Origin of the sequence: Streptomyces sp. IBSBF 3136, assembly GCF_036815105.1 — a bacterium.
Lineage (GTDB): Bacteria > Actinomycetota > Actinomycetes > Streptomycetales > Streptomycetaceae > Streptomyces.
Genome location: NZ_JAJSZC010000012.1, coordinates 1 through 55,067 on the forward strand (window position 1 = coordinate 1; position 55,067 = coordinate 55,067).

At 72.7% G+C, this 55,067-nt stretch carries 53 protein-coding genes, 2 pseudogenes and 1 riboswitch (1 of these 56 running past the window's edge); of the genes and pseudogenes, 32 read left to right on the forward strand and 23 right to left on the reverse strand.

What is annotated here, in order from left to right:
* From V7E45_RS04325 to V7E45_RS04340, 4 genes are all read left to right on the forward strand, one after another.
* Window positions 1–1,515, forward strand: a 1,515-nt coding sequence (locus tag V7E45_RS04325; RefSeq protein WP_333772714.1) for a GMC family oxidoreductase, incomplete at its 5' end; no start/stop codon positions are given.
* A 211-nt stretch (window positions 1,516–1,726) separates the two neighbouring features.
* Entirely contained in the window at window positions 1,727–2,137 is a 411-nt protein-coding gene (locus V7E45_RS04330; protein WP_333772715.1) for a hypothetical protein, read from the forward strand.
* A gap of 124 nt (window positions 2,138–2,261) precedes the next feature.
* The gene (locus tag V7E45_RS04335; protein WP_333772716.1) at window positions 2,262–2,804 is read left to right on the forward strand and encodes a DUF2231 domain-containing protein; all 543 of its coding nucleotides are present in this window, start codon (window positions 2,262–2,264) and stop codon (window positions 2,802–2,804) included.
* Between the two features lie 48 nt (window positions 2,805–2,852).
* The gene (locus tag V7E45_RS04340; protein WP_333772717.1) at window positions 2,853–3,281 is read left to right on the forward strand and encodes a hypothetical protein; all 429 of its coding nucleotides are present in this window, start codon (window positions 2,853–2,855) and stop codon (window positions 3,279–3,281) included.
* 69 nt (window positions 3,282–3,350) lie between these two features.
* On the opposite strand, the gene V7E45_RS04345 is transcribed toward V7E45_RS04340, so the two are convergent.
* A complete protein-coding gene (locus V7E45_RS04345) occupies window positions 3,351–3,932 on the reverse strand; it encodes a histidine phosphatase family protein (protein ID WP_333772718.1) in 582 nt (193 codons plus the stop codon).
* A gap of 104 nt (window positions 3,933–4,036) precedes the next feature.
* A riboswitch (cobalamin riboswitch) is annotated at window positions 4,037–4,180 on the forward strand.
* Between the two features lie 38 nt (window positions 4,181–4,218).
* Between V7E45_RS04345 and V7E45_RS04350 the strand changes: the two genes are divergently transcribed.
* Both V7E45_RS04350 and V7E45_RS04355 read left to right on the forward strand, forming a co-directional pair.
* Window positions 4,219–4,440: a CbtB domain-containing protein gene (locus V7E45_RS04350; protein ID WP_317447048.1), complete on the forward strand. Its 222-nt coding sequence runs from the start codon at window positions 4,219–4,221 to the stop codon at window positions 4,438–4,440.
* A gap of 23 nt (window positions 4,441–4,463) precedes the next feature.
* Window positions 4,464–5,240 carry a CbtA family protein gene (locus V7E45_RS04355; protein WP_333772719.1) on the forward strand — a complete coding sequence of 259 codons (777 nt, stop codon included), beginning with the start codon at window positions 4,464–4,466 and terminating at the stop codon, window positions 5,238–5,240.
* Window positions 5,241–5,295: 55 nt separating this feature from the next.
* Here V7E45_RS04355 and V7E45_RS04360 read toward each other — a convergent pair whose 3' ends face one another.
* Window positions 5,296–5,706: a MerR family transcriptional regulator gene (locus tag V7E45_RS04360; protein WP_333772720.1), complete on the reverse strand. Its 411-nt coding sequence runs from the start codon at window positions 5,704–5,706 to the stop codon at window positions 5,296–5,298.
* 233 nt (window positions 5,707–5,939) lie between these two features.
* On the opposite strand from V7E45_RS04360, the gene V7E45_RS04365 reads away from it, so the two are divergent.
* The 7 genes from V7E45_RS04365 to V7E45_RS04395 all read left to right on the forward strand — a co-directional run bounded on the left by V7E45_RS04365 (window position 5,940) and on the right by V7E45_RS04395 (window position 13,379).
* The gene (locus V7E45_RS04365) at window positions 5,940–6,377 is read left to right on the forward strand and encodes a DUF6153 family protein (RefSeq protein WP_333772721.1); all 438 of its coding nucleotides are present in this window, start codon (window positions 5,940–5,942) and stop codon (window positions 6,375–6,377) included.
* 105 nt (window positions 6,378–6,482) lie between these two features.
* On the forward strand, window positions 6,483–7,418 hold the full coding sequence (locus V7E45_RS04370) for a hypothetical protein (protein WP_333772722.1): 936 nt from the start codon (window positions 6,483–6,485) through the stop codon (window positions 7,416–7,418).
* A gap of 126 nt (window positions 7,419–7,544) precedes the next feature.
* Complete coding sequence (locus tag V7E45_RS04375; RefSeq protein WP_333772723.1) at window positions 7,545–8,741, forward strand: exo-beta-N-acetylmuramidase NamZ family protein; 1,197 nt, start codon at window positions 7,545–7,547, stop codon at window positions 8,739–8,741.
* Between the two features lie 564 nt (window positions 8,742–9,305).
* Window positions 9,306–10,217 carry a GNAT family N-acetyltransferase gene (locus V7E45_RS04380; protein ID WP_333772724.1) on the forward strand — a complete coding sequence of 304 codons (912 nt, stop codon included), beginning with the start codon at window positions 9,306–9,308 and terminating at the stop codon, window positions 10,215–10,217.
* Complete coding sequence (locus V7E45_RS04385; RefSeq protein WP_333772725.1) at window positions 10,214–11,557, forward strand: ABC transporter substrate-binding protein; 1,344 nt, start codon at window positions 10,214–10,216, stop codon at window positions 11,555–11,557. Before V7E45_RS04380 ends, V7E45_RS04385 begins: the two co-directional genes overlap by 4 nt.
* Window positions 11,551–12,513: a carbohydrate ABC transporter permease gene (locus V7E45_RS04390; protein WP_333772726.1), complete on the forward strand. Its 963-nt coding sequence runs from the start codon at window positions 11,551–11,553 to the stop codon at window positions 12,511–12,513. The genes V7E45_RS04385 and V7E45_RS04390 overlap by 7 nt, the downstream gene beginning before the upstream one ends.
* Complete coding sequence (locus V7E45_RS04395; protein WP_333772727.1) at window positions 12,510–13,379, forward strand: carbohydrate ABC transporter permease; 870 nt, start codon at window positions 12,510–12,512, stop codon at window positions 13,377–13,379. The genes V7E45_RS04390 and V7E45_RS04395 overlap by 4 nt, the downstream gene beginning before the upstream one ends.
* Here the strand turns inward: V7E45_RS04395 and V7E45_RS04400 are convergent.
* The 5 genes from V7E45_RS04400 to V7E45_RS04420 all read right to left on the reverse strand — a co-directional run bounded on the left by V7E45_RS04400 (window position 13,372) and on the right by V7E45_RS04420 (window position 20,512).
* A complete protein-coding gene (locus tag V7E45_RS04400; RefSeq protein ID WP_333772728.1) occupies window positions 13,372–15,480 on the reverse strand; it encodes a trypsin-like serine peptidase in 2,109 nt (702 codons plus the stop codon). The genes V7E45_RS04395 and V7E45_RS04400 overlap by 8 nt on opposite strands.
* A 1-nt stretch (window position 15,481) precedes the next feature.
* Complete coding sequence (locus tag V7E45_RS04405; protein ID WP_333772729.1) at window positions 15,482–17,335, reverse strand: peroxidase family protein; 1,854 nt, start codon at window positions 17,333–17,335, stop codon at window positions 15,482–15,484.
* 51 nt (window positions 17,336–17,386) lie between these two features.
* Window positions 17,387–19,321: a GMC family oxidoreductase gene (locus tag V7E45_RS04410; protein WP_333772730.1), complete on the reverse strand. Its 1,935-nt coding sequence runs from the start codon at window positions 19,319–19,321 to the stop codon at window positions 17,387–17,389.
* Complete coding sequence (locus V7E45_RS04415; RefSeq protein WP_333772731.1) at window positions 19,318–19,731, reverse strand: hypothetical protein; 414 nt, start codon at window positions 19,729–19,731, stop codon at window positions 19,318–19,320. Before V7E45_RS04415 ends, V7E45_RS04410 begins: the two co-directional genes overlap by 4 nt.
* 193 nt (window positions 19,732–19,924) lie before the next feature.
* Window positions 19,925–20,512, reverse strand: coding sequence for a helix-turn-helix domain-containing protein (locus V7E45_RS04420; protein WP_443055936.1), 588 nt, complete (start codon window positions 20,510–20,512; stop codon window positions 19,925–19,927).
* A gap of 118 nt (window positions 20,513–20,630) precedes the next feature.
* Between V7E45_RS04420 and V7E45_RS04425 the strand changes: the two genes are divergently transcribed.
* From V7E45_RS04425 to V7E45_RS04445, 5 genes are all read left to right on the forward strand, one after another.
* The gene (locus tag V7E45_RS04425; RefSeq protein WP_333772733.1) at window positions 20,631–22,031 is read left to right on the forward strand and encodes an MFS transporter; all 1,401 of its coding nucleotides are present in this window, start codon (window positions 20,631–20,633) and stop codon (window positions 22,029–22,031) included.
* A gap of 150 nt (window positions 22,032–22,181) precedes the next feature.
* Window positions 22,182–23,594, forward strand: coding sequence for a dihydrolipoyl dehydrogenase (gene lpdA, locus V7E45_RS04430; protein WP_333772734.1), 1,413 nt, complete (start codon window positions 22,182–22,184; stop codon window positions 23,592–23,594).
* A 14-nt stretch (window positions 23,595–23,608) separates the two neighbouring features.
* Window positions 23,609–24,130, forward strand: coding sequence for a GNAT family N-acetyltransferase (locus V7E45_RS04435; protein WP_333772736.1), 522 nt, complete (start codon window positions 23,609–23,611; stop codon window positions 24,128–24,130).
* Window positions 24,131–24,272: 142 nt separating this feature from the next.
* Complete coding sequence (locus tag V7E45_RS04440; RefSeq protein ID WP_333772737.1) at window positions 24,273–24,488, forward strand: DUF4177 domain-containing protein; 216 nt, start codon at window positions 24,273–24,275, stop codon at window positions 24,486–24,488.
* A gap of 81 nt (window positions 24,489–24,569) precedes the next feature.
* A complete protein-coding gene (locus V7E45_RS04445; protein WP_333772738.1) occupies window positions 24,570–25,370 on the forward strand; it encodes a thioesterase family protein in 801 nt (266 codons plus the stop codon).
* 26 nt (window positions 25,371–25,396) lie between these two features.
* On the opposite strand, the gene V7E45_RS04450 is transcribed toward V7E45_RS04445, so the two are convergent.
* Together V7E45_RS04450 and V7E45_RS04455 are read right to left on the reverse strand one after the other, a co-directional pair.
* Window positions 25,397–27,415: a discoidin domain-containing protein gene (locus V7E45_RS04450; RefSeq protein WP_333772773.1), complete on the reverse strand. Its 2,019-nt coding sequence runs from the start codon at window positions 27,413–27,415 to the stop codon at window positions 25,397–25,399.
* 190 nt (window positions 27,416–27,605) lie between these two features.
* A pseudogene (locus tag V7E45_RS04455) lies at window positions 27,606–27,963 on the reverse strand (GNAT family N-acetyltransferase); the annotation flags it as partial.
* 432 nt (window positions 27,964–28,395) lie between these two features.
* Here V7E45_RS04455 and V7E45_RS04460 point away from each other — a divergent pair.
* The gene (locus V7E45_RS04460; RefSeq protein ID WP_333772739.1) at window positions 28,396–29,526 is read left to right on the forward strand and encodes a sulfite oxidase; all 1,131 of its coding nucleotides are present in this window, start codon (window positions 28,396–28,398) and stop codon (window positions 29,524–29,526) included.
* A gap of 3 nt (window positions 29,527–29,529) precedes the next feature.
* Here V7E45_RS04460 and V7E45_RS04465 read toward each other — a convergent pair whose 3' ends face one another.
* Window positions 29,530–30,294: a hypothetical protein gene (locus V7E45_RS04465; protein WP_333772740.1), complete on the reverse strand. Its 765-nt coding sequence runs from the start codon at window positions 30,292–30,294 to the stop codon at window positions 29,530–29,532.
* A 275-nt stretch (window positions 30,295–30,569) separates the two neighbouring features.
* Here V7E45_RS04465 and V7E45_RS04470 point away from each other — a divergent pair, with 275 nt between their 5' ends.
* From V7E45_RS04470 to V7E45_RS04480, 3 genes are all read left to right on the forward strand, one after another.
* Complete coding sequence (locus V7E45_RS04470) at window positions 30,570–31,274, forward strand: VanZ family protein (protein WP_333772741.1); 705 nt, start codon at window positions 30,570–30,572, stop codon at window positions 31,272–31,274.
* A 68-nt stretch (window positions 31,275–31,342) separates the two neighbouring features.
* A complete protein-coding gene (locus V7E45_RS04475; protein ID WP_333772742.1) occupies window positions 31,343–32,035 on the forward strand; it encodes a response regulator transcription factor in 693 nt (230 codons plus the stop codon).
* Window positions 32,028–33,134 (forward strand): sensor histidine kinase, encoded by a 1,107-nt coding sequence (locus V7E45_RS04480; RefSeq protein WP_333772743.1) that lies wholly within the window; start codon window positions 32,028–32,030, stop codon window positions 33,132–33,134. Before V7E45_RS04475 ends, V7E45_RS04480 begins: the two co-directional genes overlap by 8 nt.
* Here V7E45_RS04480 and V7E45_RS04485 read toward each other — a convergent pair.
* Window positions 33,115–34,034, reverse strand: a pseudogene (locus V7E45_RS04485) (LysR substrate-binding domain-containing protein). The gene V7E45_RS04480 and the pseudogene V7E45_RS04485 overlap by 20 nt on opposite strands.
* A gap of 124 nt (window positions 34,035–34,158) precedes the next feature.
* Between V7E45_RS04485 and V7E45_RS04490 the strand changes: the two are divergent.
* Window positions 34,159–35,280 (forward strand): diaminopropionate ammonia-lyase, encoded by a 1,122-nt coding sequence (locus V7E45_RS04490; protein ID WP_333772744.1) that lies wholly within the window; start codon window positions 34,159–34,161, stop codon window positions 35,278–35,280.
* Between the two features lie 66 nt (window positions 35,281–35,346).
* Here the strand turns inward: V7E45_RS04490 and V7E45_RS04495 are convergent, their stop codons facing one another.
* The 4 genes from V7E45_RS04495 to V7E45_RS04510 form a co-directional block, all read right to left on the reverse strand.
* A complete protein-coding gene (locus V7E45_RS04495) occupies window positions 35,347–35,916 on the reverse strand; it encodes a DinB family protein (protein ID WP_333772745.1) in 570 nt (189 codons plus the stop codon).
* A 33-nt stretch (window positions 35,917–35,949) separates the two neighbouring features.
* The gene (locus V7E45_RS04500; protein WP_333772746.1) at window positions 35,950–36,354 is read right to left on the reverse strand and encodes a VOC family protein; all 405 of its coding nucleotides are present in this window, start codon (window positions 36,352–36,354) and stop codon (window positions 35,950–35,952) included.
* A 120-nt stretch (window positions 36,355–36,474) separates the two neighbouring features.
* The gene (locus V7E45_RS04505) at window positions 36,475–36,690 is read right to left on the reverse strand and encodes a hypothetical protein (protein WP_333772747.1); all 216 of its coding nucleotides are present in this window, start codon (window positions 36,688–36,690) and stop codon (window positions 36,475–36,477) included.
* A gap of 888 nt (window positions 36,691–37,578) precedes the next feature.
* The gene (locus tag V7E45_RS04510) at window positions 37,579–37,980 is read right to left on the reverse strand and encodes a VOC family protein (RefSeq protein WP_333772748.1); all 402 of its coding nucleotides are present in this window, start codon (window positions 37,978–37,980) and stop codon (window positions 37,579–37,581) included.
* Window positions 37,981–38,150: 170 nt separating this feature from the next.
* Between V7E45_RS04510 and V7E45_RS04515 the strand changes: the two genes are divergently transcribed.
* From V7E45_RS04515 to V7E45_RS04525, 3 genes are all read left to right on the forward strand, one after another.
* On the forward strand, window positions 38,151–38,711 hold the full coding sequence (locus V7E45_RS04515) for a winged helix-turn-helix transcriptional regulator (RefSeq protein WP_333772749.1): 561 nt from the start codon (window positions 38,151–38,153) through the stop codon (window positions 38,709–38,711).
* A gap of 119 nt (window positions 38,712–38,830) precedes the next feature.
* On the forward strand, window positions 38,831–39,337 hold the full coding sequence (locus V7E45_RS04520) for an SRPBCC family protein (protein WP_333772750.1): 507 nt from the start codon (window positions 38,831–38,833) through the stop codon (window positions 39,335–39,337).
* Complete coding sequence (locus tag V7E45_RS04525) at window positions 39,337–40,395, forward strand: LLM class flavin-dependent oxidoreductase (protein ID WP_333772751.1); 1,059 nt, start codon at window positions 39,337–39,339, stop codon at window positions 40,393–40,395. The genes V7E45_RS04520 and V7E45_RS04525 overlap by 1 nt, the downstream gene beginning before the upstream one ends.
* Window positions 40,396–40,545: 150 nt before the next feature.
* Here the strand turns inward: V7E45_RS04525 and V7E45_RS04530 are convergent, their stop codons facing one another.
* A complete protein-coding gene (locus V7E45_RS04530) occupies window positions 40,546–41,844 on the reverse strand; it encodes an MFS transporter (protein ID WP_333772752.1) in 1,299 nt (432 codons plus the stop codon).
* A gap of 301 nt (window positions 41,845–42,145) precedes the next feature.
* Here V7E45_RS04530 and V7E45_RS04535 point away from each other — a divergent pair, with 301 nt between their 5' ends.
* A complete protein-coding gene (locus V7E45_RS04535; protein WP_333772753.1) occupies window positions 42,146–42,514 on the forward strand; it encodes a nuclear transport factor 2 family protein in 369 nt (122 codons plus the stop codon).
* 252 nt (window positions 42,515–42,766) lie between these two features.
* Here the strand turns inward: V7E45_RS04535 and V7E45_RS04540 are convergent, their stop codons facing one another.
* Window positions 42,767–43,498, reverse strand: coding sequence for a dienelactone hydrolase family protein (locus tag V7E45_RS04540; protein ID WP_333772754.1), 732 nt, complete (start codon window positions 43,496–43,498; stop codon window positions 42,767–42,769).
* 342 nt (window positions 43,499–43,840) lie between these two features.
* On the opposite strand from V7E45_RS04540, the gene V7E45_RS04545 reads away from it, so the two are divergent.
* From V7E45_RS04545 to V7E45_RS04555, 3 genes are all read left to right on the forward strand, one after another.
* Window positions 43,841–45,817, forward strand: a complete 1,977-nt coding sequence (locus tag V7E45_RS04545; RefSeq protein WP_333772755.1) for a hypothetical protein — start codon at window positions 43,841–43,843, stop codon at window positions 45,815–45,817.
* Window positions 45,818–45,900: 83 nt separating this feature from the next.
* The gene (locus tag V7E45_RS04550) at window positions 45,901–46,722 is read left to right on the forward strand and encodes a class I SAM-dependent methyltransferase (protein ID WP_333772774.1); all 822 of its coding nucleotides are present in this window, start codon (window positions 45,901–45,903) and stop codon (window positions 46,720–46,722) included.
* Between the two features lie 70 nt (window positions 46,723–46,792).
* On the forward strand, window positions 46,793–47,413 hold the full coding sequence (locus V7E45_RS04555; protein ID WP_333772756.1) for an NUDIX hydrolase: 621 nt from the start codon (window positions 46,793–46,795) through the stop codon (window positions 47,411–47,413).
* A gap of 70 nt (window positions 47,414–47,483) precedes the next feature.
* On the opposite strand, the gene V7E45_RS04560 is transcribed toward V7E45_RS04555, so the two are convergent.
* Window positions 47,484–48,434, reverse strand: a complete 951-nt coding sequence (locus tag V7E45_RS04560; RefSeq protein WP_333772757.1) for a L,D-transpeptidase — start codon at window positions 48,432–48,434, stop codon at window positions 47,484–47,486.
* 294 nt (window positions 48,435–48,728) lie between these two features.
* Here V7E45_RS04560 and V7E45_RS04565 point away from each other — a divergent pair, with 294 nt between their 5' ends.
* On the forward strand, window positions 48,729–49,202 hold the full coding sequence (locus V7E45_RS04565) for a carboxymuconolactone decarboxylase family protein (protein ID WP_333772758.1): 474 nt from the start codon (window positions 48,729–48,731) through the stop codon (window positions 49,200–49,202).
* A gap of 65 nt (window positions 49,203–49,267) precedes the next feature.
* On the opposite strand, the gene V7E45_RS04570 is transcribed toward V7E45_RS04565, so the two are convergent.
* Both V7E45_RS04570 and V7E45_RS04575 read right to left on the reverse strand, forming a co-directional pair.
* Window positions 49,268–49,438: a hypothetical protein gene (locus tag V7E45_RS04570; protein WP_319146917.1), complete on the reverse strand. Its 171-nt coding sequence runs from the start codon at window positions 49,436–49,438 to the stop codon at window positions 49,268–49,270.
* A gap of 197 nt (window positions 49,439–49,635) precedes the next feature.
* Complete coding sequence (locus V7E45_RS04575) at window positions 49,636–51,288, reverse strand: FAD-binding oxidoreductase (protein ID WP_333772759.1); 1,653 nt, start codon at window positions 51,286–51,288, stop codon at window positions 49,636–49,638.
* Between the two features lie 59 nt (window positions 51,289–51,347).
* Between V7E45_RS04575 and V7E45_RS04580 the strand changes: the two genes are divergently transcribed.
* A complete protein-coding gene (locus tag V7E45_RS04580) occupies window positions 51,348–52,073 on the forward strand; it encodes a helix-turn-helix domain-containing protein (RefSeq protein ID WP_333772760.1) in 726 nt (241 codons plus the stop codon).
* Between the two features lie 162 nt (window positions 52,074–52,235).
* On the opposite strand, the gene V7E45_RS04585 is transcribed toward V7E45_RS04580, so the two are convergent.
* The 3 genes from V7E45_RS04585 to V7E45_RS04595 form a co-directional block, all read right to left on the reverse strand.
* Window positions 52,236–53,414 carry a hypothetical protein gene (locus V7E45_RS04585; protein WP_333772761.1) on the reverse strand — a complete coding sequence of 393 codons (1,179 nt, stop codon included), beginning with the start codon at window positions 53,412–53,414 and terminating at the stop codon, window positions 52,236–52,238.
* 91 nt (window positions 53,415–53,505) lie between these two features.
* Window positions 53,506–54,177 carry a hypothetical protein gene (locus V7E45_RS04590; RefSeq protein ID WP_333772762.1) on the reverse strand — a complete coding sequence of 224 codons (672 nt, stop codon included), beginning with the start codon at window positions 54,175–54,177 and terminating at the stop codon, window positions 53,506–53,508.
* Window positions 54,178–54,336: 159 nt separating this feature from the next.
* Window positions 54,337–55,067 carry the 3' portion of a TolB-like translocation protein gene (locus tag V7E45_RS04595; RefSeq protein WP_333772763.1) on the reverse strand. Its footprint extends 295 nt past the window's final position, so 731 of the gene's 1,026 nt are visible here — the last part of the coding sequence; the start codon falls outside the window, past its right edge; its stop codon occupies window positions 54,337–54,339.

A 55,067-nucleotide genomic window follows, 5' to 3' on the forward strand; every position in this document is an offset into this window, starting at 1 on the left:
GCCCCACGCCGCCCCGCCCGGCCCGATCCACCGCTGGATCTGACCCCCGCCGCCGACTGGCCCGCTCGCTCCACGGCCGACGCGGTGGTCATCGGCTCGGGCGCGGGCGGGGCGACGGCCGCCCGCACGCTGGCCCGGGCCGGACTCGACGTCGTCGTAGTCGAAGAAGGACAGCACCACTCCACCGAGTCGTTCGGAGACCGAACGCCCCTGGACCGGTTCACCGAGCTCTACCGGGACGGCGGAGCCACCGTCGCCGTCGGCGACCCGCCACTGCTGCTGCCTGTGGGCCGGGCCGTCGGCGGCACCACCGTCGTCAACTCCGGTACCTGCTACCGCACTCCGGCCCACGTCCTGGCGCGCTGGACGCGTGAGTTCGGTTGCGCGCTCGCCGACGGCTTCGACCGGCACCTGGACGAGGTGGAGCGCACCCTGCGCGTCGCCGTCCAACCCGTCGACGTCCTCGGCGACAACGGTCGTATCGCACTCGCCGGGGCCCGTGAACTCGGCTGGCGGGCAGCGCCGTTGCGCCGCAACGCACCCGGCTGCCAGGGCTCCTGTCAATGCGTGGTGGGCTGCCCGACCGGCGCCAAACAGAGCGTGCAGCTCTCGGTGCTGCCCGGCGCCTGCGCCGCCGGGGCACGCATCGTCACCGGTGCGCGGGCCGAGCGCGTCCTCGTCGACGCCGACCGGCCCGGCGGCCCTCGCGCGGCAGGCGTACGCGCGCACGGGCAGGACGGCGCCGCCTTCGAGATCCTCGCGCCCCTGGTCGTCGTCGCCGCGGGTGCCACGCAGTCGCCGCCGCTGCTGCGCCGCTCCGGCCTCGGCCGCCATCCGCGCCTGGGCCGCAACCTCAGCGTCCATCCCGCCACGAGTGTCGCCGGACGCTTCGCCGAACCGGTCACCGCCTGGGAAGGCGTGCTGCAGAGCGTCGGCGTGGAGGAGCACCACGCGCACGGCGTCCTCATCGAGGCCACCGCCACCCCGCCCGGCATGGGCTCCTTCGTCCTCCCCGGGCTGGGCGCCGAGCTGCGCCGCGAACTGGAGAGCGCCGACCGGCTCGCCACGCTCGGCGCCATGATCGCCGACCGTCCCTCAGGCCGTGTCCTCGGCCGCGACCGCACCCTGCTCCGCTACGACCTCGACCGCCGCGACGCGGGCCGTCTGCTGCGGGCGGTCCGCGCGATGGGGGAGCTGCTGTTCGCCGCCGGTGCCGAGGAAGTCCTCACCGGCATCCCCACCGCGCCCAGGGTGCGAAGTCTCGCGGAGCTGGACACCGTCCTCGCCGGCACGAGCGCGCGACAGCTGCACCTGTCGGCGTACCACCCCACCGGTACCGTCGCCGCGGGCGCGAGCCCGGAGCGCTTCCCGGCCGACCCGTGGGGACGCCTGCGCGGGGTGCGCGGCGTACTGGTCGCGGACGCCTCCGCGCTCCCCAGCTGCCCCCAGGTGAACCCGCAGGTGAGCATCATGGCGGCGGCCCTGGCGATCACGGAGGCGTGGCTGTCCGGATGAGCACGCGCACCGGCCTGGACCGGGCGTTGTGTGAGCCGGGTCGGAACGCGCGGGGCCGCAGGGCCCATCCGCACGTGGTTCGCCGCACCATTCACACCTACGGGTGAATCGATGGATGGATGTCCGGGCTGCTCCCCGTCCGTTGCGGTGTCCTGAGGCCCGCCGCCCCGCCGGGACGGGGCGGCCCGGACAGGGACAGGGGGCGAGGCGAATGCGTGTCTTCGTTCTGTGCGCTTGGCTGCTGACCGCGGGTCTGGGCGGCTACCTCGCCACCGTGTGGATCCGTCACGGCGGGCTGAGGCAGCGCACGCCCGGTGTGACACGGCTGCCGCTGTGGCTGGTCCTCGGCCATGTGGCGCTCGCCGTCGCCGGGCTCGCCGCCTGGACCGCGTACCTGCTGGGCGACGTCAGGAGTTCGGCCTGGGCGGCGTGCGCCGTCGTCCTGATCGTGGCCGCCTTCGGCTTCATGATGCTGCTGCGCTGGATGCCCAGCTCCGGGCGCCATTCGCAGGGCGCGGCCACCGCCGAGCGGCACTTCCCGCTGACCGCCGTGGTCGCCCACGGCATGAGCGCCGGCGCCACGGTGCTCCTGGTTCTCCTGGTCGTCCTGCGCGGCATGTGACCGCCGGGGCGACCGCGCCGCACGGGCTCCTCCCGCGCGGCGACGCGCCCCTTGACCTGCCCGCCGAATAAGGCGAACAATTATTGGTGAAATAACCGGGGGCAGCTCAGGGACGAGGTGCCGTATGACCGTGAACACCGATCTCAAGGACCTCCACCAGGCGAAGCGGCCGGTCAGCGGCGCCCTCGCGGGACCGTACGGACATCCGTTCCACCCCATCCTGGTCACCGTGCCGATCGGCGCCTGGGTGTCCAGCCTGGTCTTCGACATCGCCTCCCGGACCGTCGGCCGGCCCGCCTTCCTGACCCACGGGTCCGCCTGGCTGATCGCCATCGGCGTGCTCGGGGCGCTGGCCGCGGCGTGCGTCGGCTTCCTCGACCTGTTCGCCATCCCCACCGGCACCCCGGCCTTCCGCACGGGCCTGACCCACATGGCGCTGAACCTGGCGGTCACCGTCGCGTACGCGGCCGGCTTCGCCTGGCGGCAGAGCGGCGGGTACCCCGAGGGGCGGGGGGTCGGATACGGGCAACTGGCGCTCTCCGTCGGCGCGCTCGCCGTCCTCGGCCTGTCCGGCTACCTCGGTGGCAAGCTCGCCTACCGCTACGGCGTCCGTGTGGCGGAGGAGGCCGTCCAGGCCGAGGGATACCGCACGGCGCCCGGTCGCTGAGGGCGCCCGACCTCCGAAATCCCGTACCCCGCAACCCTGGAGGACGACATGGACGTCGCCGCTCTCGCCGCCTGGGTGGTCACCGCCCTCGGCGGATTCGTGCTCCTGGCCCGCTGGATCTCCCGCGGCGGCCTGCGGCAGCAGCGGACCGGGACGACCCGCTTCCCGGCTCCGCTCGTCTTCGGGCACTTCCTGCTCGCGGCGGCCGGGCTGGTCGTGTGGATCGTCTACCTCGCCGCTGACCGGTCGGCCCTGGCCTGGACGTCCTTCGGCGTCCTCGTCGCCGTCGCCCTGCTCGGCTTCGCGATGTTCGCCCGCTGGGTGCCGGTGTACCGCACCGCCACCCCCGCCGGCGGAGAGGAGACCACCCCGGCGGAACGGCACCTGCCGGTCCCCGTGGTGGCCGCCCACGGCCTGCTGGGCGCCGCGACCCTGGTACTCGTCCTGCTGGCAGCGCTGGGCGTGGGCGGCAGCTGAGGCGGACCGGGGCGGTGGCCGCCGCTCATGCCGAGTGGCCGCCGACCGCCGACCGCCGTACGCGCTCGCTCAGTGGTCGTGCTGCCGGTCGAGGGGCCTGCCGGGAGTCAGGTTCCAGCGGCCCGCGCGGCCGCTGAACTCGACCGCGTGCAACGGCGGTACGTCGATCCGCCAGAAGGCCGCCTCGGGTGCTCCCAGCGCCCGGACGGTCACCGCTCGTACGACGTCCGGTTCGACCACCGCGACGGTACGGCCGGACAACCGCGCCGCCTCCGCCATCCAGGCCGCGATCCGCTCGCACAACCCCCGCACCGACTCCCCGCCGTGCGGTGCCGCCGCAGGGTCGGACAGCCACCCGGCCACCGCCTCCGGCTCGGCGGCGCTCACCTCGGCGAGTGTCCGGCCCCGCCAGCGGCCCACGTCGAGACCGGCCAGCTCGGGCGCGTCCTCCGCGTCGAGACCGAGCGCCGAGGCGGTCTGCCGGCAGCGCGCACCCGGAGCCGCCAGCGCACGCGCGGCCCGCGGGAGCACCCCCGCGGCGGAACGGGCCCGGGCCGCGCCGCCGTCCTCCAGAGGGCACCCGTCGTCGAAGCGGGCCTCGCGCAGCGCCGCGCTCATCGCTGGTGAGATCAAGATCACTCGGCTGGTCACGTGCTCACTTTCGCGGTCGACGGCCCTGCAACCACAGGGAATCGGAAGGCGAGGACGCCCGGGGAGCGCCTGCGAGCCCCCCGTGCGCTCTTGGCCGTGCCTCCGCTTCGCGGTACCTTCTGGGCGAAATAGATGACGGAACGCGGAAGCCGGTGGGAATCCGGCACGGTCGCGCCACTGTATGCCTCGCCCACGCCGCTCGCGGTGCGGGCCGGGCAAGTCAGACCCGCCCCCGTTGTCCTGTGCACCACCGAGACGGGACGCGAGTTCCCCAGGAGGTTCTGCCATGGCGCAGTCCGTCGCCCAGCCGACCACAGTCCCCACCGCCACCCCCGCCAAGCTGCCGATCGGCGCGATCGCCCCCTGGGCGGTCTTCTTCGGCATCCTGATGCTCGTCCTGCTCTACTTCGTCGGCGCCGAGCAGGGCGCCACCTCGGTGATGTCCGGCACGGACGTCCACGAGTGGGTGCACGACGCCCGCCACCTGCTCGGCTTCCCCTGCCACTGACGGCACCCGGACCAGGTCCGTCCATGAACTCGGCAACTGTCCGAAATCTGCTGGTGCGTGGCATGCTCGCGGGACTCGCCGCGGGCCTGCTCGCCCTCGTCGTCGCCTACTTCCTCGGTGAGCCGCGTGTCGACTCGGCCATCGCCTACGAAGAGGCGCACTCCCACGAACACGGCATGGAAGTCGTGAGCCGCACGATGCAGTCCACCGGTGGCCTGGCCACCGGCGTCCTCGTCTACGGGGTCGCGTTCGGCGGCATCGCCGCCCTCGCGTTCTGCTTCGCGCTGGGCCGCATCGGCCGCTTCGGGCCGCGCGCGAGCGCGCTGCTCCTGGCCGCGGCCGGCCTGCTCACGGTCTATGTCGTGCCGTTCCTGAAGTACCCGGCCAACCCGCCCTCCGTGGGCGACCCCGACACCATCGGCGAGCGCACCACCCTGTACTTCCTCATGATGCTGCTCAGCGTGCTGCTGGCGATCGCCACCGTGATGCTCGGCAAGCGTCTCGCACCGCGCCTGGGCAACTGGAACGCGACGCTGGCCGCGGGGGCGTTCTTCGTCCTGGCGGCCGGGTTGGCGTACGCGTTCCTGCCGACCGTCAACGAGGTCCCGAAGGACTTCTCGGCCACCCTGCTCTGGCAGTTCCGGCTGGCGGCCCTGACCATCCAGCTGACCTTGTGGACGGCCTTCGGGCTCGTCTTCGGGCCGCTGGCCGAGCGGGTACTCGTCCCGAGGACCGCCCGGCAGGCGAGCTCGCGCCCGTCCGCGGGCACCGAGGCGGGAGCGACACCGGTTCCCCGCTGAGGGCGCCGTACGGCCTGGCCCCGACCACCGAAGCGGTCGGGGCCGGGCCGTGTGCTCAGTCGCCGCCGACGCGTTCGGTGATCGTCTGCCGGTAGTGCGGGCACTGGGTGAAGTCGTCGTGGTCGCACCGCAGTGCGCACTCGATGAGTTCGAGGGACGCCTGGGCCGCGGCGATCCGCTGCCGCAGGGCTTCCGCCTCCCGCTTCAGTACCGCGTGCCGGGCTTCCGGGTCACCGGTGGAGGTCAGGGAGCGGATGGTCTCGAGCGGCAGACCGGCTTCCTTGGCCCTCAGGATCACGGCGACCCGGGTGACGTCGGCGGCCGTGAAGCGCCGCCGCCCCGCCTGGTCACGGGCCGGTGCCAGCAGTCCTCTCGCCTCCCAGTGCCGCAGGACGTGTGTGGCCAGGGCGTAGCGGCCGGCGAGACCCCCGATGCTCAGGTCGTCTTCGGCGTCGGTTGACTTCATGCCGACATTAAGTCGCAGTCCGGCGGTCATGACCAGTCAACCAGGAAAGCAGGCGCGAGACACGGACAAACTCCGTTGTCCGTCCTACGACTTGCTCGAGTCGTCGGCGACCGCGCCGAGCAGCCTTCGGTCGTCTCGGAGACGAGTGACCGGTACCCCTAGCGGGTATGGGGTATGGTCTTCGGGGGCGCCCGCCTCTTTGGGAGACCGCAGGGAACGGAGGACGCGCGACCATGCGCGGCAGCACACCCGCACGCCAGCCGGGCATCACCCGGCTCTGGGCCGTGTGCGCGCTCCTGTTCGGTCTCTTCCTCATGCACGGAGCCCCCGCGACCGCGGCGGGCGGCTGTCACGGCGCCATGGGCATGGCTGTCACGGCCGACGTGAGTCACACCGTTCCGGCCATGTCCGAGCGGACGACGCCGCCGCGGCCGGACGCCGCCCGGCCCCAGGCCGCCGGGCCCGGCGCGAGTCACAGCGGGACGCTGTGCGTCGCCGTTCCCGCCCCGGGCGGCATCCCGGTGCCCCTGGCGCCCCTCGTCGGCGTGATCGCGCTCGCGGCGCTCGCGGCCCGGGGCCTGCGCTGGGCGTGGGACCCCGACGGGACCCGGCGGCGCGGCCCACCGAGTGGGCGCCGTCTCCTGCTCCAGGTGTGCGTCGCGAGGACGTGAGCGGACCGCACCGGAACCCGCCGCCGGCGGGTCTTCCGGACGCACGGTCCTGCCCACATCGCGCACCCCGCGTGGTGCGCCACCCGGAGGGAACCTCGAACAACGATGATCGCTTCCACCCGACCCACCCCACGCAAGCGGGCCCTCACGGCGGCAGGTGCCGCGGCCGCCCTGACGCTCGCCCTGGCAGCGTGCGGCTCGTCCGCGGACTCGTCCCACGACTCGTCCATGCCCGGCATGCACCACGGCGGCAGCGCGTCGCCGACCACCCCTGCCGGTCACGGCTCCTCCATGAGCGGCATGCCCGGCATGGGGCGGTCCGTCACCGGCGACGGACTGACCGACAGCGTCGAGGGCTACCGCTTCACCAGCCCCGACGCCACCCTGAAGGCCGGCAGGGCGGCTCCGTACCGGTTCACGATCACGGGCCCGGACGGCAAGGCCGTCACCCGCTTCGCCCCCGAGCAGACCAAGCGCATGCACTTCTACGCCGTCCGCTCCGACCTGACGGGCTTCCAGCACCTCCATCCCACGATGGCCCCCGACGGCACGTGGACGGCCGAGCCGGCCGCCCTGGCCCCGGGCTCCTGGCGCATGTTCGCCTCCTTCACCCCCGGCGGTGGAAGCGGCGAGGGCGAGGACTTCGTCCTCAGCCGGACCGTCACCGTCCCCGGCGAGGCCACCTCGGCCGCGCTGCCCCCGGCGGCGCACTCGACCCGGGTCGACGGCTACACCGTCACCGTGTCCGGCGAGCCCATGGCCGGCATGCCCCACCCGCTGGCCGTGCGCATCACCAAGGACGGCAAGCCCGTCACCGATCTCCAGCCCTACCTGGACACCTACGCCCACCTGACCGCCTTCCACCGGGGCGACGCGGCCTTCGCCCACCTCCACCCCACCACCACCGCCCACGGCGACCACGGGGGCCCGGGGTTGTCCTTCCACGCGGACCTGCCCACGGCCGGCGACTGGCGCCTCTTCCTCCAGTTCCGCACCGGCGGCAAGCTGCACACCGCGGCCCTGACCCTGCGGGTCGGCTGACCGGAACCTCCTGACGGCGACCCCCGGCACGAACCACCGGTTGCTCGGAAATCACTGGACGTACCAGTACATTTCCGAGCACCGCTTCGAGTGGTTCGAGAGGTCACCGGCAGACGGGGGCGAAGGATGAGCACGGACGGCCGGGTCGCGGTGACACCCGGGATCGCGCGTCTGCACGCGTCGCCCGGGCTCGCCGGGCCCGGCCGGCTCGGGCTGGTGACCAACCACACCGGTGTGCTGCCCGACCTGCGTCCCGCCGCGCCCGCGCTGCTCGACGCCGGTGCGCGCCTGGTCGCCCTGTTCGGTCCCGAGCACGGGCTGCACGGGTCGGCCCAGGCCGGCGCGAGCGAGGCGGCCCAGCCTGACCCCGGCACCGGCCTGCCCGTCCTCGACACCTACCGGTGCGGCGGCGAAGTCCTCGACAAACTGCTGATCGACAGCGGCGTCGACGCCCTGGTGTACGACCTCCAGGACATCGGGGCCAGGTTTTACACCTACGTGTGGACCATGTTCGACCTGATGGTCTCGGCGGCCCGTACGGGCGTACGGTTCGTGGTCGCCGACCGGCCGAACCCGCTCGGCGGACTCGTCAGCGAGGGCCCGCAGCTCGACCCGGCCCTGGCCAGCTTTGTCGGACGCGCCCCTATCCCCGTCCGGCACGGCCTCACCTGCGGTGAACTCGCCCGCCACCTCAACACCTCCGCCGTGCCCGAAGCGGCGGGCGGCCCCGTCGACCTGACGGTGATCGAGGCCACCGGCTGGCGGCGGGCCATGGACGCGGCGGCCACCGGCCTGCCCTGGGTCGCGCCCTCACCCAACATCCCTACGCCCGCCACCGCCGCCGTCTACCCCGGCACCTGCCTGTTCGAGGGCACGAACCTCTCGGAGGGCCGCGGCACCACCCAGCCCTTCGAGACCGTCGGGGCGCCCTACCTCGACTCTCGGTTCGCCCCGGCGCTCGCCGAGCTGGCACTGCCCGGAGTGCGCTTCCGCGATCTGTGGTTCGTACCGGCCTTCCACAAGTACGCCGGACGGCCGCTGCGCGGAGTCCAGTTGCACATCACCGACCGCCGGACCTTCGCCCCGGTGCGCACCGCCGTCGCGATGCTCGCCACGCTGCGGCGGCTCTACCCGGACGACTTCGCCTGGCACACCACGGACGGCGGCGCGGAGGGTACCGGCCACCGGCACTTCATCGACCTGCTCTGGGGGTCGGACCGGCTGCGGCGCACCGTCGACGCGGGCGACGACCCGCTGCCGCTGTGCGATCCGCCGGCGCCGCCCGCTCGGTGGGCCGGCGAAGCCGCCCTGCTCTACGCCTGAGACCTCCTGCCCGCCGCGCGACCCGCCGCTCAACGGATGTATGGAGGGACGACCCCGCCGATGACCGATCCCGCTTCCACGGCAGCAGCTCGGCCCACCGGTCCCGCTGCCGCCGTAGCACCTGGGCCGGTGGCCGGTCCCGCTTCCACGGCAGCACCTGGGCCGGTGGCCGGTCCCGCTTCCACGGCAGCGTCCGGGCCTGTGGCCGGTCCCGCTGCCGCCGCGGCACCTGGGCCTGTGGCCGGTCCCGCTGCCGCCGTAGCACCTGGGTCTGTGGCCGGTCCCGCTTCCACGGCAGCACCCGGGCCCGTGGCCGGTCCCGCTGGCGCCTCGACACCCTGGCCCGTGGCCGATCCCGCTGCCGCCGCAGCACCCGGGCCGGTGACCGGTCCCGCTTCCACGGCACCTTCCGGGCCCGTGGCCGGTCCCGCTGCCGCCGCGGCATCCGGGCCTGTGGCCGGTCCCGCTTCCACGGCACCACCCCGGCCCGTGGCCGATCCCGCTTCTACCCGAGCCCTCCGGATCGCGATCCGTGGTTTCCGGCCGGGCGACGGGACGCGGCTGGTGGAGACCTGGCGCCGGAGCGCGCCGGCCGACCCTGTCACCCCGGAACGCTTCCGCTCCCTGGTGCTCCTCGACGCCAACTTCGATCCGGAGGGCCTCCGGGTCGCCCTCGACGGTGACCGGGTCGTCGGCGCGGCGTACGCGGTGCGCAGACTGACCCCGATGACCGGCACCGACCTGGAGCCGGAGCAGGGCTGGATCCCGTTCTTCTTCGTCGACCCCGCCGCCCGCGGACACGGCCTCGGCCGCCGCCTGCTGACCGACGCCCTCGACTGGCTGCACGGCCACGGCCGCACCCGGGTGGACTTCGCCTCGTACACCCCGCACTACCTCCTCCCCGGGCTGGACGCCGAGACCTATCCGGAAGCCGGGAAGCTCCTGGACTCCCTGGGCTTCCGCGTCCTGTACGAGGCGGCCGCCATGGACCGGAGCCTGGTCGGCTACCGCCTCCCGGAGGACGTCGTCCGCCGTATGGCCGAACTGACCGCCCGGGGGCACCGGTTCGCCACCCCCACCGACGACGACCTGGTGCCGCTCCTCGCCCTCGCCGGGAACCACTTCACCCCGGACTGGGCGCGCGCCGTCCGCGCGTGCCTGGCCGCGGGCACCCCGCTCGACCGGATCGCGGCCGCCTGGGACCCCGCCGGCCGCCTGGTCGGGTGGGCGATGCACGGCGCGTACGACTCGCTGGACGAGCGGTTCGGGCCGTTCGGCGTGCTGGAGGAGATGCGCGGCACCGGACTCGGGAAGGTCCTGCTGCACCTGGTGCTGGAACGGATGCGGGCGCGCGGCTGCCACAGCGCCTGGTTCCTGTGGACCGGCGAGCGGTCCCCGGCGGCCCACCTGTACCGCGCGACCGGCTTCACCACCACCCGGGTCTTCCGCGTACTGCGCCGCGAGGCCGCGGGATGACGCCGGCCCGGCGCGCCGGCGGCCTGGGCCGCCGTCGCTTCGCGCTCGCCCTGCCCTCGGCGCTGCTCGCCTCCGCGTGCGCCGCGCCCCACCGGGGCACCGGGCGACCCGGCGACCCGATCGTCCTCACCCTGCTCTCCCACTACGCGAGCGGCGAACTCAAGGACGCCCTCCAGGGCCCGGTCGACGAGTGGAACGCCACCCACGACCGGGTCAAGGTGCGCACCAAGGCGGTCGAGTTCTCCGACCTGCTGACCACGTTCATGGTCCGGCAGGCCGCCGGCCAGGGCGCCGACATCCTCCACCCGTACTGCCTGTGGAACGGCCAGCTCGTGCAGGCGGGTGTCCTGCGGCCGGCCCCGCCCGAGCACGCCGAGGAGATCCGGCGCGGATACGGCGCGGCCGCGGTCGGCGCCGCCTCGGTCGGCGGCAGGGTCTACGGCTACCCGACCGAGGTGCAGACGTACGCCCTCTACTACAACAAGCGACTGCTGCGCGAGGCGGGCGTCGACGGACCCCCGCGCACGTGGCGGGAACTGGAGGAGGCGGCCCACCGCACCGCGCGGCGGGACCGGTACGGCAACACACTGGTCCAGGGGTTCGGTCTTTCGACCTACGACGACTCCACCACCGTCGGCCAGACGCTCGCCCTGCTCAACGCGGCGGGCGGCCGCTTCGTCTCCGCCGACGGCAGACGCACCACCATCGACTCACCGGCCGGCCGGGCCGTGTTCGACCTGGAGCACCGGCTCGTCGCCGAGGGCGCCAGCGCACCCGGCGTCAACGTCTACAAGGCGTTCCCGTCCGGGCAGGTGGCCATGGTGGTCAGCGCCGGCTGGTGGACCGGGAGCTTGAAGCCCCTGATGGGCGCGGGCTACCGCGAGGTCGGCGTCGCGCCGGTGCCCGTCCCCGAGGCGTCCGATCCGCGCGCCACGCTCTCCACCGGCTTCATGCTGGGCGTCAACACGGCCAGCCGACATCCGCGTGAGGCTTGGGAGTTCCTGCGCTGGCTCAACACCGACCGAGTTCCGGTGCGCACCGCCGCGAGAGGTGCGACCGCCACCCGGATGAGCGCGCTCCAGGTGTCGGTCGGCTCCCTGACCGGCCGCGCGGGCGACATGCGGACGCTGCTGAGCGCGGGCGGCGGCGATCCCAACCTGCGTCCCTTCCTCGACGCGCTCGCGTACTCGGTGCCGGAACCGAACATGCCGGGCGCGCAGCAGGCCAAGTCACTGCTGCGCAAGAACATCGAGGCGCTGTGGACCGGCCAGCGGTCGGTCGACGAGGCCCTGCGCACCACCCGCCGTCAGGTCGACCAGGAGGTGGCCCGGTCATGGTGAACGTCCTGACGCCGGAGACGACCGAGCGTGCGGCGCGCGGCCGACCCGTCCCCGAGCCCGCTGTCGCGGGCCGGGGTCGGGCCCGGCGCCGCCAGACCGTCGTCGCCTACCTCTTCCTCGCGCCCACGCTGCTGTTCTTCGCCGTCTTCCTGATCCTGCCGCTCGGCTTCGCGCTGCTGCTCTCGATGTCCCGCTGGGCCGGGTTCGACCTCGCCGGGATCGACCCGGTCGGCCCGGACAACTTCACCGGTCTCCTCGCGGAAGGATCGACGTTCCTGACGCCGATCCTCACCAACACCCTGCTGTTCGCGCTCGGCACCGTGGCCCTCGCGCTCACGGGCTCCGTGGCCGTCGCCACCTGCATCGACCGGCTCCGCTTCCAGGGGCTGTGGCGCACCCTGTACTTCCTGCCGATCGTCACCACCGTCGTCGCCGTCGGCAACGTGTGGAAGTACATGTACGAGCCGGGCGGCCTGGTCAACGGCGTCCTGAACGCCGTCGGGCTGGGCTCGGTGGCGTTCCTCCAGGACCCGGACACCGCGCTGCCCGCGGTCGTGGTCGTCCAGGCCTGGGCCTCCGTCGGCTCGGCGATCCTGGTCCTCACCGCGGGACTGAAGTCCATTCCCGAGTCGTACTACGAGGCCGCCGCACTCGACGGCGCCGGGCCTTTCACCGTCTTCCGGAAGATCACCCTGCCGCTGCTGCGGCCGTCGCTGGTGTTCGTGTGCATCACCCAGTTCCTCACCGGGCTCCAGTCGTTCGGGCTCATCATCGTGATGACCAAGGGCGGCCCCGGCGACGCGACGAACGTGGCCGCGCTGGAGATGTACCGGCAGGCCTTCAGCTACGGCGACTGGGGCACCGCGAGCGCCGCCGCCTTCGTGCTGTTCGTGGTGGTGCTCGCGGTCACCCTCGCGCAGTTGTGGATCTTCCGGCGCACGGGGGAGGACGCATGAACCGCCGACGCTTCCCCTGGTTCTCCTACCTGCTGGTCGTGACCGGTGCCGTGCTCACGGTCGTGCCGTTCCTCGACATGGTGGCGACCTCCTTCAAGGGGCCGGACGAGGCGGGCACGCTGCCCTACCGGTTCCTGCCCAAGGCGTTCGACCTGGCCAACTACCGGGCCGCGGTGGACCAGCTCGACCTGCCGGTGCTCTTCCGCAACAGCGTCGTCGTCACCGCCGTGATCACCGGCTCGGTGCTGCTCACCTCGTCGCTCGCCGGCTACGCGCTCGCCAAACTCCGCTTCCCCGGGCGGGACTTCGTCTTCCGCCTGGTGCTGTCGACGATGATGTTCCCGCCGTTCCTGTTCTTCATCCCGCACTTCCTGATCCTGGTCCACTGGCCGCTGGCGGGCGGCAACGACCTGCTCGGGCGCGGCGGCGCGGGCCTCACCGTCAGCATCGTGGCGCTGGCGATGCCGTTCCTCGTCAACGGGTTCGGCATCTTCCTGACACGCCAGTTCATGGTCGCGATTCCCGACGAGGTCCTGGAGGCCGCGCGCATCGACGGCGCCGGTGAGTTCGCGCTCTGGTGGCGGATCGTGCTGCCGCAGACCACCCCGGTCCTGGTCACCCTCGGGCTGCTCACCTTCGTGGACGCCTGGAACGAGTACATCTGGGCCCTGCTCGTCTCGACCGCCAATCCGGACGTGATGACCCTGCCGGTCGGCATCCAGCTCCTCCAGGACTACGTGGACCCGGCCCGCACCATGCCCATCGTCATGGCAGGGCTCGTCCTGAGCGTCCTGCCGGTTTTGGTCCTCTTCCTGCTGCTGCAGAAGTACTACATCCGGGGGGTCATGCTCAGCGGCCTCAAGTGACTCCGGCGGACCGTGCCGTCAACAGGCCCCGGCCGAGTGCGAGGTGCCCGGCGATCTCCCCGGCGACCTCCGGGTGGGACAGGTACTGGGCGATGTCGTGCGCCTTGTCGCGGGCGTTGATCACGGCGACATCGGTCACCGAGCCGGCCCACTCGTCGGCCAGCGGGCACCCTATGGCCACCGCGTCGGACGGGCACCACGCGTTGAGCCAGTCCGCCACCACGTCGGGGCGCTTGGTCCCGCCGATGAGCAGCCTCCGGTACACGCTGTCCAGGCCCAGCGGGCTGCCCACCGTGGTGAGGTGGACCGTGCGCAGGGCGGGGGACAGCCGGGTGGTGAGGTCCATGCCGACCACCGTGCCGAGGCTGTGACTGATGAGGATCATCTCCCCGTCCTCCGGAAGCGTCTCCGCCACGGAGTCGAGAACGGCGTCGCGGACCCGCCGGTCGTCCAGGTAGGCGGCCACGTCACGGAGCACCAGGGCGATGGTCCACCCGTCGAGGTCGCTGCGTGCGGCCAGCCAGGCCAGTTGCCGGTGCAGGTGTCCCACGAGGTCGTCCCGCGAGATCCGTTCGGTGGCCGGCTGCTCCTCCTCGGGCATGTTCCACCGCAGCGCGGCCTCGCCGATCATCTCCTCGTAGGCCGCACGGGCCGTGGGCGAGGGCGGGGCCACCGCCTCGGCGGGGGAGAGGCTCAGGGCCTCGGGGACCCGGGGCAAGCCCTCGGTCGCGGCGAGCGCGTCCACGAGCCGGTCCCCGTAGTACGGGAACCACACGTCGGCCGGGTCGACCGGCGGGAAGCCGGCCGCGACCAGCCCCTGGTTGAGGCCGGCCGTCCATTCGTCCCGCAGCTCCGCCGGAACCTTCCGCTGCTGGGAGCGCCCGTGCAGGAAGACCAGATGCCGCTCACCGCCGAAGGCGCCGGCCCGGGCCCGCAGGCCCGTGTGCGCGACCGCGGACACGGCGGCCGTCGCGCCGGGAGCCGCCTCGGCCGGTGCTTCGACCGGAGTGCCGGCCGGTACGGTCACGTCGGCCACGGGCGCCGGTGCGGCCGCCGCGGACTCCGTCACACCCAGGCCCGACTCCGCGCCCATCTCCGCCAGCGGACCCGGCCCGGCGGCGGCCGGCGACTGCGCCAGGTGCCGCAGGATGGAGCTGACGCGCACCCCTTCGTTGGCCACCCAGTCGACGGCGTCGTCGCCGTCGCCCGGCTGCCACACCTGACCGTCCGTGCGTAGCACGCGCCCCTGCTCGTCGGTCTTCGGCACCCCGCTGTGGTGGAGCGCGACGACCTCCCACTGGTCGTTGAACACTGGCGACCCCGAGTTGCCGGGTTCGGTGTCCGTCAGGTACTGGAGGAAGTCGTCGAGCCGCACCTGGAGCATGTTGTCGCGGACCGCGATCTCCTTCAGCCGGCCCATCGGGTGGCCGATCACATTGACCGGTTCGCCGATGACCAGCTTGCCCGGCTGGGCGCTGAGCCGGTTCCAGCCGAACGCCTCTCCCGGCGGCCGCCCGTCCATGCCGGGAGCCACCGCCACCAGGGCGAAGTCCAGGCGCTGGTCGGCCACGAAGAACGTGTCCGGGGCCAGTTCGAGCCGGATCGACGGCTGCGGGGTGTTGTCGACGGTGACCTGGGCGTCGAACTCGACGAAGCACTGCCGGGCCGCCGCCGCATCGGAGAGCACGTGGTGATTGGTCATCAACAGCCTCGGCGACACCAGGAAGCCGGTGCCGAGCGGCAGTTCGCGGCCGTTCTCCCGCACCGATATCCGGGCGACGGTGCGCGCCGCCCGGGCGCCGCGTGGCAGGAAGCTCCACGCCTGCAGGTCCTTGGACACCCCGAGGATGCGCTCGTAGGCGTCCGGGGCGGCCAGTGGTTCGGCGCGCACGGCCTCCACGGCCATGGCGGCGGGCACCGCGTGCCGGTCCAGCAGGCGCGTGGCGCGCGCGGCGAGCGCCTGCCGCGAGTCCGGGAAGGCGACGCCGGCCTCCTGCTGCCGCTCCACGTCCCGGCGTTCCTCACTGCTCGCGCGGTACCGCCCGGCGGCCGCCGCCAGCTGGTGCGCGCGCTCCTGGCGCAGTCTTTCCATGGCCACCATCTCAGCCGTCCTTCCGCGCGGCGCTGTGCCACGGCACGAAGGCGTTGGTCAGCCCGGACAGGGCCGTTCGCAGCTCTGGGTGGTGCCGCAGCAGGACCGTGATCATGCTGTTGTCGTCGATCCAGGCCATGCCGGCCCTGGAGTAGACCTCGGGGGTGTAGTAGGTGGTGAAGAACCGGTCGCTGTTCAGCCGGCGTGACGCCATCAGGATGAAGATGCGGAACGCCGTGTCGCTGAACGCGAATCCGGCCGGGAGCTTCTCCGCGTACAGCCCGACCATCAGGTCGACCTTCTCGATGTCACCGTCGTAGAGCCGCTCGATCTGCCGGGCCGACGCCGGGTCGTGCGCCAGCTCCGTGAAGGTCTGGGCGGGCTTCAGCCGCAGCAGCCGCCGGAACTCGTTGTAGCGGGGCACCCCCAGCTCACGCGAGCGCAGGATGTCGGTGGCGGCCAGGTCCTGAAGAAGCCCGTCCGGCCGTTCGAACTCCTGTAGGAACGCCGGGAAGTTGTGCAGGGTGACCAGACCCGGGTGGAGCGTGCCGAAGCTGTAGAGCAGGTCGGCCATGCGGGTGGTCTCCAGGAACTTCAGCGCTCCCGGACCCGAGATGTCCCGCAGCGTGCAGTCACGCAGGGACGAGTCGTCGTCGACGGAACGCAGGTGCCACTCGTCGCGGATCAGCGGGTGCATGCGGTAGACCGCCACGAACTCCTCGGTGAGTGAGTACGGGACGCCGTAGTGGTCGGTCTCGCCACCGGGGATGCCGCTGACCACCTCGCTTTCGCTGACCCGGCCGAAGAGGTCGTGGACGCGTTCGCCTGCGATGCCCCACCAGTTGGCGCGCAGCGCCTTGACGGTGGTGGGGTGGCTGATCACGGCAGGTGTCCACTCCACGGTGTGGATCTTGGCGAGCAGCGCGGAGTTGACGAGCCGGGCGCGCTGGAACAGCTCCTCGTCGCCCCAGGACGGGTAGACGCCGTGCAGGTGGTCGCAGATCGCGTTGTGCTCCCGGGTGAACAGGTCCTGCATCATGGCGAGTCCGAGCCAGAAGCCGGGCACCCGGGTGGGGTCCTGCGAGGGGTCCGAGGGAACGGGGGCCTGCTCGTCGTCCCACAGGTGCAGCCTGCCCAGCCGCCCGGTGCGCAGCCGTTGCTGCTCGGTCTCGTTCTTCCCGTAGATCTGGGACGCGTCCCACCAGTGGGAGGACACGTTCACACGGGTGTCGGGCGTCCCGGGGGGCGCCTGCGGGTCACGGGTCGGGTCGTCCGGGGTCCGCAGGATCCGCATCGGGTTCTCCGGCCAGGGGTCGTCCTCCACCAGGGGGACCTCCCAGGGCCGGTCCGTCGGGCTGGTGCCGTGGCTGAACCAGTCGCGGATCATGAACTGGAGCCAGGCGGAGACCAGGGAGTTGACGGACTCGGCCGCGATGAGCCGGTCGCGGGTCAGCAGCGCCCGGCTGACCTCGCGCGGGCTGGGCGCGGACAGGACGTCCTCGGGCGCGGCCGGGGCGATGGCCTCCAGCGGGATGTTCCGGCCGAAGCGGGTGCCCGCCATGCCCATGCGCGGTTCGGTGAGGTCGTTGTGGCTGCCGTCGGCGGTCCGGTCGACGCGTCGGCTCGCGGACGGCGGCGCGGGTTCGGGCTCGTCGACGGCGGGCAGCCCGCCGGTGTCGTACAGGTTCTTCTGCCGCAGCTTGACCCGCAGGCCGAGGAGCGTGAGCAGGCCCGCGACGACGGGCAGTCTGTCCCAGCCGACGCGGCGGTCGACGTACTGGGCGGCGCTGGTGATGATCCGCCAGGGCAGGGAGGTGCGGTATCCGGCCGTGGAACGCCGTGCGGCGCGTCGGTGCGTGGTCATCGGGATGCTCCTTGGGTGACTCCTGGTCGTGTGGCGTCGAGGAGGGGGCGGTCAGGTGCGTGCCGCGGCGGAGAGGATCACGTCGCTCGCCTTCTCACTGATCATGTAGATGGGGGCGGCCACGAAGAAGCCGGGGATACGCGGGAACACCGAGGCGTCGACGATCCGCAGACGGTCCACCCCCCGGACCCGGAAGTCGCTGTCGACCACCGCCGAGGGATCGTCGGCACGTCCCATCCGGCAGGTGCACGAGGCGTGATGGCCCCACGCCTCGTCCCGCACGAACCGCTTGACGGCGTCGCGGTCGCCGGCTCCGTCCCCGGGCCACAGCTCGGTGAGGATCACCGAGCCGGCCCTGTGGTTCATGCCGCGGACGAACTCCACGGCGTCGGCCATCGCCTCCAGGTCGAGGCCGGCCGCGTCCGTGCCCTCGGTGAAGTAGTGGAAGTCGATCAGCGGGGTGTCGCGGGGGTCGGTGGAGCGCAGCCGGACCCGGCCTCCCGTGTTGTGGGTACGGCTCTTGAGGATGGCCCAGGTGAAGCGGTCCTTGTGGCGGGTCAGGTCGAGGGAGTAGCCGGGCCGGTAGCCGCGGAAGTCGAAGGGGCCGCCGAAGACGAACAGGTCGGGGGCGTCCAGGTCCGGGCGGGACTTGTGGGTGATGCCGAGGACGGCGCCGTTGGTCGTGTAGAGGCCCTCTCCACGCTGCCACGCCCGGTAGCAGCGGTCGGGTTCGGTACCCGGCTCCGGCGCGTGGAAGTCGCACTCCTTGATGACCGGGAACTCCCGGTCCATCTGGCTGACCACGCCGACCTCGTACCGGTCCTGGAGGTTCGCGCCCACCCCGGGCAGACCGGCCCGCACCGGGATGCCGTGCCGGCGCAGTTCCTCGGGTGGTCCGATGCCCGAGAGCATCAGCAGCTGGGGCGTGTTGAACGCCCCGGCGGCCAGGATCACTTCCCGCGCTGCCAGGACCCGGCGCAGCACCGGCGGCCCGGTGTCCGGCCCGGCCGCCGGTCCTGCGCCCGGGTCGGCGGCGGGGTCGGCCCGGTAGGCGTGCCGCGCGTCCAGGTAGTCGACGCCGGCCGCCTCGTCGTCATCGTCCAGGACGATGCGGGTGGCCAGCGCGTGGGTGCGGACCACGAGCCGGTCCGGGTGGCCCCGCTGGACGGCCTGGACGTGTTCCCGGACGGCGCTGCGGCGGCCGCCCGCCGTGGAGAGAGGGATCTGCCACAGTCCCTGCAGGGCATGGGTCTGCACCCGCCAGTCGTTGGGATCGACGAGGGAGCCGAGCCCTTCGAGGGGGGAGAGCGGCCGGTCGAGCAGATCGGCGAGCTGGTCCTCGGCGGCGGACAGGATGACCTTCAGCAACTGCTCGTCCCGCACTACCAGATGAGGGTCGGCCAGCGCGGTCGGCAGCCAGCCGTCGTATCCGTGCCGGGCGTCGTTGCGGTAGCGGGCGCCCACGGCGGGCAGGGCCCGTAACAGTGCGGCGAGCAGCGGGTTGCCGGGTGGCTCCTTGGGTCTCGGCCGGTAGGTGCAGCGTTCCAGCCGCTCGAAGTAGCGCCGCATGGCCGAGCTGTGCCAGCTCGCGTCCCCGGTCTCCTCCGCGATGGCGTCCCAGTCACGGTTGTACGGGTAGACGGTGATCAGCGCGTGGTGCGCGGTGCACCCGCCGACCGCCCCCGCCCGCGGATAGAGGACGCCCCGGTCCGGCACGAGCTTGCTGTCGCGCTGCTGCTGGTGTTCGTCGGCGTAGTGGCGCACGTAGTAGTTCCAGCACTGGACGGGGTCCTCGGAGGCGTCGGCGTGGAAGGCCGGCACCAGGTAGCTGTCGTTCGGTTCGGCACCGCCGGCGTCGAGGAGCAGGGTGCGCATCCCCGCCGCCGCGAGGTTGGCCGCGAGCGGTCCGCCACCGGCGCCGGCCCCGACCACGACGTAGTCGAAGCCCGTCTCGGCGGCCGGAGCGGCCCAGGACTCTGCGGTCACGTCCGCTTGGCCTTGGGCGAGTTGGCGAGCGAGGCGCCGGCACTGATGGCCAGCGCGGTGTTGACGGCCGAGATCAGGGTGGTCATCACCGCGGTGCGCGGCGACACCTGCCGGTGGACGCCGAGGGTGGCCGCCGTCGCGGTGTCACTGCCGTGGATCAGGATGCCCTCGTACAGGTCCGCGCGCAGTCGCTCGCCGGTGTGGGTCAGCAGATCGAGGCCGAGCAGGACCGTCCGGATGCCGAAGAGGCGGAACGCGTAGACGGCCGCCGGGCTCGGGGGTTCGCGGTCGGGGTCGAACCGCCGGATGAGCAACTCCGGTGCCAGCAGACCGGCGGAACCGTTGAGGATTCTTATCCCGGCGAGGAAGTACACCGAGACCGGGCGGTTCGAGGCGGGAACCGTGCCCATGATGTCTCCTGGGGGGTGTGGTGATGCCTGCGGTGACGGGACCGTCCGCCGAACCCCACGACAAGGGAGAGGAACACCTTGGACGCACTCTCAATCACCACGCTAGAAGACCCGCCGCCCGCGTGCATCTCGGGGACGACCTGCGGTTATAGCGTTGCGTTCAACCAAATCGGCGTCGCCGTGCCGCCGTAGCTCACTCGGCGGCCGGCGGCCTCGCGCGGACGACCGCCTGATCGCCCCGCGGGCCGAAGAGATGCAGGATTTCCACCGGTGTTGAGCCGGCCGGCCCGAACCAGTGCGGTTCCCTCGTGTCGAACTCGGCCACCTCGCCCGGGCGGAGCAGGTGCTCCTGCGCGCCGAGGATCAGGCGCAGTTCGCCCGCGAGGACGTAGAGCCACTCGTGGCCCTCGTGGCTCACCAGCTTCGGCTCCCGGGGAGCCAGCAGATGCTTGAACACCTGCACCCGGCCCGGATACCGGGTCAGGGGCACCACGACATCGGCGCGGCCCTTGCGCACCGGCGTCAGGTGCACGCGGGGATCGCCGGTGGCCGGCGCCGCCACCAGGTCGTCCAGGGCGACCCGGTGCGCACGCGCGAGCGGGATGAGCAGGTCGAGGGTCGGGCGCCGCTTGCCCGACTCCAGCCGGGACAGCGTGCTCACCGACAGCCCGGTGGCCGCCCCCAGTTGCTCGAGCGTGAGGCCCCGGTCCCGGCGCAGCGCCCGCAACCGGGGTCCGATGCCGTCGAGTACCCGTTCCAGTTCCTCGTCCACACGGCACAGTGTCCGACGGGCGGCGCGCGGCACCCACCTTTTTGCGGTTTCCGCAAGTTCGCTCGCCGCCCCCCGCCGTCCTCGCCGAGCCTGACCGGGCACTGCTCCCGGACCTGAGAGGCCGACCATGACCACGACGACTCTTCCCTCGGCGCCGCCCGCGCTGAGCGCCCGCGGACGGTGGACGGTGCTGGCCGTCTGCTGTCTGAGCATGTTCCTGGTCGGACTTGACACCACCGTCGTCAACGTCGGCCTGCCCGCCGTGGGGCGCGGCCTGGGCGCCGGGACGCGGAGCCTGGAGTGGACCGTGGACGCCTACACCGTCGTCCTCGCCGGTCTGCTGATCTCCTCCGGCGCGCTGGCCGACCGGTTCGGACGCCGGCGGGTGTTCCGGTCCGGGCTGGCGGTGTTCGGCGTGGCCTCGCTGGTCTGCGCGGCGGCGCCGTCGGTGGGCGCGCTCGTCGCGGCCCGCGCGGTGCAGGGCGTCGGCGCCTCGATGCTCAGCCCGGTCGCGCTCGCCATCGTGGTGAACGCGATGCCCGACCCGAGCGAACGGGCGCGGGCGATCGGCGTCTGGGCGTCCGTGTTCGGCCTCAGCATGGCCGTCGGCCCCGTCACCGGCGGCGCGCTCGTCGACTGGTTCGGCTGGCGGTCCCTGTTCTGGATCAACGCCCCGGTCGTCGTGGCCGCCCTGGTCCTCAGCGCGCTCTTCGTGCCCGAGTCCCGGGCGGCCAGGCCGCGACGGCTCGACCTGCCCGGGCAGGCCCTGCTGGCCGTGGCCATGGCGACCGGGGTCGGCGTCCTCATCGAGGGCCCCCGTATCGGATGGACCTCGCCCGCCGCCTGGGCCGCCTGCCTGGTCGCCGCCGCGGCGACGGCGGGATTCGGGTGGGTGGAGTCCCGCCGGGCCGAGCCCCTGATGGATCCGCGCCTCTTCCGCGGCCCGGCCTTCACCGGCGCCGTCCTGGGCGCGGTGGCCGTCTTCGTCGCCCTGAACACCACCCTGCTGCTGAACACCTTCTACCTCCAGCACGCCCGGGGATTCACGGCCCTCGAGGCCGGGACGGCCACCCTCCCCATGGCCGTCGGGGCGACCGTCTGCGCACCCTGGTCGGGCCGTCTGGTGGGGCGGACCGGGCCCCGGCTGCCGCTGCTCCTGGCGGGCGGCTTCCTCGCGGCCGGCGGACTCTGCCTGACCGGGCTCGACCGGCACACCAGCCTGTACCTGATCCTCCTCGCCCACCTGCTCATCGGCATCGGGTTCGGCTTCGCCAACGCGCCCATCACCGACACCGCCGTCGGTGGACTGCCGGCCGCCCGCGCCGGCGTGGCGGGCGCCATCACGTCCACCGCGCGCCAGCTCGGCTCCGCGCTCGGCATCGCGCTGGCCGGCGGCCTGGTCGCGGGCACCGGACCCGAGGGGCTCGCCCGCGCGTCCCGCCCCGGCTGGCTGCTGGTCGCCGGCTGCGGACTGCTGGTGCTCCTTCTGGCCCGCGCCTCGCGCTCCGGAACGGACCGTCGGGCGTGAACGCGCCGGCGTCCACGGACCCGTTCCGGACGACGCCCGGCAAGATCGACGAGAAGCGGTTGCGGTAGCCGGTCCGGCGCGTGGATGATCCACACAAAGGGCGGCCGATCCCGTCCGGTGCCCGTACCGCTCCACGAGAGGACACACCCCATGCCCGAGCTGGACGAACGCTTCGACGTCGTGGTCCTCGGAGCCGGACCCGGCGGCTACGTCGCCGCCGTCCGGGCCGCGCAGCTCGGCAAGCGCGTCGCCGTGGTCGAGGAGAAGTACTGGGGCGGGGTCTGCCTGAACGTGGGCTGCATCCCCAGCAAGGCGCTGCTGCGCAACGCCGAGCTGGCGCACATCTTCACCCGCGAGGCGAAGACCTTCGGCATCAAGGTCGACGGACAGGTCTCCTTCGACTACGGCGAGGCCTTCCGTCGCAGCCGCAAGGTCGCCGACGGCCGGGTCAAGGGCGTCCACTACCTGATGAAGAAGAACGCCATCACCGAGTTCGACGGCCGCGGCACCTTCCTGGACCCGCACACGCTGGAGGTGGCGGGCTACGACGGCTCGACGCGCACCATCGGCTTCGAGCACTGCATCATCGCCACCGGCGCCACGCCGAAGCTGCTCCCCGGCACCCGCCGGACCTCCCGGGTGGTGACGTACGAGGAGCAGATCCTCGCCGAGGAACTGCCGGAGTCCATCGTGATCGCGGGCGCCGGCGCGATCGGCGTGGAGTTCGCCTACGTGCTGCACAACTACGGCGTCAAGGTGACGATCGTCGAGTTCCTGGACCGGATGACCCCGCTGGAGGACGCCGAGGTCTCGGCGGAGCTCGCCCGCCAGTACCGCAAGCTGGGCATCGACGTGCTGACCTCCACCCGGGTCGACGCCATCGACGAGTCCGGCCCGCGGGTCCGGGTCACGGTCACCGCGAAGGACGGCTCGCAGCAGGTCCTGGAGGCCGACAAGGTGCTCCAGGCGATCGGCTTCGGCCCGAACGTCGACGGCTACGGCCTGGACAAGGTCGGCGTGCGGGTGACGGACCGCGGCGCGATCGACGTGGACGGCCGCTGCCGCACCTCCGTGCCGCACGTCTACGCCATCGGCGACGTCACCGCGAAGCTGATGCTCGCGCACGCCGCCGAGGCCATGGGCATCGTCGCCGCCGAGACCATCGCCGGCGCGGAGACCATGGAGCTGAACTACGCGATGATCCCCCGCGCCACCTACTGCCAGCCCCAGATCGCCAGCTTCGGCTACACCGAGGCCCAGGCCCGGGAGCTGGGCCACGACGTCAAGGTCGCCAAGTTCCCCTTCACCGCCAACGGCAAGTCGCACGGCCTCGGCGACACCACCGGCTTCGTGAAGTTGATCAGCGACACCAAGTACGGCGAACTGCTCGGCGGCCACCTGATCGGCCCGGACGTCACCGAACTGCTGCCCGAACTCACCCTGGCCCAGCAGTGGGACCTGACGGTCCACGAGGTCGCCCGCAACGTCCACGCCCACCCCACCCTGGGCGAAGCGGTCAAGGAGGCCGTGCACGGGCTGGCCGGCCACATGATCAACTTCTAGGCCGGGGTACCCGAATGGATGATCTACGTCTCCGCCCGGCCGGCGAGACCGATCTGGCCGCCCTCGTCCGGCTCCGCGACGAGGCGGCCCGCTGGATGCTCGACCGGGGCGTCACAGGGCAGTGGCGGCCCGGAGAGCTGGGCGAGGACCACTTCCGCCGGGTCGCGGCGCACGGCGAGGTGTGGCTCGCGGAGGACGGTGACGGGCGCCTCGCGGGTGCCTGGGAGCTGTGGTGGCAGGACGAGGACGCCTGGGGACCGAGGCCGCCCGTCGCCGGTTACGTGCACCGGCTGATGGTGGACCGGCACGTCGCCGCCCCCGGCACGGGGAGGCTGCTGCTGAGCGCCGCCGAGGACCGGGTGGCAGCGGTGGGACGGTCGTGCGTACGGCTGGACTGCCTGGCCGGCAACGCGCGGCTCAACGCCTACTACCTGAAAGCCGGTTACCGCGTCGTGGGCCGCAAGGAGGGCAAGCCGCAGCCGGGCGGGGCGCCCAAGTCCTTCACGCTGCTGGAGAAGGAGTTCGGGCACAGGTGACGGGGCGGTGCCTTCGGCCCCTCACCTCACGCCCTCCGGCAGCCGGCCGGCCCGCTCGCCGATCGCCCGCGATCTGATCCGGCGGGAGTGATTGACTGACCCCGGCAACCGCAGGACCGACCCGTCAGGAGCACCGGCAGTCATGAGCGACGCGCAGGCTTACGAGTACAAGGTCGTCACCTTCCGGGAGTCGCTGGTGGGCGACGCCCTGGACAGCGACAAGCTGGAGAAGGTGCTCAACAAGCACGCCGAGGACGGCTGGGGGCTGAAGGCGATCACGTCCGCCGACGTGAAGGGCCGCATCGGGCCGGGCGCGGTGGGAGGCCTGCTGCTCACCTTCGAGCGGCCGCGCCGGTAGCGATCCGGCCGGCCCTGCCAGAGTGAGCAAGCGCTTAGTAGCATGGTCGGCGGACAGTCGTGCGTGTCAGGAGGGACCACCATGCCCGTGTCGGATGCCGAGGCCTTCTACGAGCGGGAGGCCGCGGAGCGGTTCCTGCCCACCCGGTACACCCGGGGGCCGTGGGACGCCGCCTCCCAGCACGCCGGTCCGCCGGCCGCGCTGCTCGCCCTGGCCGTCGAGGAACGGCAGGGCGCACGGCCGGACATGCGCATCGCCCGGCTCACGTACGAGATCATACGGCCGGTCCCGATCCGGCCGCTCACCGTGACCACGCGCGTCCTGCGCGCCGGCCGCAGCGTCGAACTCGTGGAGGCGGCACTCGCCCCCGACGGCGGCGAGCAGGTGATGCGGGTGACGGCCCTGCTGATGCGGACGGTGCCGGACTCGGTGCCGGACGTCGCGCCGGGGCCGCGGGTGCCCGGGCCCGGGGTGGTGCCCGAGAAGGCGTTCTTCCCGGTCCCCTGGGAGCAGGGTTACCACACCGCCATGGAGGTGCGCTTCGCCGCGGGCTCGTTCCTGGAGACCGGGCCGGCGACGGCGTGGATGCGGATGCGGGTGCCCCTGGTCGCGGGCGAGGAGGTCAGGCCGCTCAGCCGGGTGCTGACCGCCGCCGACTCGGGCAACGGCATCAGCGCCGAACTGGACTTCAAGCGCTACGTCTTCGTCAACAGCGACCTCACCGTCAGCCTGCACCGTCACCCCCAGGGCGAGTGGGTCTGCCTGGACGCCCGGACGATGGTGGACGGCGCGGGCATCGGGCTCGCCGAGTCCGCCCTGCACGACGAGAAGGGGCCGCTCGGCCGCAGCACGCAGAGCCTGTACGTGGCGGCGCGCGCCTGAGCCGGCGGCGCCGCCAGGTGCCGCCCTCAGCCGCTGTAGACGCCGACCTCGTACAGCGAGTAGCCCCACCGGGTGCCGCGCTGCGTGCCCGTGACGCGGACGTAGCGGGCGGGTGTGCCGCTGAACCGCGCGGTGTCGAGACCGCCGTCGCCGCTGGTCGTGGACCAGGCGGTGCGCCAGTTCTCGCCGTCCGTCGAGAGGTCGACGCGGTACGCCTTCCCGTACGCGCGTTCCCAGTCGAGCGTGACCCGCTTGACCAGGTGGGTCGAGCCCAGATCGATCCGCAGCCACTGGTCGTCGCTCCAGCCGCAGGCCCAGCGGGTGTCCCGGGACCCGTCCACGGCCCGGCCCGCCGCGTAGCTGGTGAACGGGTTCCACTCGGTCGAACTCGCTGTCGCCGCAGCCCCCTTGGCGAGGTCGACACCCGCCTGGTGCCGCTCGGTCGCCCCCCAGGTGTCGAGATAGGACTCGGCGCCCCGGAAGAGGTCGTCCACCACGTCCTGCCCGCCCACGAGCCGGATGTCCTCGATCCAGTCCGGCACCAGGCCGTAGTGCGCGGCGCCGTCCGTGTTCAGGTCCCAGGTGCGCCGGCCCGTGGTCTGCCGGTCGATGAGGGAGCCCCCGTCGACGCTGCGGAACGGGTACTTGACGGGATCGGCGGTGTCGGCGCCGCGTGGCCCCGGCCAGCCGCCCACGCCGTTCATGTCGGTGCCGTAGCCGTATCCCACGCCGTACTTGTCGCGCAGGGCCTTGGTGCGCCTGGCCTCGGCGGTGAATCCCTCGGAGCCGTTCATGTACTGGGCGATGAAGCCGCCCAGGCCGTAGACCCGCTCGGTCCAGTTCAGGTCCATCCAGCTGTGCGAGGAGATCACGCCGGGGTAGGACTCGGTGTCGAGGATGTCGAGCGCCCGGCCGACGGCCTTCACGCTCATGTGGTCGATCTCCAGCATCATGTGACGCTTCATCATGCCGCGCACGGCGTACTCGCCGAGGTCGGTCAGACCGCGCGTGTTGCACTGCGCGTCCGCGGAGTAGGCGGGGACGGCGACGCCCGCCGGGAGCTTCGCCTCGGCCTCGGACGCCGTCGCGTTGCCGATGGGGTTGTCGGCTTGCGGCCCGGCGCACTTCTCCGTCTTCCAGAAGGTGCCGGTGGACAGGAACTGCCCGACGTTGATCGCCGTGCCCAGGGTGCCGGAGTCGAAGCGCACGCCGCACAGCGCGTTGTCGAACTTGTGGCACAGGAACATGCTGCGCACCCCGAGCCCGTACAGCTCGTCCAGGCCGGCGTCGATGTCGTGCCGGTCGCACTGCGGCACGTCCAGGATCTGCTTGCAGCCGAACGGTTCGGAGGTCTCCACACCGAGGACGACCGCCAGTTTGCCCTGCTCCACGACCTCGCGGGCCTGCGCGCTGTCGGTGACGATCCGGAACCAGCCCTTGCCGGGACCGCCGTACATGTCGTCGACGAAGTCCTGGAGGTCGTACGTCAGCTTCGCCTGGAGCCGGATGGACGTCATCTCGTCGCAGCCACGGTCCTTGAAGAAGTACACCGAGCAGATGACGCCGTTGGTGACGAGGTCGTTGACCAGCACGCGCTGGCCGCCGCGCCAGGCGCGCTCCACCCAGGCGTAGTAGTTCTGCTGGTGGGTCAGCGAGTCGTGGGCGGGCCAGTCCTTGAAGGTGGGCCAGCCGACCGGGTCGTGCCTGCCGTCACCGCCCTTGGTGATGAAGTCGAAGACGGCGAGCGAGCCGTCGGGGTAGTGCTCGGGGCAGTCCTTGAGCGCGTCGGCGACACCGGCCCGGGAGAACGGCTTGCCGCAGATGAGGCGACCGCCGAAGCCCTCATTGGCGAACATGTGGTCGTGGGCGTCGACGAAACCCCGCACCCTGCCCTGGGCGTCCGTGCCCGTGAACGGCTCGCCCGTGACGTCGATCTGCGAGTCGGGCGAGGGGCGGGAGACCGGGTTCCACCAGTCGCCGTCCGCCGCGGAACTCGGCGTGGGGCTCAGGACGGCGGTCAGCAGGAGGAGCAGCAACGACACCATGCCGATGTCCCTGCGTCGGCGGTCCGGGCTTCTGCGTACGGTCACAACCCACGTTCCCTCGGTCGGCGGGATGGCGCGTCGACGGACCCGGGCGCACGGATCCGCGGACCCGGGGTCCCTCGCGCCATGGCTCGGATTGTCATGTACGACACAAGGTCGCCCCTGAGGGTCGCCGCTGCGGCCGAAGACGTCAAGAGCGCGGCGGGGGTGATACCTGAGCGGTTTCCGGCTCGTCGTAGGAGAAGGCGTACCCGGTGAAGTCGGCGACCGGTACGTATCCGATGCGCTGGTATAGGGCCGTTGCTGGTGCGGTTGGCCGGGTTCGTGAACAGCACGACGTCCGTCGCGCCCGCGTCCAGCGCCGCCTCGCTGACCGCGACCGTCACGGCGCCCGCGTAGCCCCGGCGGCGGAGGTGGGCGGGGGTGTGGACGGGGTCCACCCGGACCATGCCGGCGACCATCGGGGTCGAGCCGGCCATGGAGACCGGGGTGCCGTCCGGCGTCTTCCAGAACGTGAAGCGCGTGTCGCCGAACCGCGAGGCGCGCCAGGCGGCCTCGTCCGCGGACGGGTCCCGCCGGTCCGGCCCGGACCGTGCACGGCCACCGCGGCCCCTGCCAGGAGGTCCTTCGCCACCCAGGACCTGGACCAGGCGCTGTACGTCGCCGCCGAGGCCGCGGTCCGCAGACTCGCCGAGCACATGGTCGCCCGCTCTCCGGGCCAGGGTCCTGCCGTCGACCTGGTCACCCACCAGGCCGGACTGCGGGACCGGATCGACCCCGCCCGGGGGAGCAGATTCCGCTCGGGCGGTGTCGACGGGACACCACTCGGCCTTCGCCTGCCCGAGCGAGCCGTGGCCGAGGGACGAGTCCGCGCGGCGCGGGGGCCGACGGCCACTGAGGCGCGGCTGGGCCAGGGCCGCACCGGACGGCCCGCCTCCACCGGTCATGCGCGAGCGCCGGGTGAGGCGAATAATCGGAGCATGGGGCGCGGGCTCTCCGACGTGAGCGCTCCTGCCCGGCTGGCCGCGACAGGCGAGGGGCTGGGGCAGGACGAGCTGGCGCTGGCCGCCCGCAATCACGGTCTGCCCCTGGAGGCCATGCGCTACGACGTGACCCCGCCCGGCCTGCACTACGTCCTGACCCACTACGACATCCCGTACGCGCCGGACGAGACCGCGTGGCGGCTGTCGGTGAGCGGCTGTGTGCGCCGCGCGCTGGACCTCTCCATGGAGGAGCTGTGCGCCTACCCCGCCGTCACCACCCGCGTGACCCTGGAGTGCGCGGGCAACGGCCGGGCCCTGCTGTCACCGCGGCCGGTGAGCCAGCCGTGGCTGGTTGAGGCGGTGGGCACGGCGGAGTGGACCGGGGTGCCCCTGCGGCTGCTCCTCGACGAGGCCGGCCTCGCCCCCGACGCGGTCGACGTCGTCTTCACCGGCGCCGATCACGGAGTGGAGCGCGGTGTCGAGCAGGACTACGAGCGCGGCCTGCCCGTCGACGTCGCCACCGCCGAGGAGCCGGGCGCGCTCGTCGCCTACGCCATGAACGGCGCGCCCCTGCCGCCCCAGCACGGCAGGCCGCTGCGTCTGGTGGTGCCCGGCTGGTACGGGATGGCCCAGGTGAAGTGGCTGCGCGCCGTCACCGTCGTCGACACCCCCTTCACCGGTTTCCAGCAGTCCGTCGCCTACCGGATCAGGCGACGTCCCGAGGAGGCGGGGGAGCCGGTCACCCGTATCGTGCCCCGGGCGCTGCTGATACCGCCCGGCTTCCCCGACTTCATGTCCCGCACGCGGGTGGTGGCCCCGGGCCCGGTGCTCCTCGAAGGCCGGGCCTGGTCGGGCCGCGCCCCGGTGACGTCGGTGGAGGTGAGCACCGACGACGGCGCGCCCTGGGTACAGGCCGAACTCGAACCCGACCGTGGGCACCGCTGGGCCTGGCGCCGGTGGACCTGCGGCTGGTTCGCCGAACCCGGCGACCACGTCCTCAGCGCCCGCGCCCACGACGGCGCCGGCAACACCCAGCCACTGGACCAGTCCTGGAACCGGGGCGGCTTCGCCAACAACGCCGTCCAGCGCGTGCCGGTGTGCTGCCGGGACTTCGCCGACCCGGAATGACGATCAGTCGCTCACCGCACCGGCGGTGTAGAAGACGGACGTGCCCTGCTTGGTGCGCTGCGCCTTGTTCTTGGCCACCAGGTTCTCCAACGAGGTGCGCACGACGGTGGGCTGGATGCCGCGCTCGGGGTGTGCCTGGTCGAGTGCCTGGGCGACTTCCGAGGCGGAGCGGGGTTCCTGCTGACCCGTCAGGTGCGTGAGGACGAGCTCGATCAGCGTCGGCCGGGCCGGCTTCGCCGCCGTCGCCTCGCCTGCCGCCTTCTCGGCCGTCGCCTTGTTCGCCGTAGCCTTCTTGGCCGGTGCCTTCTTGGCCGCGGACTTCGCGGCCGGCGCCTTCGTGGCCGCGACCTTGTCGGTCGTCGCCTTGGGTGCCGTGGCCGTGGCCTTGTCAGCCGGTGCCGCCGCGGGCGCGGACTTGGCGGACTTGTCCGTCGGCGTCTTCGCGGCCGTGGACCTGTCGGCCGTCGCCTTCTTCGCCGGCGACTTCTCGGCGGTCGCCGCTGCCGCGGTCTTCTTCCGGGGCGACGGTACGACGGCTCCGTCGTCGTGGCCGGCCCGGGGCGCGGCGGCGGGGACCGCGAGACCCAGCGCCTGCTGCATGTTCACCAGCAACGTGTGGTCGTGCTGCAGGGAGACCAACTGCTCCTGCAGCGCGGCGAGTTCAGCGGCGACGCGGTCTTGTTCCTTGACGTTGCGCTCAAGGTCTGCGGCAACTTGGTCGACGTACTGCGCCGTCAACTCGGTGGCACGAGCCGTGTTTTCGGACATCCTTCGCTCCTCGGTCGGTAGCCGGTTCGGACCCCCCTATGGGCGGTGCGACGATTCGGAGAAGAACTGCGCAACTGTCCCAGAGCAGCGATAGTACGGGTGACGCACCCCGTTTTTCCCATGTCCGGGAAAACGCCCTCCGTTCGGTGGGTCGATATCGCCTGTGAGTCGTTGTCCAGGACCGTTCCCCCGACAGGCCGCCCGGACTCCATGTATCGCGCGCGTATCGGAAATCGCATACGTCGCCGCAACCGCCCTCCGTCTTTCATGGAGACATGAACCACACATCGTTCCCGTCGGTACCGCCGCACCGTACCCGTGGGGTCGTGCGCCTGGCACTGGCGCTCCTCGGCCTGGCGAGCGCCGTGTTCGTCGTGCGCCGGCCGCTCATGATGTCCGCCCCCATGTGCATGGCCGGGCGGTGGCACGGCTGCTTCGACACGTTCAACGGTGTGGTGCTCATGATGCTGGTCGCCCTGCCGTTGTCCGCGCTGGTGGTGTGGGCTCTCGCCCGCCGTCGGCGGGCCACCGGCGACACGTCGGCGTGGCGCACGTCGCTGGCCGAGGTGGGCATGGTGCACGGGACGGTGCCGTTCGTCTGGTTGACCATGATGCCGGGCGCCGGGGCCGGCACCGTCCCCGGCCGGGTGAGCCTGGTACCGCTGCGGGACCTGGTCACGATGGGACCGCTCGGGATCGCCGGCAACCTGCTCGTCTTCGCGGCACTGGGGTTCTTCGCCCCGATGCGGTTCGCGGCGCTCGCGTCCCTGCCGAGGGTCCTGGCGCTCGGAGCGGGCTGCTCGGCCCTGGTCGAGACCGCGCAGTACGTCCTGCGGCTCGACCGGGTGTCCTCCGTGGACGACGTCCTGGTCAACGCCACCGGTGCCGTGCTGGCCGCGCTGGCGTCGCGCCACTGGTGGCGTACTCGGGCGAAGACGCCGGCGGACCGGCCCCGCACCGCGCCGGCACCGGCGGGCTGAGCCGAGTGTCCGGCGGGGACACGGCCTCGCATACGCCGGCGATACGGCGCGCTGCCTAGGCTTCGGACATGCGCGTACTGATCGTGGAGGACGAGCCCTATCTGGCGGAAGCCGTCCGTGACGGTCTGCGGCTGGAGGCGATCGCCGCCGACATCGCCGGCGACGGACACTCGGCCCTGGAACTGCTCGGCGTCAACTCCTACGACCTCGCGGTCCTCGACCGTGACATCCCCGGCCCCTCCGGCGACGAGGTCGCCCGGCGCATCGTCGCCTCCGGCAGCGGCATCCCGATCCTCATGCTCACCGCAGCCGACCGGATCGACGACAAGGCGTCCGGGTTCGGGCTCGGCGCCGACGACTACCTCACGAAACCGTTCGACCTGCGCGAACTCGTCCTGCGGCTGCGGGCGCTCGACCGCAGACGCGCGCACGCCCGGCCCCCGGTCCGCGAGGTCGCGGGCCTGCGACTCGACCCCTTCCGCCGGGAGGTCTTCCGCGACGGCCGCTACGTGGCACTCACCCGCAAGCAGTTCGCCGTGCTGGAAGTCCTCGTCGCCGCCGAGGGTGGGGTCGTCAGCGCCGAGGAACTGCTGGAACGGGCCTGGGACGAGAACGCCGACCCCCTCACCAACGCCGTCCGGATCACCGTCTCCGCCCTGCGCAAACGGCTCGGGGAACCATGGGTCATCGCCACCGTGCCGGGCGTCGGCTACCGCATCGCCAGCGGCCCGCGCAACGACCCGGGCCACACGCATGCGTAGACGCGCGGGGCTCAGCGTCCGCCTGAAACTCACCCTCAGCTACGCCGGGTTCCTCGCCGTCGCCGGCGCCCTGCTGCTGGCCGTGGTGTGGATGTTCCTGCTGCGCTACGTACCCGACAACACCAGGGGCCTGCTCGGCATCTCACCCAACCGCTACCTCCTCGTGCGCACCTTCGCCCCCGCCGCTGCCGTGGCGATGGCCTGCCTGCTCACCTTCGGCCTGGTCGGGGGATGGATCCTGGCCGGCCGTATGCTCGCACCCCTCACCCGGATCACGGACGCGGCACGGACGGCCGCGAGCGAGTCGCTGTCCCACCGGATCCGGATGAAGGGCCGCCAGGACGAATTCCGGGAACTCTCCGACGCGTTCGACTCGATGCTGGAACGACTCGACTCCCACGTCGCCGAGCAGCGGAGGTTCGCGGCGAACGCCTCCCACGAACTGCGCACCCCGCTGGCGATCTCGCGCACGCTCCACGACGTCGCCCGCAAGGACCCCACGCGTGACCGGGGCGAACTCGTCGAACGCCTGCAGGCGGTCAACACACGGGCCATCGACCTCACCGAAGCGCTCCTGCTGCTCAGCCGCGGGGACCGAGCGAACTTCATCCACGAGGAAGTCGACCTCTCCCTCCTGGCCGAGGAAGCCGCCGAAACACTGCTGCCCCTCGCCGAACAGCGCCGGATCACCCTCGACGTCACCGGCGGGACCGCCGGGACCAGCGGCTCCGCGGAGCTCCTGCTGCGGATGGTGACGAACCTCGTCCAGAACGCCGTCGTCCACAACCTCCCCTCCGGCGGTGCCGTGACGGTCCACACCGAGGCGCGGGGCGGGACGAGCGTGCTGCGGGTGGAGAACACGGGGACGCCGGTCCCACCGGAACGGGTGCCGACCCTCACCGAACCCTTCCGGCGCGGAGCGGAGCGCGTACGCACCGACGAGCACGCCGGTGTCGGCCTCGGCCTGGCCATCGTGCGGAGCGTCGTCCGCGCCCACGAGGGGACCCTCGACCTCGCCGCCCGCCCGGCGGGCGGGCTGCTCGTCACGGTCCGGCTCCCAGGTTCTGGCGGGCCGCCGTTCAGCCTCGGGCGGTGCTGAGCGTGACCGCGCGGAGGAGAGCGGCGCGGCAGGCCAGGACGGCCGGGTGCCGGCTGCGGCCCCGGCGGACCACGGTGAAGATACGACGCGTGCGCTGCCCCGGGGGGAGCGGCCGCAGCGTCACCGTCGCCGGCCGTCCGTTCCAGAGGAGGTCGGGGAGGAAGGCGGCGGCATGGTTCTGCTCGACCAGCCGCAGGTGGAACAGCAGGTCGGTGGTCTCGAACCGCACGTCGGGCTCGAAGCCGGCGGACCGGCACAGGGACATGGCCCAGTGCCGTGCGGTCGTCCCCCCGGGTTCCATCACCCAGGGGTGGCCCGCGAGGGAGCGCAGCGCCGCCATCGCGGTCTCGGTCCCAGGCCCGTCGGCCGCCTCGGGCACCGCGAGGCGGAGCGGGTCGTCCAGGAGGTCCTCCTGATCGAGCTCGGCGGGGCGCGGGTCGGGGTTGCCCGGGTACTCCTCGGCGAGCACGAGGTCGAAGTCACGGGCCCGGAGGGCGGACAGGGCCCGCTCCGGTTCCATGTGCGTGACGTGGAGGCGCAGGTGCGGGTGCAGGTCGCGCAGCAGCCCGAGCGCGGTGGGGACCAGGGCGAGGGCGGCCGTCTGGAACGAGGCGACGCGCAGGGTGCCGGTGAGGTCGGTCAGCGAGGCGCGATGTCCGCCTCCGCCCGCTCCAGACGTTCGAGAACGGCCTCGGTGTGGGCGACGAGGATCTCCGCCTGCTCGGTCAGCCTGACACGCCGCCCGACCGGCTCCAGCAGCGGGACGCCGACCTCGGACTCCAACTGGGAGAGCTGCTGGGACACCGAGGAAGGCGCGTACGACAGGGCGGCGGCGACGGCCGCGAGGGTGCCCCGGTGCTTGAGCTCGCGCAGCAGACGCAGTCGGTGCAGGTCGAACATGGCCGGGCCACCCTCTTCCGGTCACCGCGCGGCACCCGGCGAAACCGAACAGTCGGTTCTTCCGATGAGTACAGGTCGGAAACATCCGCTGGACCGATGATAGACGCTGCCGGAGTCTGTACGTGTGCCCGAGAACGCTTCCCCCGCCCGCACCCTGCCCTGGCTGGCGCGGCCCGCCGCCCGCCGCTGGCGATGCGCGCCCGCGCCCGCCGAGGTACGCGCCTTCCACGCCTCGCTGGCCGACTACTTCCCCACACCGCTGACCGAGCTGCCCGAGCTGGCCGGGGAACTGGGAGTCGGGCGCGTCTTCGTCAAGGACGAGTCGTGCCGCCTCGGGCTGCCCGCGTTCAAGGCGCTGGGAGCCTCCTGGGCGGTGCACCGCACCCTTGCCGAGCGAGCGGCGAACGGAGCGGGGGCACGGCCCCTCACCCTGGTGACAGCCACCGACGGCAACCACGGCCGGGCGGTGGCCCGGACGGCGCGCCGGCTCGGGCAGCACGCCCACGTCTTCGTCCCCCGTGGCGTACACCCCGAGGCGGTCGCGGCCATCGTCGCCGAGCAGGCGAAGGTCACCGAGGTCCCGGGGGCCTATGACGAGGCCGTCCGCCTGGCGGCCGACGCGGCCACCGCCCCGGACACGGTCCTGGTCCAGGACACCGCCTGGCCCGGCTACGAGCGCATCCCGGCGTGGATCGTCGAGGGCTACTCCACCCTCTGCGCCGAGATCGACGAGCAGTTGGCGGCCGCGGGGGCCGGCGATGGCCCCGGCCTCGTCGCCGTACCGGTGGGAGTCGGGTCACTGGCCCAGGCCGTGGTCACGCACTACCGCAGCCGCCGCTCCAGCCCCGCGCCCGCACTGCTGTCGGTGGAGCCGGAGACCGCCGCCTGCGTCCTGGAGAGCCTCGCGAGCGGCGGGCCCGTCAGCGTCCGCACCGGGGAGACCACCATGGCGGGCCTGAACTGCGGCACCCCCTCCAGCATCGCTTGGCCCTGCCTGTACGGCGGCCTTGACGCCGCGACCGCCGTTCCCGACGCCGCCGCGGCCGGCGCGGCCGCCCGCCTCGCCGCGCTGGGCGTCTCCTCGGGGCCGTGCGGAGCGGCTGCGCTCGCCGGCCTGCGCGCGGCACTCACCGGAACGGGCTCCGGAGACCGGCGTACGGCCCTGGGGCTCGATCCGGCCTCGGTGGTCGTGTTGCTGAGCACGGAGGGTACGGCCGCGAACCCGCACTCCGCCGCCGGCGCCTGACGACGCCGGAAGCCGGCCGGCCTGCGCTGCCGGCCGGTTCCGGGGACGCGCCAGGCCGTCCCGGTCCTACTGGCCCACCCTGCCGTCGACGCACTCGCGGAGCAGATCGGCGTGCCCGCAGTGCCGGGCGTACTCCTCGACCCGGTGGATCAGCAGTTCCCGTACCGCGATGCCGTCCTTGCCCAGCCGCTCGCCCAGGTCCGGGTGCTCGGCCAGGGCCGCGTCGGTCGCTGCCTGCTCACGCTCCAGATCGGCGTACGACGCCTCGACGACGGCCTGTTCGGCCACGGCCCCGTCGAAGTCGGCGTCCCGCTTGCCGTACAGCTTGGGCAGCGGGTCACCGTCGGTGATCCAGTTCCGCCAGTCCCGCTCCACCTCGGCGAGGTGCCTGATCAGCCCGAGCAGCGACATGGTCGACGGCGGAACGGAGCGGCGGGCCAGCTGCTCCGCGTCCAGACCCGCGCACTTCATCCGCAGGGTGATGCGGTAGTTCGTCAAGTAATCCTCGATCGTGGCGAGTTCGCCCTCCGGAGCGGGGCCCTCATTCTCCCTGGGGTCGTCGTCGGGATCGGTCCACATGTCGGGGTAGACGGTCGCCTGGGTCCACCGCGCGGGTTGATCAGTCATGCGTCGCATGCTCCTCGGTGCCGGCGCCGACGCGCCACCGAGTTATCGCGGCGGGGCGGACACCGGCAGGGTGGGGAGCCGGGCGGGCAGGAGGTGGAACTCGTTGCCCTCCGGGTCGGCCAGGACGTGTCGGCTCCGCTCGCCGGTACGGCCGGCGTCGACGGGCGCGGCGCCGAGCGCGAGCAGCCGCTCCAGCTCGGCCTCCTGGTCGCGGTCGGTGGCGCTGACGTCCATGCGCAGCCGTGGCCTCTCGGGCCGCGGGTCGCCGCTGGGGCTGACGACGAGGGTGGGCCGCGGGCCGCCGAAGCCGATGTCCGGGGGCCCGATCTCGATGCTGCCGTCGTCCTCCCGGCCGAGCTCGACGTAGCCGAGGACCTCGCTCCAGAACGCGGCCAGCCGCTCCGCGTCGGCGGCTTCGAGGACCAGCTCACTGATGCGGCATGCCATGGGTGTCAGTGTAGGTGGAGCGCTGAACAGCGCCTTTCCCGGCGGCAGTTGCCGTCGTGCGGCGCACCTCGCCGATGCCCTCGCCCGCGTGGCGGGGTGGGGTGGTTCGGGACGAGCGCCCTACTCCGCCTCGCGTTCCAGCACCCGGCGGGCGGCCTCGGCCTCCGCTGCCGGTGGCGACAGCTCGTCGAGGGTGTCGAGTTCGTCGTCCGCCTCGAGCTCGCGTTCCCAGGCCGCCGCGAGCCGTTCCTGCTCCTCGCGCGGGCTTTCGCCGACGGCCTGCCGGTGGTCGGGGTCCAGGGCCGCCAGGAATCGCGAGACCGGGTCCGTCGGCATGCTGCTCTCCTTGTCGGCCGGGAAGGGTGCCGCTTCCGGCCCAGCATGGCGAACGGTCCCCGCGTGGTCGTCGCCGACACGGCCTGGGGCCACCCTGATGGCCCTGCGCGCCACCCGCCGCCCTCGGCGGCGGGCGGGGGACAAGTTGAGTAGTCCCCATCCCTGGTCGGCCGCGGGCGGCCCGCGGAGACTGTCCGGGACCAGTGACCACCACGTCCCCGAGGCACGGGGCGCCGGGGGAGGGCCGGATGGCCGTGACTGCCGACGCGGGGCCGAAGCCGTGGTGACCCGCCGGCTCGGAACGTGTCCGCCATGTCAGTCGCGGACACGGCCGACGGTCGCGGACGCGACCACCGCCGCTCGGTACGGCGAGCCGTCCTCGGGCCGCCGTCCGGGCGCCGCAGTCCACGGACGCGGCGTCATCCCCCACACCCGCACAGCCGAGAGCCCGAGACGACGGCCCGCACTCCGCGGGACGTCCGGACGTCGCCGGGCCCGGCAGTGACGTTGGACCAAGGAACCCATGAAGCGTTCACCCCTCTCTCCCCGCACCCCCTTGCCGGCACCGTTCGGTGTCTCACCACCGATCCCACGTTCGTCGGCAGGGTGGGTGAACCGGAAGGGATACGCCGGATCCTGACGTCCGAGCACAGGGCACAGGGCACACGGCGTCCTCGTCGCCGGCCCGGCCGGCATCGGAAAGACCCGTCTGCTGCACGAGGCGCACGGCCTCGCCCGCGACCGTCTACGGCCGTGCGGACACCACGTCCCTGAAGTGCTGCCCCCTGGAGATCAGGGCGTAGTCTAAGGACGTCCGCGACCTCCCGGTCACCGTGGCGGAACCGGCGACCGGAAGGGCGCCCCGGGGCGCGGCGGACACCCCGTCGCTCAGGAGTCGACGGGCTCCTGATGACTGCCGTACGGGCGCGTGATGATCTCCATGCCGTGGCCGGCCGGGTCCAGGAAGTACAGGCCCCGGCCGCCGTGGTGGTGGTTGATCTCGCCCGGCTGCTTCAGGCGCGGGTCGGCGTAGTACTCGATTCCGGCCTGCCGGATACGGGCGAACGCGGCGTCGAACTCGTCGTCGGAGACGAGGAACGCGTAATGCTGCATGACGATCGACTCCGCCGGGACGGTGGCGAAGTCCAGGGTGACGCCGTTGTCGGTGGCGACCGGAACGAACGGGCCCCATGCGGCGCCGGTCTCGAGTCCCAGGACGTGCGCGAGGAAGTCGGCGGACTCCCGGTTGTCCCGGGCGTGGACAATGGTGTGGTTCAACTCGACTGACATGTGTGGAATGCCTCCGTAAGGCAATCTCACGGGCACCTCCATGCCTCACCCGGCCGGTGACCGACACGCGATGCCGTACGGCGATGCTAGCAACACCCGGACCGGGCCGCGCCCGCTTCCACCGCGTCCCGCAGCCAAGTTTTTTCGTGAGACTCACTATCGTAGGGGCCATGAAACGAACGTCTTTCGCCAACTGGCCGTGCTCCATCGCGCGGACCCTCGACCTGCTGGGTGACCCCTGGACGCCGCTCGTCGTGCGGGAGGCGTTCTACGGCATCCGCCGCTTCGACGAGTTCCAGCGGGAACTGGGCATCGCCCGCAACACCCTGACCGACCGGCTGCGCGGCCTGGTGGACGAGGGGGTGCTGGAGAAGCGGCCCTACGAGAGCGAGCCACCGCGCTACGACTACGTCCTCACGGAGAAGGGGCGTGAACTGTTCGGCGTGCTGGCCGCGATGTCCCGATGGGGTGACCGCTGGCTCGCCGGCGAGGAGGGCGTCCCGGTGGTGTTCCACCACGACGCCTGCGACCACGACGCGACCGCCGACGTGGTGTGCTCCGTCTGCCGGAAACCCCTGCTGGCCCAGGAGACCTCGATGCGCCTCGGACCCGGCTATCCCGAACGGCTCAGGAGCCGCCCGGACGTGCGCCGCCGGTTCGGCCTGGATGGGACTCGGGACTCGGCGGCGGGCTCCGCGGCCGGTTCGGCGGAGGGTCGTCCGCAGGGCTGACGGCGGGAGGACCACCGACGCCGACTGCAACGCCGCCTCGTTCCGGGGTCCTTGACAGGTAAGTCTTATGACGCAACTCTGTGGGGCACATCCCTGGGTGACGGAGGAGGACGGCGGACTTGGAGTGGACGGGCGCACGGTACGCGGACACACCCACCATCGAGGTACGGACCTGGATCGACGCCCCACAGGCGCGCGTGTGGGCGCTGGTGAGTGACATCGCCCTGATGCCGGCCATGAGTGAGGAGCTTCAGGCGGTCGAGTGGCTCGACGGCGCCGAACGACCCGCTGTGGGGGCCCGGTTCACGGGCCGCAGCAGGCACCCAGCGCTGGGGGAGTGGTCGACCACCTCCCATGTGATCGAGTGCGAGACGGAACAGGTCTTCGCCTGGGCCGTGGAAGACCCCTGCCACCCCTCCGCGACCTGGCGCTTCCGCCTCCGGCCACGGGACGGTGGTACGGAACTGACCCAGTGGATGCGACTGGGCCCCGGTCGTTCCGGGCTCTCGACGGCGATCGAGCGCATGCCGGACAAGGAGCAGAAGATCGTGTTCGTGCGGCTGCGCGAGTTCGAGCGGGCCATGACCTCGACCCTCGAGGACATCAGGAAGCGGGCGGAGGCGTGATGCGCACGGCCACCACGACCGAGGCGTCGGGCTTCGGGAACTGGACCGAGCAGGCGGACTACGTGGTCGAGGCGGAGAAGCTCGGCCTCGACATCTGCTGGGTCGCCGAGGCATGGGGCTCGGACGCCCCGTCCGCGCTCGGCCATTACGCCGCACGCACGGACCGCATGCTCCTCGGCTCCGGTGTCATGCAACTGGGGACGCGCACCCCGACCGCCGTGGCGCAGACCGCGATCACGCTCTCCAACCTGTCCGGCGGGCGGTTCCTGCTCGGCCTCGGCGCCTCGGGCCCGCAGGTGATCGAGGGACTGCACGGCATCCCCTTCGCCCGGCCGCTGCGCCGGATGCGAGAGACCGTCGAGATCGTCAAGCGACTGCTCGACGGCGGCAAACTCTCCTACTCCGGCGCCGAGTTCACCATCCCGCTGCCCGGCGGCGAAGCGGTCCCGATGCGGCTGTCGATGCGGGCCGAGCACCGTGTCCCCGTCTACCTGGCCGCGCTGTCCCCGGCCATGCTCCGGCTGACCGGGGAGCTGGCCGACGGCTGGCTCGGCACCAGTTTCGTGCCCGAGGGCGCGGCCGACGCCTACTTCGCCCACCTCGACGAGGGGCTGGCCCGCAGCGGCCGTACCCGTGCGGCCCTGGACGTCTGCCAAGGCGCCGAGGTCGCCTTCGCACCGGACGAGGAGGCCCTCGGCGCGATGACCGCCGGGCGCAGGAAGGAACTGGCCTTCAGCCTGGGCGGCATGGGATCGGCGTCCACGAATTTCTACAACAACGCCTACAGCCGCCAGGGTTGGGCCGAGGTCGCCGCCGAGGTGCGCGAGCGCTGGCAGGCCGGCGACCGGGAGGGCGCGACAGAACTGGTGACCGACGAGATGGTGCTGGGCACGACGCTGATCGGCACCGAGACCATGGTGCGCGAGCGGCTGCGGGTGTGGCGGGCCGCCGGCGTCGACACCGTGCGCCTCTACCCGGCCGGGGACACCCTGGAAGCCCGGCTGGCCACCCTCGCCCGCGCCATCGAACTGGTCCACGAGGTCGACGGCACGCCCTGAGCGGCGGGCCGGGGCCGAGGGCGGGGCGGACCGTCGCTGACGCCCGGTGTCGTAGCTGAGTCCGGACGGCGGGTGGCAGCAGGCGGCGGCAGCGGGGTGAGACCCCGCCGTGGGCCTGCGCGGCATGCCCCCAGCGCCGCCCACCACGCCTCATCGCCCGCTAGCGCTGGACGCGCTGTTCGTGCGGGACGCGGTGGCCGCGATGGCGGGCAGCAGGGCGAGGGAGAGGGCGCCGGCTGTCAGGGTGAGTACCGGGTAGCCGGCGGCCGAGACGACGGCGCCCGAGGTGAGGGCCCCGGTGGCGCCCGCGACGGCGATGGAGACGTCGACCATGCCCTGGGTCCTGGCGCGGGTGGCGAGCGGCAGGGCGTCGGTGATCATCGCGGTGCTGGAGACGAGGCCGAGGTTCCAGCCCAGCCCCAGCAGGACGAGCGCGAGGGCGAGCAGCGCGACGGAGCCGCCGGGGGCCACGGCGGCGGTGATCCCGGCGGCGAGCAGGGTGAGGCCGGACGCGGCCGCGATCGCGGTGCGGCCGTAGCGGTCGACGAGCCAGCCGGTCAGCGGTGACGGCAGGTACATCGCACCCACGTGCAGGGCGATGACCAGGCCCGACGCGGCCGTGCCATGGCCGTGGTCGCGCATGTGCACCGGGGTCATCGTCATGATCGAGACCATCACGAGCTGGGTGACGATCATGGTCAGCGCGCCCGGCATCAGCCCGGGACCGCGCCGTTGCGCCGGGGCCGGCTCGACGCGTCCGGCGCTTCGCGCCGCCGTGGCGGCGGCCGCCTGCCGCTGCTCGTCGAGGCGACGGGCGAGCAGCAGCGGGTCGGGGCGCAGCCAGAGTGCCAGGACGAGGGCGGCCAGCGCGTAGGCGGTACCGGAGAGCAGGAAGGGCCCGGCCAGGGCGGGGATGCCGAAGGAGTGGGCCAGGGCACCGGTGGGGGCGGCGAGGTTGGGGCCCACGACACCGCCGACCGTGGTGGCGACCAGGACGGTGGAGACGGCACGCGCCCGATGGGCGGGGGCGGCGAGGTCGGCCCCGGCGTAGCGGGCCTGGAGGTTGGTGGCGCTCCCGGCGCCGTAGACGAACAGGGCGACGAGCAGCAGGACGGGATCGCCGGCCACGGCGGCGGCGATGACACCGGCGCTGCCGACCGCGCCGGTGAGGTAGCCGGCCGCGAGCCCGGGACGGCGGCCACGCGCCTGCGAGACACGGCCGACGGTGACGGCGGCGAGTGCCGAGCCGGTGGTGAACAGGGCGCTGGGCAGGCCCGCGAGACCGGTGGAGCCGAGCATGTCCTGCGCGAGCAGCGCGCCGACGGTGATGCCGGCGGCGAGCCCCGCACCGCTGAGGACCTGCGAGGTCACCAGTACGGTCAGGACGCGGCGTTGGGCCTCGGACTGCGGGGATATGCCGGAGCCGGTGGCTGAGGCGGTGCTCGTCACGGGTGGACTCCTTCCGGTGAGCCGGCCGAGGCCGGGGGGGCAGGGCGGCGCCCGGCGCAGTGCGGAGGGGGCGGCGCCGGGCCGGGCAAGGTGTTCGATACCCAAGCCGGCGCGAGGAGCGTACGACCCGCTGCCCGCCGCCCGCCGCCCGCCGTCTCCGTCATTACCTGAGCGGTAATCGCGCGGCCGGGCGAGGCGCGGCAAGGTGAGGGCATCGGGTTCCGAGCCGGCGCACTCCGGCTCGGGCCCGGGCCGACCGGCCGGAGACACCGGCCACTTCACCGAGAACGGGAGTCCCGCCATGTCGATCCACACCGCTGCCGTCGCCCGCTACTTCGAGGCCTGGAACGCCACCGACGCCGACGCGCTCGCCAAGGCGGTCGCCGCCGCGTGGTCGGAGGAGGGTTCGTACACCGACCCGATGGCCGACGTGCGCGGCCACGAGCAGATCGCCGCGGTCATCGGCGCCGTGCACGAGCAGTTCCCCGGCTTCGAGTTCAAGCAGACCGGTGAGGTGGACGGCAACCACCACATCGCCCGCTTCAACTGGGAGCTGGTCTCCGCCGCCGACGGCTCGGCACCGGTCGCCGGCTCGGACGTGATCACCCTCGCCGAGGACGGCCGGATCACCTCCGTCCTGGGCTTCCTGGACCGGCTCCCCGAGGCGTGAACGGCCGCCCCTGAGGCGATCCCGTCACGAACCGGTGTCGGTGCGCTGCGACAGAGGCCCGTCCCAAAATCCGTACATCGAGATCCTGAGGGGGACGTCTGCCATGGCAGGCGGTGCGCTAGGTCGTGTCCGTAAAGTCCCGCCTGCCCCACGACGCCCGCCCTCCCGGCGGACGACGGGACTTCGCGGACACGACCTGGGGCCTGTCGCCAAGGTGGCCTCCGCCGCGCGCGCACACGGCGACCGGCGGCGTCAGCTCAGGTGCCGGGCGAAGAACCGTACGGTGCTGTCCACTTCGAACGCCGGCAGCTCCCCGTGCCCGCCCGGGTTGGCGTGCAGCGTCTTCTCGGTGGAGGCGAGGGCGTCGAACAAGGCCAGGCCCTGCTCCCGCGGCACGCGCTCGTCGTCCCACTGCAGCAGGAACTCCACCGGGACGGTGATCCGCGCCGCGACCTCGGCGGAGGCCGACGCACCGCCGAGGCCCAGCACGGCGGCGCGCACCCTGGGCTCGGCGGCGACGAACGGCACGCCGAGGCCGCAGCCCAGGGACACACCCCAGTAGCCCACGGGCCTGGCCCCGACGTGGTCGAGCCGCTGGACGGCGTCCAGCACCCCCTGCCATTCCGGGACCGTCCGGCGGGCCACGAGGGCCTGGAAACCGGCGATCAGCGGAGCCAACTCGGCCCCGGCGGCCACGCGGGCCTGGTTCTCGGTGGCGATCCGGTCCAGTTCATCGTCGATCGGTCGGTCGCCGTGGCCGGGTACGTCGACCGCCACCACGGCGAAGCCGCATTCGGTGACGAAGCGGCGCGCACGGGTCACTACGTCGGCGTCCTTCTTGTGCCGGCCGCCCCCGTGTCCCATCAGGATGAGGGAGCGAGCGCCGGCGGCACCGTCCGGCGTCCACAGCACGCCGGGAAGCCCGTCGAGGATGAAGAGTTGTTCGCGGACGCCGTCGGACGTCGTCTCGGAGATGAAGCGCATAGCGATCCAGGCCTTTCAGGTGCCTGTCGCGGGCACTCCCCGGGCCATGCGGTGGAGGGAGGCCCGACCTGTCTTAGTGTTGATCGGTCTCACCTCCTCGGTGCGCAGCGGTGCACGGCGACACGGAAGATACCACGGAGGATCGCGTACGCCCCGGGACCGAACTCCCGCCGACGTCTGTCCGGCAGACCACGGACAACAGACCCGGAAATCTTGATCGTTCCGATATTTCCGCAGGTAGGCGTTGTGCGCCTGACCTGGATACTCTCGGCCCCTCGATCCCCGTTTTCCCGTGAGCACGGCCGTGCGCGCGAGCCGCGCCCCGGCGAGACAGGAGCCGTAGTGGCACTCAGGACTGGCAGGCCGGGAGCCGCGTTCGTCGCGCTGGCGGCCACCGTGGCGGCACTCGCGACGGGCACCGCCGTACCCGCCACCGCCGCCGGATACAAGGCATCCGCCGGCCCCTGGGGCCCCACGACCGACCTGACCGGAGCCGACGGCAAGCAGAGCCTGATCGACGTGAAGGTGGCCGGCGACGGCACCGCGTTCGCCCTCTGGCACGGCAAGGCGGCCGGGGCGGCCGACTGGCAGGTCCGCGCCGCCGTCAGGCCCAAGGGCAGCGACCAGTGGTCCGCTCCCCACACCCTCTTCTCCGGCGGTTACGCCGACGCCCGGACCGCGCTGGCGGTGACCGCGGACGGGCACGCCGTCGTGGCCTGGCTGACCGGCAGCGGCGGCGACGGTTCGCTGGCCGCGGTCTCGGCGGGCTGGGACCCCGCGGCGGCCGCCTGGTCCGACCCGGTCCAGCTCGCGAGCCACGACGGACTGGACATGTCCGTACCCGAGTTGGCCGCGGCGGCCGACGGCACCGTCACCGCCGTCTGGGACCAGGGCGACGGATTCGCCGCCTACGAGGTACGCACGGCCACGCTCGCGGCCGGCGCGAAGGCATGGTCGGCCTCCCACCCCCTCGGGTCCTTCTCGAAGGGCGCCATCTGGGATCTCGCGCTCGCCGTGGCTCCCGACGGCTCGGCGACCGCGGTCTGGGACGCCTACGACCGGTTCGCCGACGCCCACGTCATCTCCACCGCTTCCCGGGCCACAGCCCACGGCGACTGGAGCGACCAGGCCGCCATGCCGGGCACCGACGCCAAGTCCGGCGACGTCGGCGTGGCCATGGACGCCAAGGGCCGCACGACCGTGCTGTGGCAGAGCGGCGGGGCCAACGGCGTCGAGAGCCTGAAGTCCAGCACCAGGACCTCTCCGGACGGCGGTTGGGGGATCGCGCAGACCGCCGTACCGGTCTACCAGGGCGGCGACGACAGCGGCCCCCTCATGGCCCCCGACGGTGACGTCACCTACGTGTGGGCGGGCTGGAACGCCGGCGCCGGCACACCGATCGTCCAGGCCGTCACCCGCAGCGCGGCCACCGGTACCTGGTCGGCGCCGAAGACGCTGTCCACCGGGTACGTCGACTGGCAGGTCGACGCGGCCATCGGCGCCGACGGGACCGTACAGGTGGTCTGGCCGCAGACTCCCGGCATGGACAACGGAGACGACCACTACCTGGAGTGGGCCGTCCGGGCCGACGGCACCTGGAGCAAGGCCGCCGCACTCGACCCGCAGCCGGTCGCCGACGTTCCCGACGCCGATGCCCTGACCGGCGAGGTCGCGGCCGGTCCTGACGGCCGGGCCACCGTGCTGGGGCGGACGGCCGTGTATGCCCCCGGGTCCGCCGACCGCTACACCTCCCGTGTGTGGAGCCGCTCCCAGACCCTGCTGGCCAAGCCGCGCATCACCACCAGGGCGACGGTGACCGGGACCGCCCGCACCGGCTCAAGGCTGACCTGCTCGGCGGCCTGGACGGGGCACAACGCGACCGCGACCTGGCAGTGGCTTCGTGACGGCCGCGCCATCCCGGGCGCCACCGGCACGACCCGCACCCTGACCGGGGACGACTACGCGCACAAGATCTCGTGCGAGGTCACGGTCGGCAACGGCGCGGGTTCGGTCGACTCCACGTCGACGGCGGTCACGGTCGCCGCCGGCCCGGCCCTGAAGCCCACCAAGGCGCCCTCCGTCAGCGGCACCGCCAAGGTCGGCCGCAAGCTGACGGCCGCACACGGCACTTGGTCCCCGGCGGCCACCTCGTACACCTACTCGTGGAAGCGCGACGGCAAGACCGTCACCGGCGCCACCAAGTCCACCTACGTCCTGGCGAAGGCGGACAGGGGCCACCGGATCACCGTCAAGGTGACCGCCCACCGGCACGGCTGGACGAACGGCTCGGCGACCACCGCGCCGGTCACCGCCCACTGAGCGGACCCGCGAGCCGTCTCCCCGTTCGGACAGTGGGTTAAGGTCGGTCCCGACGAAATCGATCTTGACCCCTGTCCGGGAGGCTGCCCGTGCCGACGACGGCTTTCGACGCGAGCGAACGGCTGATCTGGGCGGGCCGGGGCGCCGCCTACGCCGACAGCTTCGCCAAGCTGTGCGCCCATCCCGTACCGCGGTTGCTCGACGCCGCCGGGGTCGGGTCGGGCGTGCGGGTACTGGACGTCGGCACGGGATCGGGCACGGTCGCCGCCGCCGCGTGTGCGCGGGGCGCGACCGTGACGGCCGTCGACGCGGAGCCGACCATGGTCGAGCTGGCCCGGCGGGCGGCGCCCGAGGCCGACGTACGGCTGGCCGCGCTACCCGAACTCCCCTTCACCGAGGGTGAATTCGACGCCGTGGTCGCCAACTTCGTGCTGAACCACGTGGGCCGGCCCAAGGACGCCCTGGCCGAACTGCGCCGGGTCGTGCGGCCGGGCGGCTGGATCGCCCTGACGATATGGGCGGCGCCGCCGGCCGCGGGGCAGGCCCTGATCGGCCGCGCGATCCAGGCGGCGGGCGCCGTGCGTCCGCCCCACCTGCCCGCGGGGCTTGCCGCCGAGGACGACTTCCGCCGTGACGAGAGCGGCCTGACCGGCCTGCTGGAGGCGGCGGACCTGCGCGAGGCGGAATGCCGGACGCTGCGCTGGGACCACCGCGCCGGCCCCGACGAGTGGTGGAGCGGCCCCGCGGGCGGCGTCGCCTTCGGCGGCCAGCTGGTGCAGAGCCAGACGCCCCTGGTCCAGGCCGAGATCAAGCGCCACTTCGACGTCTTCGCCGCCGAGTTCGCGAACGAGGACGGTCTGCTGACCCTCCCGCACGCGGCCCTGCTCGCCCGAGCACGCCACTGACCCCACCCGATAGCCACCGCGCGGGGTGAACGGGACCGCGGCTGTCAGTGCCGATCGCCACACTGACCGCATGCCCCCTACGAACCACCCCGCCCCCCTTGACGGGCCGCGCGCGCACCTCCTGGAGCTGGTGGGTGCGCTCGCCCCCTGGGACGCCCTGGAACGCACCCACCTGACGACCGCCACCCGGTGGCTCGCCGGCGGAGCCCCCGTGTACCGGGTGCGCAAGCCGGACGTACCGGCGACACACCTGGTCTGCTACTTCGTCGTGCGCGACGGCGGACGCGGACGACTGCTGCTCGTCGCCCACCGCAAGGCAGGGCTCTGGCTGCCCGCCGGAGGTCATGTCGAGCCCGGTGAGGACCCCTGGACCACGGTGGTCCGGGAATGCCGCGAGGAACTGGGCATCGGGGCGGTGGCGTCACCGCTCACCGGCGAGCGCCCTCTCTTCCTCACGGTCACCCCGACCCGGGAGCGGCGCCCTCACACCGACGTCTCGCTCTGGTACCTCCTCGACGCGGACGCCGACACCATCACCTCGTACGACGAGGGCGAGTTCGACGCGATCCGCTGGCTGACCGAGGAACAGGTGCTCCAGGAGCCGGGGGAGCTGCTGGACCCCCACATGCACCGCTTCGTCCGCAAACTGCGGCACGCCCGCGCCACGAGCCGCTTCGAACCACCGGAGTGACACGACGGAGTCACATGGCCGGGTGATGCGGGCGGGTGACTCGGCGCGGAACGGGGCCACCGGAGGCGTGTCACAGGGTCGCGGTCGTGCCCTCCCCGGAGCCGCTGCCCGCGAGCCACTGGTTCCAGTCCAGGTTGAAGTCGGCGTAGCCGTTGTCGGGCGATGCCTTGGCGCGGGACGAGCCGGTGATGGTGACGGGGTCGCCCTGCTTGACCTGGCCGTAGAACCACTTGGCGTCCGACATGGACAGGTGGACGCAGCCGTGCGAGCCGCGGGCGCTGCCGCTGCCCGGGTTCGGGTCGCCGGTCGAGAAGTGCACGTACGTGCCGGACTGGGTCAGGTGGACGTCCCAGGGCAGCGTCAGGTCGTAGTAGTTGGGGCTGCCCTTGTCGCAGCTGATGCCGACGCTGCAGGAGGTCATGTGGACCTTCTCCTGCTTGTCGATGACGGCCATCGTGCCGTTCCACGTCGGGTACTCCGGGCTGCCCGCGTTGATCGACAGGGTGCGTACCGCCTTGCCGTTGCGGGTCACCTTCATGGTGTGGCCGGTCACCGAGACGTCAGCGCGAACGTCGTCGCCGACCTTGAAGGTGTGCGTGTAGGCGCGCACCCCGTAGCGGCCGTTACCGTTGCTGACGCCCTTCATGTCGGCGTCGATCTTCACCGTCGTACCGGAGGGCCAGTAGTCCTTCGGGCGCCAGTCGGCGCGCCGGTCGCCGAACCAGTGCCAGGCACCGGTCACCGGCTGTGAGGTGCTCACCTTCATGTGCTTCTCGACCGCTGCCCGGGCCTTCTGGGCCACCGGGTTCGTGAAGACCACCGAGATGGGCATGGCCACGCCGACGGTGGTACCCGTCTGCGGGGTGATCGTCTCCAGCAGCATCGGCGGGCCCTTGGGCTTCGCGGGTGCCGACGAAGCACCCGCGCTCGGCTTGCCCGGCGCCTTCGCGTCGTCCCCGCCCGCCTTGTCACTGCCGCCACCGCCGCAGGCACTCGCGCCCAACAGCACCACACTCGTCATGAGCGCGATCCCTATGCCGCCCTTGCGCCGTCCCACGCCCTGCCCCGTTCTCTCGCTCCTCGACCCTGACGGGCCCGACTCCCTGTCAGACGGTGTGCACCAGGGACTCAGTTGCATGCTTCGCGTAAAGCGTCTACCAAGACTGCGTCTCACCTGCCGGGCTGCCCTCCAAGGCGCTCTGGTGGTGCGCTCGTGCAGCGTGGGGTGAGGCGCGTCACTTCTGTGTGTGTCACAAAGCGCCGGACGTGTTCCGTCCAAGGGGTGGACTCAGTAACGACCACACAGGAGTGCGTCATGGAAGCCAGGTTGAACCTCTTCACCGGCCCGGTCGCGGCCCAGTTCGGCAAGCACCTCGTCGCCGCGGGCAGGGTGCTCGCCGACTCGGCTCTGCCGGCGGCGACGCAGGAACTGGTCAAGCTGCGCGCCAGTCAGATCAACGGCTGCGCCTTCTGCACCGACATGCACACCAAGGACGCCGTGGAGGCGGGGGAGACCGCCACGCGTCTGCACCTGGTGGCGGTCTGGCGCGAGGCCACGGTGTTCACCGAGGCCGAGCGCGCCGCGCTGGAGCTGACCGAGCAGGGCACGCGGATCGCGGACGCGGCCGGTGGGGTGACGGACGAGGCGTGGGCGAACGCCGCCAAGCACTACGACGAGGAGCAGCTCGCCGCCCTGGTGTGCGCCATCGCCCTGATCAACGCCTACAACCGCGGCAACCTCATCGTCCAGCAGCCGGCCGGTGACTACCGGCCGGGGCGGTTCGCCTAGCCGGTGCCGCCAGGCGGCCGGGGCGGCACCGGCGGTGGCGCCCCGGCCCGAGCCGGACCGGAGGCCTAGCGGGCGATGCGCGCCACCGCGCCGTCCTCGGGGTTGCCGTACCGCGAGATCAGCTGCTGGTCGGTCATGCGGTCGACCTCCTCGCTGCGCTGGACGGGGAAGATCACGTGAGTGCCCTTGTCCGTCCAGTACTCGACGACTCGGTGGGTGGCGGTGGCTCGGCTCATGCTGTGCTCCCTTGTGACACGTGGGGTTCAGGGTGCTTCTGAGCACGGCCGGGGTCAAGGCAAAAGGGGGCTTCCGTTTTGGCTGGCGGAAGCGTAGGTTCCGGTTACCCCGCGACGGCGCCCCCCAAGGCGTCGGCCCGCCGATCCCGGGATGGCGGGCCACGCGGGGGCCAAAACCCCATCATGATCGCGCCGGCTCAGGCGGCGCCCTGCCGGGAACCCGCCGCCGCGGGGTCGAGGAGCACCCCCGAGTTCAGGATTCCGGCCGGGTCGAGCGCCTGCTTCGCGGCGCGCAGGGCGAGGGCGAAGGGTTCCGGCCGCTGACGGTCGTAGCCCGGCCGGTGATCGCGCCCCACCGCGTGATGGTGCGTGACGGTCGCGCCGTGCTCGTGCAGGATGTGCATGGACGCCGACTTGATCTCGTCCCACATCGCCACCTCCGAGCCGCGCCTGCCCGGCGCGATCACGGTGAAGTACGGTGCGGGGCCGTCCGGATAGACATGGGTGAAGCGGCAGTTGACGGTGCCGTCTCTCCCCGTCACCTCCTTCACCACCTCGGCCAGCCGCCCACGCACCGCCTCGTACAGCTCCGGCGCGCGGTCCCAGGTGCAGGCCGTCTCGAAGGTCTCGCTGATCACGCTCATGCGGGCGAGCCCGTCACGCAGGTACGGCATCCTCAGAAACGCCGAGCGCCAGGTGCCCGCGGCGCCGTCCGTACCGGTCGATCCGCCGTCGGTCTCTCCCCGGTCCGGGCTGCCGCCGTGATCGCGGGCCAGGGTCACGAGTTCGGCCAGGCGCCCCCCGACGGGAGAGCCGGCCGATTCCACCCCGAGGACGAGGACGCTCTCGCCGTTCCGCGCGACTCCCGCGAGGGCCGCCTCGCCCGGGTCCAGGAGCCGGCAGTTCGCCGGGTGCAGGCCCGACTGCGCGACGGCCCGCACCGCCTCCATGGCCACGTGGACGTCGTCGAACACCACCGTGGCCGACGCCTTGTGGCGCGGACGCTCCTGGAGCCGCATCCACGCCTCGGTGATCACGCCGAGCGTGCCCTCGGAGCCCAGGAACAGCCGGTCGGGGGAGGGGCCTGCGCCCGACCCCGGCACCCGCAGCGACTGGCTGACCCCGACCGGTGTCACCACGCGCAGCGACTCCACCAGGTCGTCGATGTGGGTGTAGAGCGTCGCGTAGTGGCCCCCCGCCCGGGTGGCGAGCCATCCGCCCAGCGTGGAGAACTCGAAGCTCTGCGGGAAGTGCCGCAGGGTGAGCCCGTGCGGCCGCAGTCCGTCCTCCAGGGCCGGACCGAGCACACCTGCCTGGATCCGCGCGGCGCGACTGACCCTGTCGATCTCCAGGATCCGGTCCATCGACGACAGGTCCAGGGACACCACGCCCCGGTGCCGGCCGGTGCGGCACTCGACCCCGCCGACGACCGAGCTGCCCGCGCCGTACGGGACGACGGCCACGTCGGCGCCGGAGGCCCAGTCGAGGACGTCCACGACGTCCTGCTCGGTCCGGGGGCGGGCCACCTGGTCCGGAGCCGCCGAGAGGTCCCCGGCGAGCGCCCGGACCACGTCGCGGAACGCCTTGCCGTAGGTGTGTGCGGCCCGCTCCCGGGGCGCCGCCGACATCAGGGCGGCCAGGGCCGCCGGTGGCTCGACCCGGACCTCCGGCAGGGCGAGCGCGGAGACGTCGGGTACGGGGAGCGGGGTGTCCGCGGCGCCGGGGAGCAGTTCCCCGAGCGCGCCGCACTCCGCGTCGGACAGCGCCTTGTCCTCGGTGCCCCAGCCCCACCAGGAGCGGAGCGGGGAGGTGCCTGCCGGTGCTGCTTTCGCCGTGCCGGTGTCGATCATGGCAATTGACCTCTCGGTAATTTACCTATGAGTAAGTTACCGCAACGTATAGTTCCGTCATGACGACCGCAAGAGCCTCGACCCCGCCGGACCCACCCGCGTACGACCGGGCAGGGGGCCGGCCCGACCGGTCCACGGCCCGCGCCGGGACCAAGGGTGTGCCCAGGGCCCACCGGGAGCAGCAGATCCTCGACGCCGCCCTGGAGGAGTTCGGCAGGCGCGGGCACGCCGCGGCGTCCATGGCCGAGATCGCCACCCGCGTGGGTGTGACGAAACCGCTGCTGTACACGTACTTCGGCTCCAAGGACGGCCTCTACGCGGCCTGCGTGGACCACGTCGGACCGCACCTGCTCACGGCGATCGAGGGAGCCATGGCGGCGCGCGGCGCGGCGACGTCGGGAGCGGCGGTGTCGGAAGCCCCGGCGCCTGAACCCGGGAAGCAGGGCATGCCGCACGCCGTGCTCACGGCCCTCTTCCGGGCCCTCGAGGGGCGGCGGCACGCCTGGTTCGTCCTCTACGACCGGAGCCTGCGGCCCGGGTCCGGGCCCTGGCACGCGGCACGACGGCATCGTGAGGCCATCGACGCGCTGGCGGCCACCGGCACCGCCGCGCTGCTGCGCGCCCAGGGCGACGACGACGCCCTGGACGCGGACGCCCTCAAGCACATCTGGACCGGAACAGTAGGCGCACTGATCGGATGGTGGATCTCGCACCCCGAACTGTCGGCCGAGGACATGAGCGCCCGCTGCGCCCGTCTCCTGGCGGCCGTCCGGCACGGGGCCTGAAGCGGTCCCGCGCGTCCGACCCCGCGGAGCCCGAGCGCCCGCTCGGGTATGCGGGTGCGGGTGCGAGGCGCGGGGTGCGGGTGCGGGCCAGTCGACGGACGGCTTCCGCCGATCTTCAGGCCGGCCGGGTCCGGAGCCGGACCCGACGGACCTCGGAGGCGGTCAAGTGGCTCGGTCGGGGAGGGTGTTGATGTCGATGACCGCGCGTTGGAGGTCGCCCTGCGGTCGGTGGCCCAGGTCGTCGATCGCCACGATGTTCATGTTGCCTGCCGGCCGAGGTGCCCGCCAGTCCGTCCGCAGTTCGGCGACGAGTTGGGGGTTCAGGCCGTTCGCGAGGTACATGAGGTAGTTGTCCCGGACGGTGGCGGGGAAGAACGGCGAGAGCGGCCGGATCATGAAGAGTTGGGGTATCTGCACGTCCGGCTGAACGATGCCGGACAGGACGAAGAACCGGTCCGCGTCGGGACCGGGGTCACGGTTCAGGGCCGCCTGGTCGAGGGAGAGTGTCTGGTCGTAGATCTGCTGCGGCGGGCTCCCGTTGAAGAACGACTTGAGGATGTCCCACCAGGAAGGGTCTCCCGACGGGTAGCTGCCGCGGTCGGAGACGCTGTCCGCGTGCCAGGCCCAGGGCTGGTCGACCGCGGCCGAGGCGTCGACCAGGACGACGTTCTTCCCGGCCTTGACGAAGTCGCCGTAGGGGGAGGTCGGGGACAGCTCGGTGCGGGTGGCGACGCGGGTGCCGAACAGGTCCCGCAACCTGGTCAGCGGCTCGCTCCGGTCGGTGCCCGCCGGGGCGGCGGTGGACAGGTCGATGACGACGACCTCCGAAGGGTGGGCGTCGATCCAGCGCTTGAGCGCGGCCGCCTCGCCCGTGGCCGCGTCGAAGAAGACGTCTCCCATCGGGGCGCCGTGGAAGGTCCGCCACTGTCCGCCCTCCAGGCACAGCCGGAGGTCGAGGTAGCGCGCGCCCTCGTCGAGCTGCTCGGTCAGGCTGCCGCTCTGCGCCCGCGAGATGCTGGCGGCCAGGCGTGGGTCGAGCGAGGCGACCTGGTAGGACCAGCCGCTGGTGCACAGGCCGGGGTCGGCCGGGATGCTCCAGCTGCCGGAGTCGTGACTGCCGGGCATCGCGACCCGGTTCAGCGGCCGGTCGTCGAGATAGCCGTGCATGTCGCCCATCCAGTGGGACAGGTCCACCGTCGCGGCCGGGGCCCGGCCGGCCGGCGCGGCGGGCGCCGCCTGCGCCGGCCCGCCGCCGATCACCAGTGTGGCGGCGCCGAGGATCAGGGCGGCCAGACCGGCCACCGCCTGCCGTAAACGAGTGCCGTCGGTTCCACGTCTCATCGTCGTACGCCCTCCTTGGGGGAAGAGGCCGAGGTCGGGGAGAGAGGGTAGGGGGCGCAGGCGGCGATGCCCAGACAATCTCCGCGACGAATCAGGGAGTGAAGACCTCTTCCAGGCGGTCGATGGCGCCGTCGCCGCCGAGGTGGTACTTGAAGACGAGTCCGCTGTCCGGGTGCGCTTCCAGCCAGTCGAGGAACTCCTGCACCCCGATGCGCTGGTTCTCCGTGCTCTCCACGATGGGGTTGGTCGCGGTCACGTACGCGGCCTGGTCCATGGGCAGGTACGTCTCCTTGCCCACGGTGACGAACGGCGCGCCGTCGGAATCCGCCGGTGCGCAGCCCCAGTTGCCGTACTTGACGATCAGGTTCAGTGACCCGCCCTCGGGCGTGTACCGGTAGACGGCGATCTCGTCCGGCGAGATGGGCATCTTGTGGTCGCAGCCGCCGGCCCCGGAGGGCGAGGCGGCCGGCTTGGCCGGTGCCGGGGCGGTGGTGGCGCCGGAGGAGGGCGATTTGGCGGTGCCCGCGGACGCCTTGGGCGTGCCGGCGGGTTCGGCGCCGGCCGTGGTGGCGGTGGTTCCCGCGCCGCCGGAGCCCGGCCCGGCCGTCGCGGTACGGGCGGGGGCGGAGGAGGTGCCGGGGTCGCCGTCTCCGTTGCACGCGGTGAGCGTCAGCGCCAGGACGGCGATGGCGCAGGCGCTCACCACGCTCGGACGGAGAGCGGCGGTGGGTCTGTGACGGTTGTCCTTCTTGGGGGTCGTCATGGCGGTTGTGTCCGTTCTGCTGTCGCGGCCCCTGGGGGCACGGTGGCGGCTGTCGCAGGGACGGATGTATTCCGGCCATGGCGCAGTTCCGGCGGTCGGCCGGTCGTTGCCCACTCGTGACGGACCGGGCGTGCCGGGGCCCGGACCCGGATCAGGTGCTCAGTCGAGCGGCGCCGGGGACGAGGCGCCCGCGATCAGCAGGTGGGGGCGGCCCGAGCCGTTCGCCGGCACGCTCCACAGGTCGCTGCTGCCGACCTTGCCGTCGGTGGGCAGGGCGTAGGCGACGGTGTGGTCGTCGAGCCAGGTGGCCTGGTCGTCGACGCTGTGGCGTTCGGCCAGCGGCGTCTCGCGCAGGGTGCGCAGGTCGAGGACGTACTCGTGCCAGAGGTTCGTGCGGGACAACACCCGCTTCTTGAAGGCGACCCGGGTGCCGTCGGGGGAGAGGGACGGGCACTCCACGTTCTCGGCCAGCGTGGTGACCGTGCGCCGGGAGAGCGAACCGCGCACCAGATAGGTCTTGTCGGCGGTGTTGAGGGTGGCGTAGAAGGTGTCGTCGTCGGTGGCGAAGGTGACGCCCCAGAAGTTGATGTCCGAGGCGTGGTACGGCTTGCCGTCCTTGACGATGGAGAACGTCTCCAGGCTGGGCGTCAGCCGCATGGTGCGGGTGTCCAGGACCGAGGTCCGGGTGGAGAAGAACGCGGAGGAGTAGGACTCGCCCGAGACGAAGACGGTCCAGGCGGCGAAGCGGCCGCTGGGCGAGACGCGGGCCCGGCTGGGAGTGCCCGCCAGCGGGAAGGTGCGCTCGGTGCGCAGGCGGGCGTCGAGGAGCAGGGCGCGGTTGCTCTGCTTGAGGACGCCAGGATCGGACTGGAGGCAGATGCCCGTGCCGG

Coding starts and splice junctions, on each gene's coding strand:
- V7E45_RS04330 (WP_333772715.1), top strand. CDS start 1,727: ATGCGTGTCTTCGTTCTGTGCGCTTGGCTGCTGACCGCGGGTCTGGGC.
- V7E45_RS04335 (WP_333772716.1), top strand. CDS start 2,262: ATGACCGTGAACACCGATCTCAAGGACCTCCACCAGGCGAAGCGGCCG.
- V7E45_RS04340 (WP_333772717.1), top strand. CDS start 2,853: ATGGACGTCGCCGCTCTCGCCGCCTGGGTGGTCACCGCCCTCGGCGGA.
- V7E45_RS04350 (WP_317447048.1), top strand. CDS start 4,219: ATGGCGCAGTCCGTCGCCCAGCCGACCACAGTCCCCACCGCCACCCCC.
- V7E45_RS04355 (WP_333772719.1), top strand. CDS start 4,464: ATGAACTCGGCAACTGTCCGAAATCTGCTGGTGCGTGGCATGCTCGCG.
- V7E45_RS04360 (WP_333772720.1), bottom strand. CDS start 5,706: ATGAAGTCAACCGACGCCGAAGACGACCTGAGCATCGGGGGTCTCGCC.
- V7E45_RS04365 (WP_333772721.1), top strand. CDS start 5,940: ATGCGCGGCAGCACACCCGCACGCCAGCCGGGCATCACCCGGCTCTGG.
- V7E45_RS04370 (WP_333772722.1), top strand. CDS start 6,483: ATGATCGCTTCCACCCGACCCACCCCACGCAAGCGGGCCCTCACGGCG.
- V7E45_RS04375 (WP_333772723.1), top strand. CDS start 7,545: ATGAGCACGGACGGCCGGGTCGCGGTGACACCCGGGATCGCGCGTCTG.
- V7E45_RS04385 (WP_333772725.1), top strand. CDS start 10,214: ATGACGCCGGCCCGGCGCGCCGGCGGCCTGGGCCGCCGTCGCTTCGCG.
- V7E45_RS04390 (WP_333772726.1), top strand. CDS start 11,551: ATGGTGAACGTCCTGACGCCGGAGACGACCGAGCGTGCGGCGCGCGGC.
- V7E45_RS04395 (WP_333772727.1), top strand. CDS start 12,510: ATGAACCGCCGACGCTTCCCCTGGTTCTCCTACCTGCTGGTCGTGACC.
- V7E45_RS04400 (WP_333772728.1), bottom strand. CDS start 15,480: ATGGTGGCCATGGAAAGACTGCGCCAGGAGCGCGCGCACCAGCTGGCG.
- V7E45_RS04405 (WP_333772729.1), bottom strand. CDS start 17,335: ATGACCACGCACCGACGCGCCGCACGGCGTTCCACGGCCGGATACCGC.
- V7E45_RS04415 (WP_333772731.1), bottom strand. CDS start 19,731: ATGGGCACGGTTCCCGCCTCGAACCGCCCGGTCTCGGTGTACTTCCTC.
- V7E45_RS04425 (WP_333772733.1), top strand. CDS start 20,631: ATGACCACGACGACTCTTCCCTCGGCGCCGCCCGCGCTGAGCGCCCGC.
- lpdA (WP_333772734.1), top strand. CDS start 22,182: ATGCCCGAGCTGGACGAACGCTTCGACGTCGTGGTCCTCGGAGCCGGA.
- V7E45_RS04435 (WP_333772736.1), top strand. CDS start 23,609: ATGGATGATCTACGTCTCCGCCCGGCCGGCGAGACCGATCTGGCCGCC.
- V7E45_RS04440 (WP_333772737.1), top strand. CDS start 24,273: ATGAGCGACGCGCAGGCTTACGAGTACAAGGTCGTCACCTTCCGGGAG.
- V7E45_RS04445 (WP_333772738.1), top strand. CDS start 24,570: ATGCCCGTGTCGGATGCCGAGGCCTTCTACGAGCGGGAGGCCGCGGAG.
- V7E45_RS04450 (WP_333772773.1), bottom strand. CDS start 27,415: ATGGTGTCGTTGCTGCTCCTCCTGCTGACCGCCGTCCTGAGCCCCACG.
- V7E45_RS04460 (WP_333772739.1), top strand. CDS start 28,396: ATGGGGCGCGGGCTCTCCGACGTGAGCGCTCCTGCCCGGCTGGCCGCG.
- V7E45_RS04465 (WP_333772740.1), bottom strand. CDS start 30,294: ATGTCCGAAAACACGGCTCGTGCCACCGAGTTGACGGCGCAGTACGTC.
- V7E45_RS04470 (WP_333772741.1), top strand. CDS start 30,570: ATGAACCACACATCGTTCCCGTCGGTACCGCCGCACCGTACCCGTGGG.
- V7E45_RS04475 (WP_333772742.1), top strand. CDS start 31,343: ATGCGCGTACTGATCGTGGAGGACGAGCCCTATCTGGCGGAAGCCGTC.
- V7E45_RS04480 (WP_333772743.1), top strand. CDS start 32,028: ATGCGTAGACGCGCGGGGCTCAGCGTCCGCCTGAAACTCACCCTCAGC.
- V7E45_RS04495 (WP_333772745.1), bottom strand. CDS start 35,916: ATGCGACGCATGACTGATCAACCCGCGCGGTGGACCCAGGCGACCGTC.
- V7E45_RS04500 (WP_333772746.1), bottom strand. CDS start 36,354: ATGGCATGCCGCATCAGTGAGCTGGTCCTCGAAGCCGCCGACGCGGAG.
- V7E45_RS04505 (WP_333772747.1), bottom strand. CDS start 36,690: ATGCCGACGGACCCGGTCTCGCGATTCCTGGCGGCCCTGGACCCCGAC.
- V7E45_RS04510 (WP_333772748.1), bottom strand. CDS start 37,980: ATGTCAGTCGAGTTGAACCACACCATTGTCCACGCCCGGGACAACCGG.
- V7E45_RS04515 (WP_333772749.1), top strand. CDS start 38,151: ATGAAACGAACGTCTTTCGCCAACTGGCCGTGCTCCATCGCGCGGACC.
- V7E45_RS04525 (WP_333772751.1), top strand. CDS start 39,337: ATGCGCACGGCCACCACGACCGAGGCGTCGGGCTTCGGGAACTGGACC.
- V7E45_RS04535 (WP_333772753.1), top strand. CDS start 42,146: ATGTCGATCCACACCGCTGCCGTCGCCCGCTACTTCGAGGCCTGGAAC.
- V7E45_RS04540 (WP_333772754.1), bottom strand. CDS start 43,498: ATGCGCTTCATCTCCGAGACGACGTCCGACGGCGTCCGCGAACAACTC.
- V7E45_RS04555 (WP_333772756.1), top strand. CDS start 46,793: ATGCCCCCTACGAACCACCCCGCCCCCCTTGACGGGCCGCGCGCGCAC.
- V7E45_RS04560 (WP_333772757.1), bottom strand. CDS start 48,434: ATGACGAGTGTGGTGCTGTTGGGCGCGAGTGCCTGCGGCGGTGGCGGC.
- V7E45_RS04565 (WP_333772758.1), top strand. CDS start 48,729: ATGGAAGCCAGGTTGAACCTCTTCACCGGCCCGGTCGCGGCCCAGTTC.
- V7E45_RS04570 (WP_319146917.1), bottom strand. CDS start 49,438: ATGAGCCGAGCCACCGCCACCCACCGAGTCGTCGAGTACTGGACGGAC.
- V7E45_RS04575 (WP_333772759.1), bottom strand. CDS start 51,288: ATGATCGACACCGGCACGGCGAAAGCAGCACCGGCAGGCACCTCCCCG.
- V7E45_RS04580 (WP_333772760.1), top strand. CDS start 51,348: ATGACGACCGCAAGAGCCTCGACCCCGCCGGACCCACCCGCGTACGAC.
- V7E45_RS04585 (WP_333772761.1), bottom strand. CDS start 53,414: ATGAGACGTGGAACCGACGGCACTCGTTTACGGCAGGCGGTGGCCGGT.
- V7E45_RS04590 (WP_333772762.1), bottom strand. CDS start 54,177: ATGACGACCCCCAAGAAGGACAACCGTCACAGACCCACCGCCGCTCTC.